This is a genomic window from Dietzia sp. 111N12-1, from assembly GCF_001658045.1.
Classification (GTDB): domain Bacteria; phylum Actinomycetota; class Actinomycetes; order Mycobacteriales; family Mycobacteriaceae; genus Dietzia; species Dietzia kunjamensis.
Genome location: NZ_LSSV01000019.1, coordinates 57672 through 104704 on the forward strand (window position 1 = coordinate 57672; position 47033 = coordinate 104704).

The 47033-nt window shown below is 68.1% G+C and carries 36 protein-coding genes, 1 tRNA gene and 2 pseudogenes (1 of these 39 only partly in view); 21 read left to right on the forward strand and 18 right to left on the reverse strand.

Features of this window, described 5'->3' with window-relative positions:
• The 3 genes from AYO52_RS02715 to AYO52_RS02725 all read right to left on the reverse strand — a co-directional run.
• Positions 1 to 1219 carry the 5' portion of a DUF262 domain-containing protein gene (locus tag AYO52_RS02715; protein WP_067712848.1) on the reverse strand. Its footprint begins 683 nt before the window's first position, so 1219 of the gene's 1902 nt are visible here — the first part of the coding sequence; it begins with the start codon at positions 1217 to 1219; the stop codon falls past the left edge of the window.
• A gap of 76 nt (positions 1220 to 1295) precedes the next feature.
• Entirely contained in the window at positions 1296 to 2309 is a 1014-nt protein-coding gene (locus tag AYO52_RS18490) for a hypothetical protein (RefSeq protein WP_067712851.1), read from the reverse strand.
• A 294-nt stretch (positions 2310 to 2603) separates the two neighbouring features.
• Positions 2604 to 6203, reverse strand: a complete 3600-nt coding sequence (locus tag AYO52_RS02725; protein WP_172812099.1) for an ATP-dependent RecD-like DNA helicase — start codon at positions 6201 to 6203, stop codon at positions 2604 to 2606.
• Positions 6204 to 6921: 718 nt separating this feature from the next.
• On the opposite strand from AYO52_RS02725, the gene AYO52_RS18780 reads away from it, so the two are divergent.
• The 4 genes and pseudogenes from AYO52_RS18780 to AYO52_RS02740 all read left to right on the forward strand — a co-directional run bounded on the left by AYO52_RS18780 (position 6922) and on the right by AYO52_RS02740 (position 8922).
• Complete coding sequence (locus AYO52_RS18780; protein ID WP_253701797.1) at positions 6922 to 7104, forward strand: hypothetical protein; 183 nt, start codon at positions 6922 to 6924, stop codon at positions 7102 to 7104.
• Between the two features lie 78 nt (positions 7105 to 7182).
• Positions 7183 to 8032, forward strand: a pseudogene (locus AYO52_RS19235) (transposase).
• A 61-nt stretch (positions 8033 to 8093) separates the two neighbouring features.
• Positions 8094 to 8282: pseudogene (locus AYO52_RS02735) on the forward strand (transposase); the annotation flags it as partial.
• A 208-nt stretch (positions 8283 to 8490) separates the two neighbouring features.
• On the forward strand, positions 8491 to 8922 hold the full coding sequence (locus tag AYO52_RS02740) for a DUF3375 family protein (protein ID WP_082923718.1): 432 nt from the start codon (positions 8491 to 8493) through the stop codon (positions 8920 to 8922).
• Here the strand turns inward: AYO52_RS02740 and AYO52_RS02745 are convergent.
• Positions 8919 to 11915: an AMP-binding protein gene (locus tag AYO52_RS02745; RefSeq protein ID WP_067712862.1), complete on the reverse strand. Its 2997-nt coding sequence runs from the start codon at positions 11913 to 11915 to the stop codon at positions 8919 to 8921. The two genes, AYO52_RS02740 and AYO52_RS02745, sit on opposite strands and share 4 nt — an antisense overlap.
• 178 nt (positions 11916 to 12093) lie before the next feature.
• Between AYO52_RS02745 and AYO52_RS02750 the strand changes: the two genes are divergently transcribed.
• Complete coding sequence (locus AYO52_RS02750) at positions 12094 to 14220, forward strand: NAD(P)/FAD-dependent oxidoreductase (RefSeq protein WP_067712864.1); 2127 nt, start codon at positions 12094 to 12096, stop codon at positions 14218 to 14220.
• 265 nt (positions 14221 to 14485) lie between these two features.
• Here the strand turns inward: AYO52_RS02750 and AYO52_RS02755 are convergent, their stop codons facing one another.
• Positions 14486 to 14944: a prevent-host-death protein gene (locus AYO52_RS02755; protein ID WP_067712928.1), complete on the reverse strand. Its 459-nt coding sequence runs from the start codon at positions 14942 to 14944 to the stop codon at positions 14486 to 14488.
• Positions 14945 to 15180: 236 nt separating this feature from the next.
• Between AYO52_RS02755 and AYO52_RS02760 the strand changes: the two genes are divergently transcribed.
• The 3 genes from AYO52_RS02760 to AYO52_RS02770 all read left to right on the forward strand — a co-directional run bounded on the left by AYO52_RS02760 (position 15181) and on the right by AYO52_RS02770 (position 18595).
• Positions 15181 to 15257 (forward strand) — tRNA-Met (locus tag AYO52_RS02760).
• A 278-nt stretch (positions 15258 to 15535) separates the two neighbouring features.
• On the forward strand, positions 15536 to 15865 hold the full coding sequence (locus AYO52_RS02765; protein ID WP_067712867.1) for a nucleotidyltransferase family protein: 330 nt from the start codon (positions 15536 to 15538) through the stop codon (positions 15863 to 15865).
• 603 nt (positions 15866 to 16468) lie between these two features.
• Positions 16469 to 18595, forward strand: coding sequence for a DUF262 domain-containing protein (locus AYO52_RS02770; RefSeq protein ID WP_067712870.1), 2127 nt, complete (start codon positions 16469 to 16471; stop codon positions 18593 to 18595).
• Positions 18596 to 18656: 61 nt separating this feature from the next.
• Here the strand turns inward: AYO52_RS02770 and AYO52_RS02775 are convergent, their stop codons facing one another.
• The 3 genes from AYO52_RS02775 to AYO52_RS18495 all read right to left on the reverse strand — a co-directional run bounded on the left by AYO52_RS02775 (position 18657) and on the right by AYO52_RS18495 (position 20072).
• Positions 18657 to 19370, reverse strand: coding sequence for a hypothetical protein (locus AYO52_RS02775; RefSeq protein ID WP_067712874.1), 714 nt, complete (start codon positions 19368 to 19370; stop codon positions 18657 to 18659).
• Between the two features lie 116 nt (positions 19371 to 19486).
• A complete protein-coding gene (locus tag AYO52_RS02780) occupies positions 19487 to 19879 on the reverse strand; it encodes a type II toxin-antitoxin system death-on-curing family toxin (RefSeq protein ID WP_067712877.1) in 393 nt (130 codons plus the stop codon).
• The gene (locus tag AYO52_RS18495; protein WP_067712880.1) at positions 19857 to 20072 is read right to left on the reverse strand and encodes a hypothetical protein; all 216 of its coding nucleotides are present in this window, start codon (positions 20070 to 20072) and stop codon (positions 19857 to 19859) included. The genes AYO52_RS02780 and AYO52_RS18495 overlap by 23 nt, the downstream gene beginning before the upstream one ends.
• Before the next feature lie 158 nt (positions 20073 to 20230).
• Here AYO52_RS18495 and AYO52_RS02790 point away from each other — a divergent pair, with 158 nt between their 5' ends.
• From AYO52_RS02790 to AYO52_RS02805, 4 genes are read left to right on the forward strand one after another with little or no spacing between them, the layout of a single operon-like run.
• Positions 20231 to 21664, forward strand: coding sequence for a DUF3375 domain-containing protein (locus tag AYO52_RS02790; protein WP_067712882.1), 1434 nt, complete (start codon positions 20231 to 20233; stop codon positions 21662 to 21664).
• Positions 21661 to 22251: a DUF4194 domain-containing protein gene (locus AYO52_RS02795; RefSeq protein ID WP_253701799.1), complete on the forward strand. Its 591-nt coding sequence runs from the start codon at positions 21661 to 21663 to the stop codon at positions 22249 to 22251. The genes AYO52_RS02790 and AYO52_RS02795 overlap by 4 nt, the downstream gene beginning before the upstream one ends.
• A complete protein-coding gene (locus tag AYO52_RS02800) occupies positions 22244 to 25648 on the forward strand; it encodes an ATP-binding protein (RefSeq protein WP_067712885.1) in 3405 nt (1134 codons plus the stop codon). The genes AYO52_RS02795 and AYO52_RS02800 overlap by 8 nt, the downstream gene beginning before the upstream one ends.
• Entirely contained in the window at positions 25648 to 26805 is a 1158-nt protein-coding gene (locus AYO52_RS02805) for a Wadjet anti-phage system protein JetD domain-containing protein (protein WP_067712887.1), read from the forward strand. The genes AYO52_RS02800 and AYO52_RS02805 overlap by 1 nt, the downstream gene beginning before the upstream one ends.
• Before the next feature lie 21 nt (positions 26806 to 26826).
• Here the strand turns inward: AYO52_RS02805 and AYO52_RS02810 are convergent, their stop codons facing one another.
• Positions 26827 to 27675, reverse strand: a complete 849-nt coding sequence (locus tag AYO52_RS02810; protein WP_067712890.1) for a class I SAM-dependent methyltransferase — start codon at positions 27673 to 27675, stop codon at positions 26827 to 26829.
• A 150-nt stretch (positions 27676 to 27825) separates the two neighbouring features.
• Here AYO52_RS02810 and AYO52_RS02815 point away from each other — a divergent pair, with 150 nt between their 5' ends.
• Both AYO52_RS02815 and AYO52_RS02820 read left to right on the forward strand, forming a co-directional pair.
• Positions 27826 to 28161, forward strand: a complete 336-nt coding sequence (locus AYO52_RS02815) for a hypothetical protein (RefSeq protein WP_067712893.1) — start codon at positions 27826 to 27828, stop codon at positions 28159 to 28161.
• Between the two features lie 139 nt (positions 28162 to 28300).
• Positions 28301 to 29503, forward strand: coding sequence for a methyltransferase (locus AYO52_RS02820; RefSeq protein ID WP_067712896.1), 1203 nt, complete (start codon positions 28301 to 28303; stop codon positions 29501 to 29503).
• Positions 29504 to 29514: 11 nt separating this feature from the next.
• Here the strand turns inward: AYO52_RS02820 and AYO52_RS02825 are convergent, their stop codons facing one another.
• On the reverse strand, positions 29515 to 29811 hold the full coding sequence (locus tag AYO52_RS02825) for a hypothetical protein (RefSeq protein WP_067712898.1): 297 nt from the start codon (positions 29809 to 29811) through the stop codon (positions 29515 to 29517).
• Between the two features lie 172 nt (positions 29812 to 29983).
• On the opposite strand from AYO52_RS02825, the gene AYO52_RS02830 reads away from it, so the two are divergent.
• Positions 29984 to 31336, forward strand: a complete 1353-nt coding sequence (locus AYO52_RS02830) for a cytochrome P450 (protein WP_082923722.1) — start codon at positions 29984 to 29986, stop codon at positions 31334 to 31336.
• A 2-nt stretch (positions 31337 to 31338) separates the two neighbouring features.
• On the opposite strand, the gene AYO52_RS02835 is transcribed toward AYO52_RS02830, so the two are convergent.
• A complete protein-coding gene (locus tag AYO52_RS02835; protein WP_067712901.1) occupies positions 31339 to 31728 on the reverse strand; it encodes a DUF1622 domain-containing protein in 390 nt (129 codons plus the stop codon).
• A 208-nt stretch (positions 31729 to 31936) separates the two neighbouring features.
• On the opposite strand from AYO52_RS02835, the gene AYO52_RS02840 reads away from it, so the two are divergent.
• Both AYO52_RS02840 and AYO52_RS02845 read left to right on the forward strand, forming a co-directional pair.
• Positions 31937 to 33235, forward strand: coding sequence for an acetyl-CoA carboxylase biotin carboxylase subunit family protein (locus AYO52_RS02840; RefSeq protein ID WP_241729451.1), 1299 nt, complete (start codon positions 31937 to 31939; stop codon positions 33233 to 33235).
• A gap of 136 nt (positions 33236 to 33371) precedes the next feature.
• The gene (locus tag AYO52_RS02845) at positions 33372 to 35360 is read left to right on the forward strand and encodes a hypothetical protein (RefSeq protein ID WP_253701801.1); all 1989 of its coding nucleotides are present in this window, start codon (positions 33372 to 33374) and stop codon (positions 35358 to 35360) included.
• Here the strand turns inward: AYO52_RS02845 and AYO52_RS02850 are convergent.
• The 5 genes from AYO52_RS02850 to AYO52_RS02870 form a co-directional block, all read right to left on the reverse strand.
• Positions 35346 to 36200, reverse strand: coding sequence for an ABC transporter ATP-binding protein (locus tag AYO52_RS02850; RefSeq protein WP_067712903.1), 855 nt, complete (start codon positions 36198 to 36200; stop codon positions 35346 to 35348). The genes AYO52_RS02845 and AYO52_RS02850 overlap by 15 nt on opposite strands.
• Positions 36197 to 37231 (reverse strand): iron chelate uptake ABC transporter family permease subunit, encoded by a 1035-nt coding sequence (locus tag AYO52_RS02855; protein WP_067712938.1) that lies wholly within the window; start codon positions 37229 to 37231, stop codon positions 36197 to 36199. The genes AYO52_RS02850 and AYO52_RS02855 overlap by 4 nt, the downstream gene beginning before the upstream one ends.
• Positions 37232 to 37269: 38 nt before the next feature.
• The gene (locus tag AYO52_RS02860; protein WP_082923725.1) at positions 37270 to 38235 is read right to left on the reverse strand and encodes an iron ABC transporter permease; all 966 of its coding nucleotides are present in this window, start codon (positions 38233 to 38235) and stop codon (positions 37270 to 37272) included.
• Positions 38236 to 38339: 104 nt separating this feature from the next.
• Positions 38340 to 39368, reverse strand: a complete 1029-nt coding sequence (locus AYO52_RS02865) for an iron-siderophore ABC transporter substrate-binding protein (protein ID WP_067712906.1) — start codon at positions 39366 to 39368, stop codon at positions 38340 to 38342.
• A 121-nt stretch (positions 39369 to 39489) separates the two neighbouring features.
• Complete coding sequence (locus tag AYO52_RS02870; RefSeq protein WP_253701804.1) at positions 39490 to 40317, reverse strand: AraC family transcriptional regulator; 828 nt, start codon at positions 40315 to 40317, stop codon at positions 39490 to 39492.
• Between the two features lie 59 nt (positions 40318 to 40376).
• Here AYO52_RS02870 and AYO52_RS02875 point away from each other — a divergent pair, with 59 nt between their 5' ends.
• The 3 genes from AYO52_RS02875 (at position 40377) to AYO52_RS02885 (ending at position 44190) form a co-directional block, all read left to right on the forward strand.
• Complete coding sequence (locus AYO52_RS02875) at positions 40377 to 41387, forward strand: arsenic resistance protein (RefSeq protein ID WP_067712909.1); 1011 nt, start codon at positions 40377 to 40379, stop codon at positions 41385 to 41387.
• Between the two features lie 174 nt (positions 41388 to 41561).
• A complete protein-coding gene (locus AYO52_RS02880; RefSeq protein WP_206683375.1) occupies positions 41562 to 43025 on the forward strand; it encodes an MDR family MFS transporter in 1464 nt (487 codons plus the stop codon).
• 46 nt (positions 43026 to 43071) lie between these two features.
• Complete coding sequence (locus AYO52_RS02885) at positions 43072 to 44190, forward strand: sterol desaturase family protein (RefSeq protein WP_067712913.1); 1119 nt, start codon at positions 43072 to 43074, stop codon at positions 44188 to 44190.
• 19 nt (positions 44191 to 44209) lie between these two features.
• Here AYO52_RS02885 and AYO52_RS02890 read toward each other — a convergent pair whose 3' ends face one another.
• Together AYO52_RS02890 and AYO52_RS02895 are read right to left on the reverse strand one after the other, a co-directional pair.
• Positions 44210 to 44827 (reverse strand): TetR/AcrR family transcriptional regulator, encoded by a 618-nt coding sequence (locus tag AYO52_RS02890; protein ID WP_067712916.1) that lies wholly within the window; start codon positions 44825 to 44827, stop codon positions 44210 to 44212.
• Positions 44820 to 46439 carry an MFS transporter gene (locus tag AYO52_RS02895; protein ID WP_082923723.1) on the reverse strand — a complete coding sequence of 540 codons (1620 nt, stop codon included), beginning with the start codon at positions 46437 to 46439 and terminating at the stop codon, positions 44820 to 44822. The genes AYO52_RS02890 and AYO52_RS02895 overlap by 8 nt, the downstream gene beginning before the upstream one ends.
• Before the next feature lie 223 nt (positions 46440 to 46662).
• Between AYO52_RS02895 and AYO52_RS18130 the strand changes: the two genes are divergently transcribed.
• Positions 46663 to 47033 (forward strand): family 1 glycosylhydrolase (locus AYO52_RS18130; protein WP_156523501.1); only part of this gene is annotated, 371 nt, incomplete at its 3' end.

Consider the following 47033-nt stretch of genomic DNA (forward strand, 5'->3'; position numbering starts at 1 on the left):
GCAACTCGCAATAGGCTTCTCCGGCGGTCTTGGCGCGCATTCGCTGAACGAAGATCAGTGGAAGGAATTTTGCCGTCCCGCTCGCACGGCGTAGCAGGATGGAGAGTCTGTTCGCGTCATCGCGCACCGAGTCACCGAACGCGGTGTACTCAGCGTCGCCTGAGTTGAACTCGTGAAGGTACACCGAGCAGTCACGCAGACCGGTGACAAGCTCCTTGATCTCGGTGTAGAGAGGGTCTTGTCTTTTCGTCGCTTGGCCGTCCGGTGGCGCGCCGAGTCTGTACGAATCGGGGAGATACCTTGCTCGATCGAACTCCTCTTTGACCGCCTGAGCACCCGTAGGGGCCGACCTCGCCGAACCTCGGGTGGCGAGCCAGTAGGCGCGGAGGAGGTTGTCACCTGCCCGCCTTTCGGCACCGACGTTCCGATGGATGTCCGACCAGCACTTCTCGATGAGCTCAGTGAGGTCGTGCGCTGGTTCTGCGTCCAGCTTCTGGTTTAAGAACATCAAGTAGTTCTTGACTTTCTCGAGTTCGGTGAGCGCGAGGCCGCGATCGTTCACGGTCTCGAAGATCACCCCGACATCGCTCGACGTACTTACCTCGAAGTGGATGAACCTCAGACCAGTGGTCACCCTCTTGTAGAGGTCGTCGAGCACAGCGAAGCCGCGTTCCTTGCCGACCGAATCGAGTAGGCGCTCGATATTGCCGGCGAAGTACTGCATCGCCGAGTCGATTCTTTGTTCGGCTCCGGACTGCTGCGTGTGGGGGAGGCCTGAGTCTTCGACAACAGCCTCCTTCCAGTACGTGTCCGCCCCGCGGGCCAGCGTGAGTCGAACTGGTCGCCACGTCTCGGGTCCTGTTCTCAAGAAGCTCGAGTAGATGTGGTCAGCCAGGACACGCGCTTGAGGGTTCTGTCGAAGGGTGAGACAGGCGCGTCTGATCGCACTCAGAAGGATGAGGCACGCGGTCAGCCGTTGTTGGCCGTCCACGATGTCAACCGTCGGCAGTGCAGTCGAAGACCCGTCCGCGGCATTCTCACGCAGGATGATCGTGCCGGCGAAGTGTCCGTCAGCGGAGTCGGGCCCCAGTAGATCCAAGTCGTTCCAGAGATCCAGCAGTTGCTGCCTCTCCCACGCGAACGGACGTTGATACTCCGGAACCCTGAACACACGACCGTCGAACAGGTCGGTGAGCGTCACGGTGTTCGCGATCGCCATGCTCGCTCCTTTCAGGGGGAACGGGGTTTGTGATTCGCTGCCGGTGCGGATGCGCCGGGCACGTCGAATCAACCAGTCAAACGGAACCGTTGCACAGCCGATCGGCCAGCTCGACCGTTGCCAGAGCATTCCCATCTCGCAAGAAGCGCCTGTACTTGCCGTCGATGCCCAGTGCGCCATTCTGGCTCGCACGATGAACGGCTTCCCACACCGCGCTGAGTCGGTCGAGATAGCGCTGGTACGCGCGAACTGCCGGGTCTCGGGCATCGGGTAGCTGCTTCAGTACGTCCCGGACGTCGTCCACCGTGATGACGGTCCATTGCGTCTCGGGCGGGCCGGGTGGGACCAGGGAACTCGCTGGCGGACCGAGCGTGAGCAGATTCCACCTCGCGATGTCCGGGCTGAAAAAGGAAGGCTGGAGCTTCGTGAGCGCGGTTGTCTGGAGTTCTGAGAGCTCGTCGGTGTTTGGGAGCTTCCTGAAACCGCACTGGATCAAGGCCTTGTGGCCGCCCATCGAATCGTGGAGCACGAGGTGAAGGCCGTGGCGTTCCTTGTCCCAGTACGACGCGTCAGGGCCGTCGAAAGGACCGTAAAGGCGGGCAAGGCTCCATATCGGCTCGGCGCCGGGACGAGTGGCCAGGAGGTAGAGCATTCTGGTGTGGATCTTGTCCGGGTCGGTCCCCGCGAGTTGGTGTAGTGGATCAGCGATCAAGTCGTCTACAGCCCTGATGAGTGAGACTGGGGCAACACCGTACTGCTCGCGCCGACGCTGGGTGCAGTTCGGACAGTCTTCGCCGTCAGGGCACACATGCCGGCGGAGCGCGCCACGGTCGTAAAGGTCGGACCAGAGGGATCGCGTATCGGCTCCGTAGTCCTCTTGAAGGATCGGCTGGACTGTACTGACATAGGCGAGCCGGAGTAGTTCGGCCATGTCGTCGGCGTCCGGATCTCGTCCGAAGTTTCCACCGATGAAAGTACGGACGAGCGTGTCGAGTTCATCCTGCGCTACCGGCATGATGCGTTCTTCCAGCTTGCGGGCCTCTTGCTCGAGGATGGCCCTCAACTCGACGGAACCGAATTGCTCGGGCACGTCATCTCGTTTACACAAGCTCCACTCGAGAACTTTGACGAGGATGTCGTGAGGTTCGCTTCTACTGGTCACAGGCCATTGCCTTCTCTCGGTGTCGGACTTCTGCCCGACTGCTCGTCCAGCGATCCACGATCGTCCTATGGCCCGCTCTGGTTATCATTCAGCGCTGCAGGTCGGAACGTGTCGAGTTCGACATGGGTTCGCGTCGCAATCCGGGTAATGTCAGAAATCCGTGCCCGGCGGGCGGGTGTCGCTGTTGGTTTGGCTGCTGAAGCCGCCGGAGTGCCAGAAGAGCTAGCGTTTTCTCCCCGGCACCTTCTTGGCCGGTCTGCGACTACTTGCCACGCCCAGCACGGCCCGAGCACTTGCCTCCCAGGCAGGCTGGTCGACTCCATGGGTGTCGTCTGTCCAGATGAGTACCCCACGGGTCCCAGGATGATTCGGATCGTCAAATGGCCTGAATCCATTGTCGACGTACCAGGTCTTCTTCGCCTCCCAATCGGCTGCGTATTGCGGATTCGCCATCATGCCCAGGTGTTCCCAGATGACCTCTTCGCCCGTGCTCGTTTCAATCGTGAAATCGGGGTACTTGGTGACGCCGTCGATCGTTAGTGGCCGTTCGTAGTACCAGTTGTCCGGAACGAGACTCTGGAGTATCGACGCGACGATGACCTCGTTCTTGCTGCGGACCAAGACCTCGCCGGGGGCGACGTGGATCAGATTTCCATCGAACTTGTGCAAGGCGTGACCGACCGCGATCGTTCGCGGGGCGGGCTTTCTGAAAAGGTCGGTCATCCGCCGAGCGGTTTCTGACAACGCAGGAGACGCCAGGTCGAAGAGGTCTGAAACGTCGCCCTCATGGAGGATGACGATCTTCCGCGATTGCCGCGTGAGCGCCGTGTAGAGCAATTCCCTGCTCACGGTCACTCGAGACGGGAGCACCAGGAAAGTGACACCGAACTCGGATCCCTGCGATTTGTGGACAGTAATGGCCCAGGCAAGCTCCAACGGCGGATCTTCAGACCGAGACGGACGGTAACCGTATGTCGCGCCGACCTGCGATGAGAATTCCACATTGGCGAAGAGCGGTTTGGTCCCCTCTCTGCCCACGACGACGCCGATCTCACCGTTTGCGACGTAATCGATTCCAGACCCAGGTGGGTATGCCTTGGCGCGGCCATCGTTCCGCGTCTGCATGACCTTGTCCCCGACAACGATCTGTTCCGGCCCCAGGGGCTTGGGGGGTCGGTGGCCATAGAACTTCTGCGCTCTGCGAAGGTCGTTGGCCCTGTAGCGCTGCTTGATCATCCGGTTTAGTTCGACGGTGCCGAACAGCCGGGAGCGAGTCGGGGTGAGGATTTGCCAGTCTTCACAGCGTTCGCCGGCTCCGCCCGGCCCAACGCGCCAGTTGGCCCATCTCCCGTCGTCAGAAAGCTGCGCTCCGTAGCTCAGTTTGAATGCCTTCTCGACGTCCTCGGCGGCGTCGATCCCGATTTCTTCCTCGACGGCTTCGATGAGCGTCGAGGCGATTCCATCGGTGTTCCACCGGCGGTAGGCGAGTGTCTCGGACTGAGTGTCGAGTCGGAGCTTCTGCCAGATCGAGTCCGCTGCACCGGGCAGGTCCTCGCCGCCGAACCAACGGGCGAGACTGAGGTCGTCACGTTCACCAGTAAGGTCGGTCTTCTGTCGCCGGAAGACGGTGAGCTCGACGTACCCGTTCCCGACGCGTGGCCCTGTGTCGAACGAATCAGGTTTGAGCCACTCGACGATGTCGACGAAAGGCCGTCCAGGCCCGATCGGAGGTAGTTGCCGGTGATCTCCGACGAGGATGAGTCGCTTGACACCTTCGAGCGCGCTCAGGGTGGCGGCAAGCATCTCCTCGGTCAGCATCGAGGCTTCGTCGATGATGACCAGACCGGCCCGAGAACGTCTTGACTTCTCGACCGAGAGATAGCGTCCGGTATCAGGGTCATAGCCGCCCTTCCTGACCAAGAAGCTTGCCAAGGTATGGGCTTCGGCGTTCACCTTGGACTGGAGTTGAACCCGTGCCTTGCCGGTCGGCGCCAGTAGGAGAATGCCGTCTTCTCTGATCTCTGGGCGCGCGACCAGAGTCTCCAGCAGAGATGTCTTGCCAGTGCCGGCGGGGCCGAGGAGAACCGAGAGGCGAGACGCACTCAGTTCTGCGAGCCCAGCGGCCTTCTCGCTCCGTGCCAATTCCTCTACCTCGTCGCCCGGATCGGCGTCCCCGAAAGCCGCATCGATTTCGGTGCGAGGGTCGAATTTCACATCGAAGCGGCGGGCATGTCGACGCTGTGTCAGGGCATCAGTGATGTCGGCGCCGACGTCGGCGAGGTGCGCCAGTTTGTACCCGGGCGCGTCGTCCTGGAGTTCTGCTCGGGTCAGCGGGGTCCATCTCCGGTACTCGTCCAGGCTTCCGGGATTCAGACGGTAGGCCTCCACCAAGGAACGACGAATCGGGCACGGTTGCGTCGCCGGGATCTCCGCGGCGGCAGTCAATACATCGTTTGTAGAAGCGAGGGTGTCACCGTTCTCCGCAAGGCGCTCGAGCACGTCGACCATAAAGGCTTCGACGCGTCGTTCATCGCCTGGATCCCGCATTGCCGTGGTAGTGCGGATCACGTTCGCCCAGGTGACGTGAGGAGCCGGGAAGCACGCTTGATCCACCGTCGCGAGCGAAATGAGGAAGCGCCCCCTGTACGAGCACGTCGCCGCGTAGTAGGGGTTGTCGACGAGCTCTTCTTGGGTGACCGGAACCGTGGTGGTCCCGTCCATGACCGAACTGATTTGGTCACTGTCCAGGTTCATTGCGGACAGGATCCGAAGTGCGTCCTGGCCTGTCTGTCCCATGCCGCGCCAGGCGTGACCGATCGACGGGGGAAGCGAGCTTGATAGCTCGTCACCAAGCGAGTCGGTTCGGTCCAGCGCGCGTTCGACCACCGCCCACGGATCAGAATGGAACGCGGACTCGGCCATGAGCCGACTGGCCACCTTGTGTGCGGATTGGACACCGAGATAGGTAAGCGCGGCCCCCAGTCCCGGTGTCGGACCTCGTTGCTGCCAGAGGCGCTCGATCTGCGCGTCGAGCCACTTCATGGCTGATGAGTTGACCTCTATGCCGAGGGCGGACATGCCATTCGCGGCGGACTGCAGCGAAGAGAGTGCTGCGATCGCGTTGTCATCAGATACGTGTTCGGTGACGTAGGAGAACTCGATGTCGGCGCCTTCTGGGGCCCACGCGAGCGCAGCTTCGATGTCGGCGCCGTCTTCTAGGAACGGGATCAGCTGCTGGTAGGGGAGCAGGACACCTTCGTGTTGGTCGGGTCGTAGACTGTGGCCGACGATGGTCTCCCACATGGACGAGTCGAATGGTTGGTCTCCCGATTGGTTCCACATTCCCGGGGGAGTCAATGACGTGACGGCCATGGCGCCGACTAGTAGGCGACGAGTCGACTCTTCCTGAAACGGCGAGTGCTTGAGGTAGGCGAACACCAAACTCTGGTGGGGACGCACGTCAGAAAAGAAGCGATTGATCATCGCTCTCTGATTGCTTCCGTCCATGAGCCACCCGGGCGCGAACCCGAGGATGCGATGCGCCGTGTCCTCGCGGTCGGGATAGTAATCGTCGCAGTAGTGCCAGAGCTCGTCGTCTACGATTTCGCGGCTCAGCCAGCGGAACGGTACCGCCTCAAAGGCGTAGCCGGGTACGGAGAGTGTCGTCGGTCGAAGATGGCCCTTGAGTGCTCTGTTGAATGAGTATGGATGTACCTTTTCCAACGAGTACCCGTGAGCTGACATGAATGTGCCTCGTTCGCTGAGGCAGGGCAGCTTGCTCAGGTCAGCGAGCTCAGGGAACGATCGGCCCGCGACCTCCATTTCCCACCTGTCGTCTCGGTTCTCCCCAATGTTTTTGAGAAACAGACACGAACTATTGTCCTTCGGGCGCGTGCACACCCGATCGTCCCACGGCTGGTCACGCCACGGAACCCGCATGGAAATGTGTTGTACGCTAGTCATCCGGCAATTCTCTCAGTTGCACTGACGGTTCGCGGACGTTCTCTGCTTACGGGCAGAATCGCCATCGGCGAAGATTCACGTCGGAACGCGGACGGAGGCCTCCAGTGTGCAGATTAAGGCAAGCGTCGCCTTCTTTATCACCGAGTAGTGCCCCCATAGAGTGGTGTAACTCGATGGCCGACATCGTCATCACCGACCGTGTCGTTGACATATGTAGAGCGGCCACCGCATGATCCTTTTAGTGGCTCTTCGCATCTGAGTGTGGGTGAGGGCGACACACCGGTGAAGCAATAGGGAGCAAGAGGGTCGAGGCTCTGAAGGATTGGGAGTACCTCTACACCCAATCCCGAAGGGGCCTCGACCCGTGTCTGAGCCTATCGGGTGCTGCCAGTCTGCCGCCGGCGCCGCACCTTCGTCTCGTTGTTCCCGCTGCGATGTTCTCGTCGGTCTCGATGACGTGTACGTCCTTGATGCGCGCATGGTCGATGAGCACCTGGAGGTTACCGTTGAGTCCGAGCCTGGGCCTGTCGGATGCCCCGACTGCGGCGCCGTCGGAGTAGGGCATGGCCGGCAGGTAGTGCGCCTGGTCGACATCACCTCGTTCGGTCGCCCCGTCGCGATCATTTGGCGCAAGCGCCGCTTCGTGTGCCCGGGAGCGGCGTGCGAACGCTGCACCTTCGTCGAAGATCTTCCCGGCCTCGCCTCGCCGCGGCACGCCACCACGACCCGCGTAGTGGAGTGGGCGGTACAGCAGCTGTGACGAGAGCACGCCACCGTCAACGGACTGGCCCGCCAGTTCGGCACCGCGTGGCACACCGTGTGGACGCCGGTCAAGGCCGTGCTGCAGGCGCTCGCCGATGATCCGGACCGCTTCGACGGCGTCCGTACCCTGGGCGTCGATGAACACATCTGGCACCACGTCTCCCGCCGCAAACGCGGGCCGAAAGAACTGACCGGGATGGTCGACCTCACCCGCGATCGGGACGGAAAGGTGCAGGCCAGACTGCTGGATCTCGTGCCAGGCCGCTCCGGGGCAGTGTTGGTCGACTGGCTCACCGGACGCGGTGGGGGCTTCACCAGCGGCGTCGAGATCGCCGCGTTGGATCCGTTCCACGGCTACAAGCGGGCCATCGATGACGAACTCGAGGACCCCGCCGCTGTTCTCGACGCTTTCCATGTCGTCAAGCTCGCTCTCGGTGTCGTGGACGAGGTCCGCCGTAGGTTGCAGCAGCAGATCTGCGGGCACCGCGGACGCAAGGGCGACCCCCTCTACGGGATCCGCACCATCATCCGCTGCGACCCGGCTGACCGAGCGGCAGTGGCGACGGTTCAATAACGCACTGGCCGCCGACCCCAGGCACGAGGAACTGTTCATTGCCTGGCAGGTCGCCCACGAACTCCGACAGGCCTACCACCACGAAGACCTGGGAACCGGGCGCAGCGCTGCGGAGAAGGTACTCGCGACCTTGCCGTCCTGCCCGATTCCGGAGATCGCCGGCCTTGGCCGCACGCTTCGCAAGTGGAAGGACTCCTTCCTCGCCTACTGGACCACCGACCGATCCAACAACGGAGGAACCGAAGCGATCAACGGGCTCATCGAACTCCACCGGCGCCTGGCTCGCGGCTACCGCAACCGTGACAACTACCGCCTGCGGATGCTCCTCATCGCCGGCGGACTACGGACCTGACCCCACACTCAGGTGCAAAGAGCCCTTTTAGTCGACCTCCCACAGAATCCTCGACGGACCGATGACCGCACCTCACATTGTCGACCCCGCCGGCCTGCCTAGCCAAGCCCTCACCGACGCATCCCCGGATCTCAGGCGCGAGCTGCTGCAGACCATGATCAACGCCCTGCTCTCGGCTGACGCCGACAGGGTCTGCGGCGCCGAATGGAACGCCCGCACCGCCAAGCGCACCAACCGCCGCAACGGTTACCTCGACGCCATCGTCCGCCTCATCGGCGCCGTCCCGGCCAGCGAGACCGACGAATGGGCCGAAGGCCGCCGCTACCACGGCCTCGAAGTCCTGGGCCGCTGCTGACTCATGCTGACCACCGACCCCGACACCAGCTCGACCACGGAGGTGACCACCGATCCACTGATGCAACTACCCGCCTGACCTCCAGCGAAGGCTCAAAAAACCAGTGCCACCACCACTTGGGGCGGTGCTGGACCTGGTGCGCCAGATCGAGACGTCGGCGCTGCAGGTCCGCGAGGGCGAGCTGCCGGACCTCGGGCTGGAGCTGGAGGAGACCAGCATCGACGTCGCGCTGCCCACGGATCGTCCGCTGTTCACCGCCCGGCCCGCCGCGGAGGTCAACAGTCTGCTCGATCCTGTCGACACCGAGGAGGTCGACACCTCCGTGCTGACCGGCCAGGTCGTCGTCGACACCACCCGCCTGGCCTCCCGCATCCGCGCGCTGATCCCGGTCCGCGGCACCGCCCGCCTGGAGGACATCGTTACCATGTACCCCATGCAGCACGGGGCGGCCGAGATCGTCGGCTACCTGGCGCTCAAGGACGAGGACCTCGAGGTGACCACCAACGCGCACGAGGAGACCGTGATACTGGTCTAGGAAGTCGGCGGAGCCAGCTTGTCTCGCACCGCCTTGGTCAGCCGTACGTACTCACCCGTGTCGGGATCGCGGATCCAGGTTCGTGGGCCGGCCTTCGGCAGCCCCCCAGCGGCGAGCTTCCTGGGGTCCGGCCGGTACCAGTTGGTTACCCGAATGTCTTTGACGACGTGGACGATGTCCGGTTGTCCGGCGGGCGGGACCGAGGCCAGCGCGCCACCGATGTCGGCCGCAGTAATGGGATCTGAGCCCCATAGGTTCACCGCGGCGACGGCGACCGGGCCCATGGCGCCACCCACCTCGTACAGCACGGCTAGATCTACCTCGGGCAGATCCCCGAGTGCGTCGGCGACCTGGATCGGGTAGACGGGACCGTGCTCGGTGTGGACGACCGAGCTCGCTGAGCCGAGCAGCCAGAAGTCGCCGTCCCTGTCACGCTCGAAGATGTCATTGGTCGACACCCACGTGTCGCCGGGGCGGAACACCCCACGGAGTTGGCGCACGGAAGCGTCCAATCCGAGCCGGGGCCGGGTGAGAAGTACGCCGGGTGCGTCGACCTCACTGGGTGTGGCGAAGCCATCGGGGCCGGCCAGGATCGCGCCGGAGTCGGGATCGACCTCGACAAGCCGCACGTCGGCAGTGCCGGGCAGTGGACGTCCGCGCGCGCCCGGTTTGGAGGTGGTGAGGTTGGCCAGGACCACATCGGACTCGGTGCCGGCATAGAACTCAAGCACCCGCGTGCCCGGGTAGCGGTCCAGGACCCGCCGCCACAGCCCACGGGGCATGCCTGACCCCATGAAGAGTGAGAGTGTCGGGAGCGTCTCGCGCGGATGCACTGGCCCGCGCACCAATTCGCGCATCATCGCCCAGGTGTAGGACACCACCGTCACGCCGTAGCGACGGATCTCCTCGTCGAAGGTCGCCGGATCGAAACCGCGGGAGAGCGCGATTCGGGCTCCTCCCGCCACGGCGCCGCCGACGGTGGTGAGCAGTCCCGACGGGTGGTGGAGAGGGCTGAGGCAGTAGACGGTGGACTCGGTGGTGAGACGCGCGGCGCTGGCGGTGCCGAACGCGGACGCCGCCCACCGGTGGTTGGTGACGAGCTTGGTCTGCCACGTGCCCGTGGAGCGGGTGAAGAACACAAAGGCCAGGTCGCCCCCTCGGCCGGGATTCGGCCGGTACCAGCGGGGCAGCTCCACCGCCTCGGGGTCGATGCGCCCGAGGTCGACGACGTCCTCGCCGAGGTCCGCAGGCAGGTCGCGCTCACCGCCACCACCGCCGAGCACGAGCGCCCGCGCTCCGGCATCGGTGACCTTGGACGCGTGCTCGGGGTCCGCGACCACGTCGGTCACGGAACTGAGCTGGAGGAGTTCGGGCAGGGACTGGGACGGGGGCAGTAGGACGGCCACGGCACCGAGACGCGACAGTGCGGCGATCGCGACCAGCGCCGAGGGCCGCGTCTCCATGACCACGCCGACGTGGTCGCCCTGGCGCACGCCGACCGTGATGAGGCCCTTGACCACGTTCGTGATCCGGGTGTCGACGGCCGAGTACGTGTGGACGCGGTCGGAGAACAGGAAGCACGCGTCGTTCGGCTGGTTCCGGGCGCGTTCGTCGATGATCTTGGCGAAGGAGATCCGGGTCGCGGGCTGGATCTGCCCCAGCCGGATGAGACGCGGTGCCGCGCGCACCGCCTCGTATCCGACGGCTCGCGTCGTCCGCAGGGCGCCCAAGGCGAGCTGCCCCGCACCGCGCACCACGCCGACCCCGAGTCCGGCGGCCTGGAACGCCCCGTCCGCCGCGAGCATGATCGCTTTGGTGGGGGAGGAGTCGATGACGGTGTCGGGGTCGACCTCGGTGATCCCGTCCGGTCGAGCCCCTCGGTCTTCGATCCAGTCGACCCACTTGGCTACGGTGGGCCACGTCAGCGAGGCGGCGGTCGAGCCCACGACGAGGCCGAAGTGCCCGGCGCGGACCGGAAAATCGTAGACATCGGCCGCGGGAGCGACGGACGCGATTTTGCGGACGCCGGCCGGGACGCCGATCTCGTCGACCTCGCCGAAGACGGCGAGGACGGGACAGGTGATGTCGGCAAGTGAGACGACGTGGTCGCCGACGACGAAGCCGCCGACCATCATCCGGTTCTGGACGATCACCTGCTGCAACATGTCGACGAGCGCCGGGCCGGACCAGGCGACGAATCCCTCGCCCCCGATGAAGCGGCGCTGTCGCTCGTGGCCGAGGAGCGCGTCGCGGTCGTGGAGCTGGCGCAGGAAGTCCACCTGGGAGCGGGCGGTCTTGATCGGGTCGAGCAGGCGGAACGCCGTCGAGGCCAGCCACCCGGGCAGTGGGCGTTCGTTGAAGACGTAGTCGGCGACAAGGCGTGCGATGGTGACGACCACCTGCTCGGGAATGCCGAGCGGGGCATTGCCGCGCCAGTCGACTGGCGCACCGAACGTCACGATGCTCTCGAGGTCGCGTGAGCGCCGGTAGGCCGCAGCCTGGTAGCAGAACATGCCGCCCTGGCTGTACCCACCGAGATGCACCGAGCGGCCGGTGGCCGCGGTGACGAGGTCGACGGCGTCGCTCACCGCCACCACGTGGTCGGTGAGAGTGCGCTCGAGACCGCCGGTCTCGAGGTCCGGGGCGCCGAAGTCGATCACCCACGGGTCCATGCCTGCCTCGTGCAGTGCGGCCACTGCGCTGGTCGAGGGGGACACGTCCCAGACCTCCGCGGAGATCATCATCGGCGGAACGAGCACGATCGGCGGCCGCGGCGGCTCCTCCTCGATGTGGACCCTGCTGTGGCCAGCGTCCCCCGCCGTCGGCGGGTAGTAGCGGCGCAGCCGGAACATCGGGCGCCGTGCGACGATCTCGAACGGAGATTGCTCTTCGTCTGTCTGAAGGCCGCCGAAACGCACGACTTCGACCGCGTTCAGGACGAACGACGTCGCTGTCTTGAGCGCGGCCGAGACGATGTCATAGTTGGGCGGCATGGTGGTTCCGAGGGTAGAGGGTGCGGCACGAGCACCGAGACGATCCAGCGGATAGCCCAGCGGGGGAACCCGCCCGCCGTGCCGACGTTGTCGTCGTCGTCCCTTGCCCCCCGGTGACCACCACGCACCGCCCCAAAAACTGGAACCTGTTATAGACACCCGTCAACTCGGGCGTATCATGATCGGCGTGACGACCCTCACCTCATTCCCTCGCCTCATGTCGCCCGGCCGCATCGGCCCCATGGAGACGCCCAACCGCATCGTCCTGCCCGCGATGGACATGAACGTGTCCGAGGACGGCGAGATCGAGCAGCGGGAGATCGACCACTACGTCGCCCGCGCCGCCGGCGGCGCCGGGCTGATCATCACCGGCGCGTGCGCGATCGCGTTCCCCGTGGGCGCGGCGTCCATGAAGGAGCCGGGCCTGTCGGATGACAAGTACATCCCGGGCCTCAAGGCGCTGGCCGACGCGGTGCATGCGGCCGGGTCCAAGCTGTGCGTGCAGTCCACGCACCACGGCAAGGTCGCGCGCGTGGACATCGCCAACGACCGCCCCCTCATCGCGCCGAGCACCCCGGACTACGACTACGACTACTCCGCCCTGGCCGACAGCACGGGCGAGGAGTTGGGTCGGATGGGCGCGGCGACCGGCGGCAAGAAGACGGTCTACAAGGAGATGGACCACAGCGACATCGCGTGGCTCATCGAGACGTGGGCCGACGCCGCCGAGCGGATCGCCAAGGCCGGCGCGGACGCGATCGAGATCCACGTGGCGCACGGCTACATCCTGGGCGTGTTCCTCAACCGCCGCGACAACCTGCGCACCGATTCCTACGGCGGGTCGCTGGCCAACCGGGCGCGGCTGACGTGCGAGGTGATCGAGGCCGTCAAGAAGCGCGTGGGGGATCGGCTCGCAGTGATCGTGCGCGTGTCCGGCGAGGAGTACGGCCAGGAGGGTGGGCTGGAACAGCATGAGGCGGTCCTCGCCTCCCAGCTTTTCCAGCGCGCCGGCGCCGACGCCATCCACGTGACCGGCTGGGGCCGCAACCCCTTCGACAACTTCACCGACGGCCCCCTCCCGGACACCATCGGCGCGTACGTGGACAACGCCGCGGCCATCAAGAAGGCCGTGTCGATCCCCGTCATCGCCGTGGGCCGCATGTTGCCGGAGGTGGCGGAAAGGGCGATCGACGACGACAAGGTCGACTTCGCCGCCATGGGCCGGCAGTTGCTCGCCGATCCGAACCTGCCCAACAAGTTGGCCGCCGGCACGCCGGAGCGCGTGCGCCCGTGCATCAACTGCTACCTCTGCGTGGCGGAGAACTTCTTCGACGACACCCCGTTCTGCGCGGTCAACCCGGCGCTGGGCAACGAGACCCTGCTGCCGCTGACGCCCGCACCCAAGCGCGAGCACGTCGTGGTGGTGGGCGCCGGACCCGCCGGCCTCGAGTCGGCCCTGGTCCTGACCGAGCGCGGACACCGTGTCACCGTGCTGGACAAGGCCGACCGCCTGGGCGGCACGATGTGGTTCTCGAGCCTCACCACGCCTGACAACGAGCCGCTCATCCGCTTCTTCGAGGCCGAGGTCAAGCGACTGGGCGTCGACGTGCGGTTGAACACCGAAGCCACGGTGGAGTCGATCCGTGCCCTCGGCGCCGACCGGGTGATCGTCGCGACCGGCGCCAAGCGTCCGGCCCCGGCCATCCCGGGCGGGGACCTGCCGCACGTACACACAGGCGACTCGCTGCGCGCCACCATGCTGGGCACTGCAACCGCCGACGAGGCCGGGGTCTTTCTCCGGACGGTCGGCAAGCTGGGCCGGCTCTCAACCATCACCAAACGCCCCTCGTGGATCCGGCGACTGACCAAGATCGCACTGCCGATGGGCAAGAACGTCGTGGTGATCGGCGGCTCGCTGGTGGGCCTGGAGCTCGCGGAGTACCTCGCCGAGCGCGGCCGCAAGGTCACCCTCCTGCACGAGTCCCAGCAGCTCGGGTTGCCGCTGGCTATGCCGCGCCGCTGGACTGCGGTGCGCCACGCCAAGGAGCACGGCGTCGACATCCAGCGCCGCGTGAAGGTTAGCCACATCACCGAATCCACGGTCGCCTGGACCGATGCCAAGGGTCGCGCCCAGTCCGCCGCTGCCGACATGGTCATCTACGCCGACGGCACCACCGCCGCCGCGCCCCTGGCCGACGCGCTGCGCGCTGCGGGCATCGACTGCGAGGTCATCGGCGACGCCGGCGAGGTGGGCTACATCCACGGCGCCATCCACTCGGCGTGGAAGGCTGCGGCTGCCGGCTGACGGCCGGCTCTGGAGCAGCGGACCACCGTTCCCCGGGGAGGACTGGGGTCACAGTGGTTCCCGGTGGTTGCGGTGATGATCCAGAGGTCTCACTTCGTCTGGTTCGGGTGGCTCGTGTGGATCTGCTCCAGGTAGACCGTGCGTTCATCGACGTAGAACCAGATGCGCGCAGTGCCCTTAGCCGTCGGCTTGTGCTGCCAGCGCTCGTGCGCGGTTCCGCCTCGGAGGACTGTGCCGAGCACACCCTTCGTCGCCGCAGACACGATCAGGGGCGCTCTACGGACTCATCCACGTCGAGCCATTCGAGGTCGGCGTGGCCGAGCCCGGCAGCGACAGCCGTTGCAGTTTCCTTCCACGACGTCAGTTCAGCAATCGCCAGGTGTGGTTGTGTGGTGGAGAATGAGGCACGCGCGGCATCCATCAGATCCTGCGCGCAGGCCTCTTGGTCTGTGGGGGACAGCGCGAGAATCCACGGGAAGGGTTTCGCCATCCGCTCCGCGAGCGACCCCTCGCCATCCAGTGCGACCGTGATGAGTTGCGCCGCGAATTCCAAGAGTCGAGAGCGATCCTCTGCTTCGCGCTGCGTCATCAGCACCAACGCTTCGCCGTCGCGGCGGGTAACCGTGACCGGGTGCAACTCCGCCTCGGCGAAAACCTCGGCGGAGTGTTTGCTCAGATCTGACGACCGGCGAACCCCCGGGGTGTGGTTCGGTGGGATGGGCATACGCCAAGCGTATTCGGAATGTATTCGGAAGTCGACGGTATCCAAGACCGGCCGCGAGGCCGTCGGTGCTGACGTGGAAGGCGACCTCGTCGTCGTCGCGAAGAACCTCATCCCACTACTCCACGATGCGCCCGCCCGGCCGCCTGGACCGCCGGCGAGGGCGCAGCGATGCCCGTCCACTCGTCTGTCGATTTGGAGCTTCGAACGGTCGCACGTACTGTCGGTGAAGCAATCGACGCGGGGTGGAGCAGCTCGGTAGCTCGCTGGGCTCATAACCCAGAGGTCGCAGGTTCAAATCCTGTCCCCGCTACCACGTACCAAGCCCGGTTCCCGAGAGGGAGCCGGGCTTGAGTGCTTTCCGCGCTCAGGGCCCCGATCTACCAACGAGCGGAGGCGGGCGGCGAAAGCAATGAGAGACGATTGCGGCGCGCGCTATCCCGGAAAGCTGAAAACCGCGTCTGACCAGGGATGCCCTGAACGATGCTTTCAGGGCGCCCCTGGTCAGCGGCCTCGCGCAATACCCGCGACGGCGGCAAGGGCGGTAGACCGAATGGGTCTTTGGTCAGTCTGTGCAGCCGATATCCTGAGGCTGTGCCGAGCACCGCCCCGACTCCCGAATCGCTCGCCCTGCGTGAGCTCATCGAGGCGCGTCGAGACGAGTTCCGAGCCCTCCTTGCCAAGTACGCTGCGACGAATCCGATGCTGTTCGGATCAGTCGCCCGTGGTACTGCGAATGACGGGAGCGACGTGGACATCGTGGTCGATATGGACCCAGCCGACGGCAACCTCCTCATGCGAGCCTCCGGCTTGTTGGAGGAAGTTCGTACGCTCTTCGGTCGCGAGGACATCGACATCTTCCCCGAGCAGTTGCTCAAGCGACCTATCGCGGACGCAGCGCTGAGGGAGGCGTCCGAGTTGTGAGGCCGCGGGCCGGGAGAAGATCTACGACCTGAGGACGACCAACTGTTGCGTCGCCCGCGTCATCGCCACATAGCGGTCAACTGCACCGGTGACGCCCGACCCAACCGAACCCGGGTCGACAAGGACCACCAGGTCGAATTCGAGTCCCTTGGCCTGTGCGGGGGTCAGCGAACGGATGCGGCCCGAACCGCTGAAGTCCGGAGAACTTGTCCCGGGCGCACAGATGATGGCGGACAGACTCTCGGAGTGAGTGGCGATCCACTCGTTGACCTCTCGTGTCTCAGCCCCGGTCGATGCGGTCGTCGTGGATGGGGAGCCCGCTTTGGCGCACCGACTCGGGCACGTTCGTGTCGGGCCGCACGACCCGATCGCCGGAGCGGTGGCCTCCATGGTCTCGGCTGGCGTGCAGCAGTCGATGTGGCCCACTCCCCGGCTGGTGGATACACCGTCGTCACCTCAAACTCCACCACACCGGGGGACTGACCCCTGCGGCGCCGACGCGTCTGATGAACGTTCGCTGTCGGGATCGTTAGGATCTTTGTGTGGCCGGTGCGTCTCGGCTGCCCGGTATTGCCAGAGCAAGAATCTAGTGAGGAGTCGCTGGTGGCCGCCATTTTCAAGACCGTGTCGTGGCAGGTCGAACAGCTCGTGTCTGGAGTACAGCAGGGGAGCATCAGCCTCCCCGACCTCCAGCGCCCCTTCGTGTGGTCAAGCACAAAAGTGCGTGATCTGTTCGACTCGATGTACCGCGGCTACCCGGTCGGCACGCTGATGTTCTGGGACGTCTCAGATAACGACTCGACGCGCGCGATCTCGACGTCGTCGGAGATCACCGCGAGTCACCAGATCGTCGACGGACAGCAACGGTTGACCAGTCTCTACGCGGCGATGAAGGGCCTGACCGTCCAGGACGACAACTACCGGCAGAAGTCGATCAAGATTGCGTTTCATCCTTTCACCGAGAGATTTGAGGTCGCCACAGCGGCCACGGCGCGGTCGATCGAATGGGTCAATGACGTCGCCGACATGTTCAGCTCCCCAATCGATGCGCAGGAAGACTTCATCGATGGGTTCGAGGAGGCCGGGCGCGAGCTTGACCGTGATCAGAAACGTCGGCTCCGAGGGGTGTTCGGCAAGCTCGACGACCTGAGGAAGTACCAGTTTGAGGTAGTTCATATCCAGAAGGACGTGGACAAGCGGCTGGTGGCAGACATCTTTGTCCGCATCAACTCCGAGGGGATGAATCTCAAGGCGTACGACTACATCCTTACTTGGTTGAGCGTCTTCTGGCCGGAGGGGCGTGATCAGATCGAGCACTTCGCCCGCGCCTCCCGGATGACGCCCGAACGCGCCTCCGAGATCGCCGGGGAGCGGGTCACCTGGACCCCCAAGAATCCTTACTTGGCCGTTGAAACTGGACACATCGTGCGCGCCATGGTGGCGGTCGGGCAAAACCGCGCGAAACTCATAGACGCGTACGCGAATCTCCAGGCCAAGGACCGCGCAACCGGACAGGTTGACGGCGACAAGCAAGAACGCGAACTCGACAAGTTACGCCAGGCCCTGCCGATCGTGACCGACAGGGTGAACTGGACCGAGTTCATACGGTCGATCCAAGCCGCCGGATTCCGCTCGCACTCGGGCATCACGTCCAACATGAATCTGGTCGCAAGCTACGTTCTGTTTTTGCTCGGCCGTACTCGATTCTCCGTCGAACTCACCCGCTTGCGGACCCTCATCGCGCGCTGGTTCTTCATGTCGCAGCTGACCGGTAGGTACACCGGCTCGAGCGAGTCCCAGATCCAGAAGGACCTCGATATGCTCGCGGAGGTCCCGGTGGGCGACGCGGATGCATTCGCGCGCCTCGTCGACCACACGATCGCGATCACCGTGACCAAGGACTACTGGGAGTTCAACGCACCGCAGGCGCTAGTGTCCTCAAGCTACAAGCTCTCGCCCGTCTATCAGTGCTATCTCGCCGCGCTCAACTATCTCGACGCCGAGATGTTCATGCTGCGGATGAAGGTGCGCGAGTGGATGGATCCCACCATCCCGGCGATCAAGGGGCAGGAAGGCCACCACCTGTTCCCCCGCCGGTACCAGGAATCGGTCCTGGGCATCGTGGACACCAAGCGGATCAATCAGGTCGCGAACTTTGCACCGACCGATTGGCAGACCAATATCCTCATCTCTGATCGCGCCCCCGCAGAGTATTGGCCCGAGCTCGTTCGTGAGCGCGGAGGAGACTCTGACGAGGACTGGCTGGCCAAGCAGCACTACTGGCACGCCCTTCCCGCAGGGTGGCACTTGCTGCCCTACGACGAGTTCCTGGGTCAGCGCCGCACACTGATCGCCGTCGTCATCCGCGACGCGTTCGAGCAGTTGGCCCGAGACGGACTTCACCATCCCGAGCTGTCCAACGAGATCCCCGACGAGGTGACCTACGACGAGGTGAGCCTGGTGACACTGTTCGACGAGGGCTATCTCATCCCAGGTGATCAATTGGACCCGGTCGACCCGGAGTGGGTCGTCGATGCCGTGGTCACCGAGGACGGCACCGTCCAGATCGATGGGGTGCACGAATTTGATTCGCTCGATGAGGCGGCACGATTTCTCGAGGTGACCAACGTCAGCGGATTCGAGTTCTGGGCGTTGGAACAGGACGGGGGTGTCGCGCCTTTATCGGAGGTCGTGAGCGCTGGGCCCCGACGAGAGCAGCCCATTCGATAACCACGATGCCGAGGTCGTGCAGCAGCGCTCGTGCGTCGACCGGCACCGAGAGTCTTACAACTCAAGCCACGGCGAACGTGACCGCCCGCGTTGGACAGAGTGCGGCATAGGTCTGATGGGGGCGATAGAGGCTGGCGTCCTGATCGGCCTGGATCGTGGTGAGCACATCGCGCATTCGGCCGGTCCGCGCCTCGGACAAGCTCGAGACGAACGCCGAGAGGTCGTCGGGGCTGACGTGGGAGGCGACCTCGTCGTCGTCACCAAAGACTTCATCCCAGCAGCCCACGATGCGCCCGCCCGACCACCGGTACCGACGGCGGTACGTCACGCCCCTCGGATCGGCGAGCGTCGCGGCGAAGAACGGCTCCGCGGCCGGGGTGCGCCAATCCACGAGGAGGGGAGTGCCGGCCGCATCGGTGAGGCCGATGCGGCCCACGTACACCGGCGCGGCCTCGGGTGCTGTGGGGCTCGGGTCGGCGGGGTCTGAAATGCCCACGGTGTAGTGGCCGATGCATACGTCCAGCCCGAACCGGCGCAGCGTGGCGAGCTCGGCGACCAGGCGGCGGATGTCGGCGTCGCGCTCGATGGTCTGTGCGCCGCGGCCGGCCGGGTCGCGGCGGCGGGCGTCCAGACGGGCGGAGAGCAACGCGACCTTCTGGTCGAGGGCGTGGGAGATGGCGGCGAGGTGGCGCTCGTCGTCGGCGATGTGCGCCGGGTCGGCCTTGTGGGCGAGGTGGTCGGGGAGGGCGAAAATGCCGGGTGTCTCGGGGGACATTGCGCAAGTGTGCGCCCCCACCGGGGTATTGCCGCAAGGCCCCTACCAGCTATAACTTGAGAAGGGGAGGCAATCAGAGTCCACGTTCGGGACTGGCGTGAGTGGATACTTCGGGGTCAGCTCTGAGTTTGGCTGAATCCTGCCCGCAAGTCGTGAGCGATGTCGGAGACATCGAGGTGGGAATCGCTTGCGCGGATCACCAGATCGTAGGCCGCGACATCGCCGGCCACCCATATCGCCCCGAGGTTTCGGAAGTAGATCAGTTCGACAGCGATCCACGCACATCGCTTGTTGCCGTCCACAAGTGAGTAATTTCGGCAGAACGAGTCGAGAATCGATGCAGCCTTGTCGTGGATGCTTGGATACTGTTCGGTCCCGAACAGGGTCGTTCGGGGCCGATCGACCGAACTCTGCAGAAGCCCCGTGTCACGCACCTCAGGATGCTCAGGGTAGATCGCCGCGTAGGTCCGGAAAATGTCGATGATCTCAGGCGTCCAGATCACTGACATTCCCGAGACGGTCCAGTAGCGGCTTGCTGTTTCTGGCGATATGGGCGATGGCGTCATCCATAGAGCGCAGGCCCTGCTCGTCAAGCCCGCGCTTGATCTGTTCGGTGACGAAGCCGCTGATCTGCCCGGAGGGGACGGCTTCTGCAAGTCGACGGTCCACATCGTCAGGGATACTGATGAGTCGCTTCGCCACAATTTCCTCCTGAGACGAATATACAGAGTATATACGTGGTGGGGTTGTGGGCAAGGCGCTCTTACGCGCCAGCCTCATGGGCGCCGTGTCGGAGGCCACTCCTAGACTGTCGGCACCGAGGAACCCCGACCCGAGTACCGCAGACCCGAGGAGACCGCGTGGACTACGCCCAGATCGAGGCGCTGCGCGAGCGGCACCCCGCCTGGCGGATGCTGCGCGCCACCCACGCGCCGCTGCTGCTGTCGTTCCTCGGGCGCTACTTCGTGGACGAGGGGCGAGGCGCGAGCCCGGAGGGGCATCTCATCGACGCTCTGGACGATCAGCTCTACGCGCTCAACGCGGACGATCCGGACCATCCGCGGTTCCCGCGATCGGCCTCCGACTACCTCGCCGAATGGGCGGCGCCCGAGTCCGGGTTTCTGCGGCGCTTCTACCCGCTGGGCACAGACGAGATCCACTACGACGCCACCCCGGCGCTGGAGAAGGCCTACGCGTGGGTACAGAGCCTGGCCGAGCGGTCCTTCGTCGGAACCGAATCGAGGCTGCAGACCGCAGTCGAGTTACTCCGGCAGATCGCTCAGGGCACCGAGGCCGACCCGGCGGTGCGGCTGGACGAGCTGGAGCGGCGCAAGCGGGAGATCGAGCGGGAGATCGAACAGATCAACCAGGACCCAGAGGCCGGACTGCTCGACATGACGGCCGTGCGCGATCGCTACCAACAGTTCGCCTCCACCGCCCGCGAGCTGCTCGCCGACTTCCGCGAGGTCGAGGAAAACTTCCGCGCGCTCGACCGGTCCGCCCGCGAACGCATCGCCACCTGGGAGGGGAGCAAAGGTGAGCTGCTGGCGGAGCTCGTCAGCGGGCGCAGCCGCATCGACTCCTCCGACCAGGGACGCAGCTTCCAAGCGTTCTACGACCTGCTGCTGTCGGCGTCCAGTCAGGAGGAACTGTCGACGCTCCTCGAGCGGCTCACGTCGATCGACGAGCTGGGGGCGGATCGCCGCATCCGCACCGTGCACCACAGCTGGGCCGAGGCCGCCGAACGCACCCAGCTGACGGTGCGGCAGATCTCCGAGCAACTCCGCCGGTTCACCGACGACCAGATCTGGCTGGAGAACCGTCGCGTCCTGGACCTGGTCCGCGAGATCGAGGGCACCGCGCTGCGTCTGCGTGACGGCGCCTCACCCGGCTTCGGGCTGGAGCTGGAGGAGACGAGCGTCGAGATCTCCCTGCCCACCGAACGACCCCTGCACAGTGTGCGGCCCGCCGCCGAGGTGGACAGCCTCCTGCCGCCGGCGGAGCAGGAGGACGTGGACACTTCCGTGCTGACCGACCAGGTGATCGTCGATCCCGCCAGGCTCGCCGCCCGACTGCGCTCCCTCATCCCGGCGCGCGGCACGGCACTGCTCGAGGACATCATCGATATGTACCCGGTCGAGCACGGCGCCGCGGAACTCGTCGGCTACCTGGCGTTGGATCATGACGAGCTCGAGGTGACCACCGACGAGCGTGAGGAGACGGTGATCGAGTACGACGAGGCCGGACGAACGATGCGGGCGCGCATGCCGCGGGTGGAGGTGAAGCGCCGGTGACACCGGAGGAACGCGCGATCGCGACCAGCGCCATCCGACTCATGCAGGGAGTCGTCTACCAGGAATCCGACGCGTGGGGTGACCTCCTGCGTCACCGGGGCGCCGTGCGCGACCACTTCGCCGTAGTGGGACTGGACGTCGTTATTGACGACGACGAGGGCTACGCCTACCTACGCACCGCAGAGACTCCCGACGGCGAGGAGGCGCTCCCACGCGTGATCAGACGCCGGGCGCTGACCTACTCCGACAGCCTCCTGTTGGTGCTGCTGCGCAAGAGGCTCGTGGAGTTCGAGTCGGCGGGCGATCAGGGACAGTTGGTGCTCACCCACGAGGAGATCGTGGACATGGTCCAGCTCTTCCTGGCCCGCAGCACCGACGAGGCCCGCACGCTCAAGCAGGTCGAGACCTCCATCAACCGGCTGGTCACCATGGGTTTCCTCCGCCAACTCCGGGGACGGAAGGACACCTGGGAGGTTCGCAGGATCCTCAAGGCGTACGTGGACGCCGAGACCCTGTCCGACTTCTCGGCCAAGCTCGCCGAGTACGCCGACGCGGTTGCCGGAAATGGGGAGGACGGCGATGAGTGACGGCCTGTTCTCCGCTGTCGAGCTGGAGGCGAGCGGGCGCCCCGGCTTCCGCCTGGCCCGGCTCGAGGTACTCAACTGGGGGACCTTCGACTCCCGGGTCTGGCAGTTGGATCCAGGCGGCGAGACCCTGCTGCTGACCGGCGACATCGGCAGCGGCAAGTCCACGCTTGTCGACGCGGTGAGCACCCTCATGCTCCCGTCGCACCGGATCGACTACAACAAGGCCGCCGGCGCCGCGCGCAAGGAGCGCACCCTCCGGTCGTACGTCGAGGGCCATCACAAGACCGAGCGCAACGAGGCCACCGGCAGTGTCCGCCCGGTGGCGCTGCGGGACCGGCGCTCGTACTCGGTGATCCTGGGGGTCTTCGTCAACGAGGGATACAGCGACGAGGTGACCCTCGCCCAGGTGTTCCAGCAGCAGGACACCACGGGTCAGCCGTGGCGTCGCTTCGTCACCGCTGACCGGGCTCTGTCGATCGAGGCGGACTTCACCGACTTCGGCTCGGACCTGAACGTGCTGCTCAAGCGGTTGCGCTCGGGCGGGGCGACGGTGGAGAAGGACTTCCCGACCTACGGGCGCACCATGCGCCGCCTGCTGGGGATCCGCTCCGAGCAGGCCATGGAACTGTTCCACCAGACCATCTCCATGAAGGCCGTCGGCGACCTCAACGATTTCGTCCGAACCCACATGCTCGAGCCGGCCGATGCGTCCGAGCGCATCGAGGGAATCATCCGGCACTTCGAGGACCTCACCCGCGCCTACGACGCCGTCCAGCGGGCCCGGGCGCAACTCGAGGCGCTGGAACCGCTGGTCCAGTCGATCCACAAATACGACGCCGCACTCGACCGTCGGGGAAGTCTCCACGAGGAACGGGTGGCGATCCGGCCCTACTTCGCCGAGCTGCGCATCGAGCTGCGGCAGGCCGAGATCGACCGCATCCGCGTGGACGTGGAGGCCGCGACCGCCCGACTGGAGCAGATGCGGGCAGAGGCCGCGGACCTGGTCGCGGAGCGGGATAAGCTCGTCACCGCGCGCGCGGAGGCCGGCGGCAACCGCGTCGGGGAGCTGGAACGGGAGGCCCGGCAGGCGGGGGAGCACGCCGACGACCGGCTCCGCCGGCGGGAGCTGTTCGACGACGCCGTCGCCGGGGCAGGGCTGGACCCGGTCGGCGACGCCACCGGGTTCGCCGACCTCGCCGCCCACGTCACCCGTCGACGGTCGGAGCTCGAGGCCGAGGCCGCCGAGCTCAAGAGCCGGTACGACGCGTTGGTGCTGGACCACGGGGAGCAGAAGAAGCAGCTGCGTGAGGTGCAGGAGGAGCTGGACAGTCTCGCCGGCCGTCGGAGCAACCTGCCGGCCGAGCAGTTGCAGCTCCGCGCCGACCTCTGCGCGGAACTCGGTCTGGACCAGGCGGACCTGCCGTTCGCGGGCGAACTGCTCGACGTGTCCGAGGACTACGCGCAGTGGCGCGGCGCCGCCGAGCGCGTGCTGCGCGGATTCGCCGTGTCCCTGCTTGTCCCTCAGCGGCATTACGCAGACGTCGCCCGGTGGGTCAACGATCGCCGTCTGACCGCTCGGCGCGCCGACGGGCGCACGGTGGGCGTCAGGCTGCAGTACGAGCGGGTCCCGGACAGGCATGTCTCGCTGCAGCGCCCGCAGATCGAGGGTCTGTTGCTGGCGGACACCATCGAGATCGCCGACACGCCCCTACGCGGGTACCTGTACAAGGAATTGTTCGCCCGCGCGGACCACCGCTGCGCGGAGGCCCTCGAGGAGTTCCGGAGCGCTGAGCGGGCGGTGACCCGCGAGGGGCAGGTCCGATCCCGCGACCGGCACGTCAAGGACGACCGGCAGTCGGCGTCCGACCCGCGGGGCTGGGTGCTGGGCTGGCGCAACGAGCAGAAGGTCGCGGCCCTGCAGGAGCGCCGCGCGCAGCTGGGCTCCGCGGTGGCCGAGCTCGACACACGGCTCGAGGCCGCGTCCCGCGCGCAGAGAGAGGCTGGCGCGCGGCACGCCGCTCTCGCGCGCCTGGCCGACTACCAGTCGTGGCGGGATCTGGACTGGGAGGAGGCCCGGGCCCGCGCCGACGCCGCCGACGTCGAACGGCGTCGTCTGGTGGAGGGCAGCAGCGAGCTCGCCGAGATCGATCGACGGCTCGCGGACGTCGACGAGCGGGTCCGTGTCCTCGGGGTCGACGAACGGTCACTGGCGGACAAGCACAGCCGGTGGCAGAGCCGCATCGAGCACGAGACCGAACAGATGCAGAACGACCAGCGCGGTCTCGACGAGCTGGACGAGGCGATCCGTGAGGCGGCCCGGGCCGTATACCCGCGCCTGCGCGACCGGCAGGGCCGCGCCGGGTCGGTCAAGGCGATGGCGACGAGCGCGGACGAGGCCCACCGGCAGGAGCGGGCGTTGTCCGACGCGATCGACTCCGAGACCGACCGCACCCAGCGTGAGCTCAACGGCTATACCACCAGCATCCAGCAGGCCATGGCCGAGATCCGGCGGCGGTGGCCCGAGCAGACCACCGAGATGGACGCCTCGGTTGACGCACGCGACGAGTACGTGCGGTTCCACGACCGTGTGGCCGGCGACGACCTGCCACGGTTCGTGGACGAGTTCGAGGACCAGCTGCGCAAGAACACCATCCGCGAGCTCGCCGGCTTCCACAACTGGCTCCTGCGCCAGGCCGACGAGATCGGCCAGAAGGTCGAGAAGATCAACGAGGCGCTCGGAGCGATCGACTTCAATCCCAGGAGGTACATCCGGCTGGACCGCGAGAACACGGTCAACCAGGACGTCCGGCAGTTCCGCGCGGACCTGCGGGCCGTCACCGACGACGCGCTCGGCGGTGGAGACGACCAGTACTCCGAACGGCGCTACCAGGACGTGCGCGCGATCCTCGAGCGCCTCCGCGGTCGCGAGGGGCACAGTGACACCGACCGGACCTGGCGGTCCCGCGTGACCGATGTGCGCAACTGGTACACCTTCTCCGCCTCCGAGCGGGGCCGCGAGACCGACGAGGAGTGGGAGCACTACCGCGACTCGGACGGTAAATCCGGCGGGCAGAAGGAGAAGCTCGCCTACACGATCCTGGCCGCCTCGCTGGCGTACCAGTTCGGGCTGGAATGGGGCGCGGACAAGGCCCGCGACTTCCGGTTCGCGGTGATCGACGAGGCGTTCGGCCGCGGATCCGACGCCTCCACCCGCTACGCCCTCGAGTTGTTCGCCAAGCTCGGTATCCAGTTGCTCATCGTCACGCCGCTACAGAAGGTCCACGTGATCGCCCCGTACGTGCGCTCCATCGGCTACGTGGACAATGTCGAGGGGCGGTACTCGCGCCTGGTCATGATGTCCACCGAGGAGTACCACCGCCAGAGCAGCAGCAACTGATGGCCGCGGGTGCGCGGAGGTGGGCCACGCCGGAGACCGTCCGCGACAAGGTGCGGCGCCGCTGGGACGACGGCACCCTGCTCCGGACGTTGGCCGAGGACCAACCAGTGGCGCCCATCGAGGTCCCACTCGCTGGACCCCGGGCCTCCGAGATCGGAGACCGACTCGGCGAGATCCAGGACTGGATCGGGGCGCTCGAGGCAGGCAGCCGCGGCGGTGCGCGCTACGAACTGCGGTACAAGACGATCGGCGGCCGGGCGGTCGGGCGCAACCAGATCCCGACGCATGCCGTGGTGTCCCGGCTGGCGCAGGCCTGGGACCTGCTGGGCGTCCGCGCGCAGGTAGTTGCTTTCGAGCAGATGATGCTTTCGGCCCCAGACCAGCGCGTACGTGAGTGGGTGCTCGCGAGGCCGGTCCCCGCGCTCGGCCACCACGCGGAGTGGTCCCAGCTCCTGACGGCCTACCGGTGGCTCGATGCCGCGCGGGGGAGCGGGAAGTACCTGCGGCAGATCGACGCCCCGGGCGTGGACACCAAGTTCGTGGAGGCCCGCAGGTCGGTGCTCGCCGACCTGCTAGGAGTATCGCGTCAGGCCGGGCCGTTCCTGACCGACCTCGGGCTGCGCACCAAACCGGAGCACGTGCGGATCCGCCTCGCCGCGTCCATCGCCCCGATCCCTGTCTCGGAGCTGAGCGTGCGGGTGGGCGAGCTCGACGACCTCGACGTGCGATTCACTACAGCCGTCGTGGTGGAGAATGAGATCACCTACCTCACGCTTCCCGTGCCCGCCGACGGGGTGGTGATCTGGGGCAAGGGCTTCGACGTGGCGCGTCTCGGGCGGTGGGCGGCACTGCAGGAGGCGGAGGTGCACTACTGGGGCGACCTCGACACGCACGGTTTCGCGATCCTGCACCGGCTGCGGACCCACCTCCCGCACACCAGGTCCTTCCTGATGGACTCGGAGACCCTGCACGCCCATCGCGACCGGTGGGGACGGGAAAACTCCCCGACCAACGCCACACTCGATCTGCTGACCGCCGGTGAGGCCGCCGTCTACGACGACCTCGTCTCCGATCGCTTCGGCGAGCAGGTCCGCCTGGAACAGGAGCGAGTCAACTGGGCCTGGACGCTGGATCGGCTGCCCTACGACTGGTCCTGAGCGTAGGGCGCCTCCACCGCGTCACACCCCGGGCGCGCGGGCCTCGACGACCCAGGTTCCGGCACCCAGACGGACCTCGCCGTCGGTGACATGCTCACCCAGCGCGTTGGCGGCCGCGGCGACAGCGGAGTCGCGGGCGTCGGGATTCGCGGCCATCGCCATCGTGGCCTGGGGGTTCTGTTCCAGCGCCTGGCGAGCCAGCTCCTCGAGGCGGCCGGCGGGGCCGAGGGTGACCTCGTCGGGGCCGGGGTTCATCTCGACAGACTCGAAGCCGGCGGTCTCCAACACATTGCGCACCCGGTCCGGGTCGGCGAACGAGAACGGTCCCGGCGCGCCCGGAGGTGGCACGGGGGCACCGCCGAGCCGGGCCAACGCGGCGCCCGTGGGGACGGTGATGAACGGGTTCGCGGCGGGCGCGGCAAAGCAGACGAACGCGAGCCGGCCACCCGGTTCGAGGGCCGCCCGGACGGCGGAGAACGCCACCTCGGGTCGGTCGAAGAACATCACGCCCATCCGCGAGAACGCGGCGTCGAACGGGCCGAGCAGCGGCTCGCTCTCCACGTCGAGGGTGAGGAACTCGACGTTCTCCGCATCAGCCTCATCCACCAGGCGAGCCTGCGCGCACTGCACCATCGGTTGCGACACGTCCACGCCGACCACAGACCCGTCCGGGCGCACCCGGCGTCCGATCTCGAACGTCGTTGTCCCGGTCCCGCACCCGATGTCCAGCACCCGCTGCGGTGGGCCGAGGTCCAGGCGGTCGAGGGCCGCGCGACCGAGCGGCTCGAGAATCGTGTCGTACGCGAGCGCATTGCGCACCCACGACTGCCCGACGGGGCCACTCCAGAGGTCGGCCTGCGATGCACTCATGATGGGCTCCAATGCCTCGACTCCCATCGTAGAACCGGGGAGAGGCGACCGGAACCCTCACGGCAGCGGCACCACACTCACAGGGCACGCGACTCTCCACAGGCTGCCCTGCCGGGGACCGTCGCGCGGGCGAGGACGCCGCCGACGGGTGTGACGCTGTCGGCCATGCACATCGCCACACCACTGACCGGCACCCGCTACGACACGGTGCTCCGCCAAGCCCTCGCCCTCGTTCGCGCCGGGGACTACCGCGCTCGCCGAATCACTCTGACGGGAGCGCCCGGGGTCTTCGCCGACAGGACCGCGATCGTCACTCCCCATCGCGACACCTCCGGCGCGTTCGATGCCGACGATTTCGCGGCCCAGCTCTACGCGCTTGCCCACGGCATCCCCTCCGACACGGCGACCTACACCGACGGCTACTTCGTCAGCGGGGGACGGATGTACTCGGCCCGGGCCGAGGCGTATGAGATCGACTGGCCGTGACCGTTCGGCGGCGGAGCTGAGACACTGGGTCCGGCCCGGTTCGCGGGTAGCTTGCTCTCGCGCGTCATTCGTCCCCACGGTCGAGTGCGCGCCCGTTCGAAGGACTCCCGTGTCTTCTCCTGCCGCCCCCGGGTCGCCTGTGACCACTGTCAGCTGGCGAGAGAAGGGCGAGGGCCGCACGGCCCGGTGGCACTCGGAGAACGGCGCGCCGCCGCCGCGGGACATCGTGGTGATCCACGACGACATCGCCGCGGACAAGGCGCTTCGGATGATCCGGCGGGGCACCGGCCTGCTGTGGCGGGGCGACTTCCACAACGCCCGCCAGCTCATGCGCGCCCTCGACCGGCGTCTGCAGAAGCGGGCGTCCCGGGCTCCACAGAGCTCCGACCCCGGCGAGGTCTTCCTCGCCAACCGGAAGGCACGCGCGCAGCGGGCGGAGACGCTGGGAAGGGTCCTCATCCCACTGGAGCAGGACTACTCGGTTCGGCTGCGCCGGGCGCCCGACGTGCGCGACGGCTGCACCCATGCCTACGGTCCGCCGACCGACTCGGGCAACGACTCCACCGGTCGGGAGACGCTGGTCTCGCTGCCCGAGCTCCTCGGCGTCATCAGTGCCTACGAATGGCACCTGAGCGGCATCGAGGTGGCCGCGTTGGGGGCCCGGATCCATCCCGCCTACGGCGTGTTCGCCCCCACCCGAGACGAGTACATCGACCTGGTCGCCGACGCCCCCTGGCCGCAGGGCGTCGAGGATCCGATCGTGTGGGACATCGGCACCGGAACCGGCGTGCTCGCGGCCGTCCTGGCCCGGCGCGGGGCCCGGCAGGTCGTGGCGTCCGACATCAACCCGCGCGCGGTGCAGTGCGCGCGGGACAACATCAGCCGGCTGGGGTGGGCCGACCGAGTGGACGTGGTGGAGGCCGACCTGTGGCCTTATGACGACGACGACGAGGTGGGCGACTCCGGGCGGGCCGACGTGGTGGTGTGCAACCCGCCGTGGATTCCCGGTCATCCGACGTCGGCACTGGAGCAGGGGATCTACGACCCGGGCTCGGACGTGCTGGGCCGCTTCCTGGACGGGCTCGCGCAGCACCTCACGCCGCAGGGCGAAGGGTGGCTGATCCTGTCCGACCTCGCCGAGCATCTCGGCCTACGCACTCGCGACGAGCTGCTGACCCGCATCGCCGACGCCGGGTTGACCGTGATCGGCACCCACGAGACGACGCCCCGGCACTCGCGCGCATCTGACACGGGCGATCCGCTCCACGCGGCGCGATCGAAGGAGCGCACCATCCTCTGGCGGATGGGGGCGAGGCGGGACACCTGGAGGCGGGACACCTAGAGGCGGGACACCTAACGGGGGCGGCGCCCACCGAACGCCCAGACCAGCGCATGCACCGCGAGCAACGGGGCGATGAGCACCACCGCGCCCCAGCCCGTGGTGGCGACGGGCACCCAGTCGTCCCACGACGCGCGCATGGCGGCGAGGAAGTCGCCGCGCTCGGGATCAGTCTGTTCGGGTGCGCCGTGCCCGGGGGCGGCGAGCTCGGGGTCGTCGTGTGAAGAGCCCGCCCACAGCCCTTCAACGTCAGAGCTGTCCGCCGCCAGTGGGAAGTCGGCGGGCCGAGGGGACTGCGAGGCGGAGTGCATGACAGGGCTTCGTCGCGGCTGGCGGGCCGGATGGCCGGTTCGGCCGGGCGAGGACACGGCGGGTCTCCGGCGGCAGCGGTGCACCTCGTCGTCGTCGCACTTACCCCGCCACCACGGCGATTCCGGAACGGAGGCTGGCGGCGCCCGCACCACACCCGAGGCCGAGGATGCCATGGACAGCACGACGGACAGGTCGGCCCCCGCCACCGGCGACGGACATCCCACCGAGGACGAGCGCGCACCCCAGCTCCCACCCGGGCCCCGGCTGCCCCGGCCGGTCCAGGGGGTGGGCTTCGGGATCGCCCGGCGGGAAACTCTCCGACTACTGCACCGGCGGTACGGCACCGCGTTCACCGTGCACCTCCCCATCTACGGGCGCGCGGTGGTGATCTCCGACCCCGCGCTGGCCAAAGAGCTGTTCACCGCCCCGCAGGAGTCGCTGACCAACGTCGACCCCAACCTGGGCCGGGTCCTGGGGGAGAACTCGATGTTCGCGCTCGAGGGCACCGACCACCGCCGGCGCCGGAAACTGCTCACGCCGCCACTGCACGGCAGACGCATCAAGGCCTACGAGGCGATCGTCGAGGAGGAGACCCGTCGCGAGCTCGACTCGTGGGTCGCCGGTCGACCGTTCGCCTCCATGCCCTCGATGACCCGCATCACGCTGGACGTCATCCTCCGGACCGTGTTCGGCGCCCGGGACGACGAGCTCGACACCCTGCGCCGCGTCATCCCGCCCATGGTCGAGGCCGGCTCGGCGGTGGTGATCACCCCGGAGCTGCCGGTACGGCTCGGCGCGGTGGGCCCGCGCGCCCGGTTCGCCCGCTACAAGAAGGAGTACGACGAGGCGATCGGCGCCCTCATCGCCCGGGGTCGCCGCGACGACCGGCTCGACGAGCGCGACGACATCCTCGCAATGATGCTGCAGAGCACCTACGACGACGGGTCGTCCATGACGGATGACGAGATCCGCGACGAGCTCACCGCACTCCTCGTGGCCGGGCACGAGACCACGGCGACGACACTCGCCTGGGCGTTCGAGCGGCTCAGCCGCACCCCCGCGGTGCTACGCGAGTTGGTCGCCGAGGTCGATGCCGGGGGAACCGAGTACCGCAACGCCACGATCCTCGAGGTCCAGCGCAGCCGGCCGGTGATCGACCTCGCCGGACGCAACGTGCAGGTCCCGCACCTCGACCTGGGCCCGTGGCGGATCCCACGCGGATACAACGTGCTGGTCGCGATCTCGCTACTGCACGACGACAGCACGCACTTCGCCGAACCCGAACGCTTCGACCCGACCCGCTTCCTCGGCACCACGCCACCGCCGGCGTGGCTGCCGTTCGGCGGCGGGACCCGGCGGTGCATCGGGGCGGCGTTCGCGGCCATGGAGATGGACGTCGTTCTGCGCACCGTGCTGAGCATGTACGAGATCGTCCCCACGACCGAGCCTGACGAGAAATGGCATTCGCGGGGGGTCGCGTTCGCACCCCGTCGCGGCGGGCGGATCACCGTCCGGCGTCGGTGACCCTAGTCGGACGGCACCGGTGACGCGGCGGCGTCCCGGGGCTTGGCCTCCGGGGCCCTCGCCTTCTGCCACGGCCACCGGCCCGAGATCTCCAGCTCCAACGACCAACTGAGGAAGGTCCTGATCACGACGATCGCCGCCAGCACCGCCACGCTCTCCAGCGTCGGGGTCACCGCGACCGTCTTGATGATGTCCGCCGCCACCAGGATCTCCAGCCCCAACAGGATCGACCGACCGAGGAACCGGCGGAAGTGCCGATAGGTGTCCGGCTGCCGGCTGAGCAGGCGCCACCCCGCGATGACCGTGGCCGCCACGATGCCGATGACGATCGCCGCCACCCCGAGCGCATCGATCACCTCGCCGACCGCCTCGATGTACTCCTTGGAAGGCACCCTGGACTCCTCTCACCCGGATCCGCACCGGGGCGACCCGGACGGCGTTGTCCGACGAGCCTAGGGGGACCCCCGCCGCGCGCCCGGGCGTTCGCCGATCTCGTAACCAGTTGCACTGAGACGGGTCTTGGGTACGTTTGTGGCCCACCGCCCTGGATTGATCGGCCCACGCAGATCGAACCCGCGCCAACTCGAGGAGGCACCGCACTTGCAGACGCCTACCGCAGAATCGACCACCGGAGCCACGGACCTTCGTCCGAACCCGACCCACGACCCCAACGAGCACCTGCGCGACCCCGACAAGGGCTACGTCGCACTGCTGGGCTGGGTGCCCAACGCCATCGACGCGCTCGACAAGTTCGACCGCCGCTACGTCGTGGTGGCACCGCCCTGGGCCGAGGAATACTGCAGTCAGCACCAGATCCCGTATGTCCCGTGGGACTTCGAGCGGCTCAACGACCGGTCCATGGAGATCGCCGAGACGCTGCGGGACATGGGCGTCGACGTGGCGATCCCGCTGTTCGAGGAGACCGTCGAGTGGGCGGGCGCCATCAACTCGATGCTGCTCGACAACCCCACCCTGTACGGGCAGTCGCTGCTGCTGCGTGACAAGGCGCTGATGAAGCGGCGCGCCCAGCTCGGCGGGATCCGCGTGGGCATCTTCGAGGAGGCGCACGAGCGGGACGACGTGATCCGGTTCCTCAAGCGCGTCAACCAGACCCTGCTCAAGCTCGACGGCGACCCCAACGACCCGATCCACCTCAAGGCCTTCGACAAGGCCGGGTGCCTCGGCCACCGCGTCATCCGCACGCCCGACGAGGTCGACACGATCCCGGAGGAGGAGTTCCCCGTCCTCATGGAATCCCACCTCGACGGCTGGGAGTTCGCCGTGGAGGCCTGGGTCCACAACGGCAAGATCGTGTTCCTCAACATCTCCGAGTACGTCACGCTCGGCTACTCGGTGTTCGTGCCGGCCTCGCCCGAGCTCGAGAAGTACCGCCCGGAGATCACCCGGCAGATCGAGAAGCTCATCAAGACCTTCGACATCAAGTTCGGGTTCGTCCACCCCGAGTACTTCGTCACCAGCGACGGCGAGATGTATTTCGGCGAGGTGGCCTACCGGCCGCCGGGGTTCAAGGTCTTTGAACTGCTCGAGCGGACCTACGGGTTCAACGCCTACCAGGGCCTGGTGCTGGCGTTCGACCCCAAGACCACTGAGGAGGAGATCGCCGCGTTCTTCCCGCGCGAGGTGGTCGACGCGAAGGGTCACGCCGGGTGCTTCGGCGTCTACCCGCGGCGCCGGGTCGTCTCCACGCTCGAGATCCCGGAGGCCACCGAGGACCACGAGTACTTCGAGTCCCACGAGCTCACCGCACCGGTCGAGGAGACGGTCACCAAGCGCACCGCCTTCGGCACCCACTGGGGCCTGGTCTACTTCTTCGGCGACGACGCCTACGAGATGCGATCGGTCCTGCGCAACCAGGAGGACCTCGACTTCTACGTGTGACGCCTCGGCCGGTACCGGCCCGCGGGTACGGTACCGGCGGGCGGACGTGGAACGACGTGGGATGACCAGACACGGCCTGGGACGACCTGGCACGACGCGGCACGACTCAGCGGCGAGAGACGGAGAGTGGATCGAAGTGGGAAACGACGAGCCCGGCGCGACGCGGGTGCTGGACAAACGGGTCGCCTCCCTGGCCGACGCGATCAGGGGGCTCGCCGAGGCCGGTGACGTGACCAAGTCGTCGCGTCTGCGGCGTGTCCTGGACGGGGCGCGGCTGGTGCTCCTCCAGGACGGGGGCGCCGGGGCCGTGCAGTCGATGACCCCGGAACTCGAGGCCGCCGGGTTCTTCGAGGGCACCGACTGGGACTCGCCGGCGGCGCTGATCCCGGCCCTGAGCGTCGGCACGCTCCGCAGCTCCGACTCCGACAAGGTCGTCACCGAGATCGTCAGCGACCTGCGGCTGACGGCCGTGGCGCAGGGGCAGTACGAGCACTCCGAGGTGACGGCCGAGCAGGCGCGCCAGCACCTCGCCGAGGTGCTCGCCAACAACGCCTCACTGCTGTTCACCGTGGCCACCGAGGCTGAGCGCACACAGCAGGGTCGGATGGCGACCGTCACCCGGACAGCGTTGGCGCACATCGCCTCGGAGATCGGTCTGGACGGCGTGCTCGACCAACTGGTCGAGGAGATCTGGCGGATCCTGCGCCAACGCCCCATCCAGGTGGACCAGATCAAGCAGACCATCACGCAGATCTCGATCGCCCGCCAGGACCCGCAGCTGAGCACCAGCGGCGGCGGCATGGGCATCGACCGGCTCATCAGCAGCATCTACGGCACCACCGAGGCCAGCCGCGAGGACCCCGGCGTGGACGTCTACCTCTCCCGACTCGAGTCCATGGACGAGGGGACCCTGCAGTACGAGGCGGCCGGGTTCGCGCGGTCGATGCACGACACCGGCCTGGTGTCGCCGTACCACCCGGTGCTCGTGCGGTTCCTGCGGGAGAAGGGCAGCTTCCTGCTCAGCGAGGCGCTCGGGCTGTCCAGCACGGGCCGGGAGAGCCTGCTGTGCTTCCACGGTCTGGTCGACGCCCTGATCGACGCGGCCGTGCACCCCGAGACCGCGCAATCCGTCTACGGGCTGGCGCTGCTGCTCGAGCGGGGGATCCTCTTCCAGCCGCCCGCCGCCCCCGCGCTGTGGCGGCTGCTGGCACTGCCGCTGTCCGGCTACGCGGCCGAGCGGCTCGCCCTCTCGTGCGGCCCCGCCCACGAGGGGCGCGTCTGGCTTCTCGCCGGCACCCTGTCGATGCTCGGGCAGCCGCTGGGCGTGGGGCAGGGCGACAACCCCACCTGCCAGTCCGCCCGCGCGATGTCGATGTGGGCGTACAACGATCCCGACTACCTGCTGCAGATCATCGCGTGGGCGGCGCGTGACAACGAGGTGGTCATGCACTTCGAGGGTCGGCCGATCTCCTCCCGCGAACTCGACGCGGGCCTGGCCACCATGCTGCCCGTGGACCTCGACCCCGTGTCGCTGCTCGTGGTGCCGCACCTGGACCGGATCTACGCCGAGATGGGCCGCCTGTGCTCGGACCGCCCGGGCGACCCCCACCGGTGGGTCAACCCCGAGTTCCACGGCTGGTGGTCCGCCCGCGGCTTCAGCATCAACGTGGACGTCGCCACCGGCAGGCTGACCGGGCTCGAGGACTTCCTGCGGCACTTCTACGGCAGCTACCACCCGTTCCACAACGGCAACCAGCCGCTCATCCACCCGCAGCCCGCCGGCGTGGCCGTCACCGACTCCTCCGCGCGGTTCGTCGGGTGGCACGCCATCACGATCCTGCGGGTCGCGCTGGACCCGGACGAGACCATGCGCGTCTACTTCTTCAACCCCAACAACGACAGTGGGCAGGACTGGGGCAACGGGGTGGTGGTGAGCACCGCCGGCAACGGCGAGCGCTTCGGTGAGTCGTCGCTGCCGTTCGAGGAGTTCGCCTCCCGGCTGTACATCTTCCACTTCGACACCCTCGAGCCCGGCGAGACCGCTTCGGTCACAGCCGAGGAGATCTCGCGGGTGACCGAGTTGATCCACGGCAGTTGGGGCTCCGACCGGCTACCGGAGCTCTGAGGACTGCGGCGCCGCCCGGCCCGTCCCGGTTGGTACGCCGCCCCTCACGCCGTGCCGCCCGAGCGGCAGCATGAGCGGCCGGCCCGAGGTGGGGTCGTCGATCACGACCGCGTCGAGCCCGAACACCGCCCGCACCATCTCCGGGGTGAGCACCTCGTCCGGCGCCCCGCTGCAGTGCACCCGGCCGTCGGCCAGCGCGACTAGGTGATCGGCGTAGCGGGCCGCGAGGTTGAGGTCGTGCAGCACCATGACGATGGTCGTGCCGCGGTCGCGGTTGAGGTCCACCAGCAGGTCCAGCACCTCCACCTGGTGCGCCACGTCGAGGAACGTGGTGGGCTCGTCGAGCAGGAGTAGGTCGGTGTTCTGGGCCAGGGCCATGGCGATCCACACGCGCTGGCGCTGACCGCCCGACAGCTCGTCCACGGCCCGGTCGGCCAGCTTGAGGGTGCCGGTCGCCTCGAGGGCTGCGGCCACGGCCTCGTCGTCGTCCCTCGACCACCTCGACAAGATCCCCTGGTGCGGGTTCCGACCGCGCCCCACCAGGTCGGAGACGGTGATGCCCTCGGGCGCGATCGGCGACTGGGGGAGTAGCCCCAGGGTGCGGGCGAGTTTCTTGGCGGGGATGTGGTGGACCTGCTCGCCGTCGAGGAGCACCTGCCCGCCGCGGGGTCGCAGCAGTCGGGACATCGAGCGCAGCAGCGTGGACTTGCCGCACGCGTTGGCCCCGACGATCGCGGTGATCGTCCCCGGCGGCACCTGCAGGTCCAGGTCGCGGATGACGGCGCGGTCCCGGTAGCCCAGGTCGAGCCCGGTGGCCTCGAGCGAGTGGTCGGCGGTCACAGTGAGCCTCCGGTGCGGTTGGTGCGGGCGATGAGGTAGACGAGGTACGGCGCGCCCAGGGCCCCGGTGATCACGCCGACGGGGTAGCGGGAGCCGAACGCGTACTGGCCCACCAGGTCGGCGGCCAGCACCAGCACCACGCCGACCAGCGCGGCCGGGATGAGCGGCGAGCCGTGCGGGCCGACCAACCGGGCCGCGATGGGGCCGGCGAGGAACGCGACGAAGGCGATGGGGCCGGCGGCGGCGGTGGCGAAGGCGATGAGGCCCACGGCGGCGATGATGAGCACGATCCGGGTGCGTTCGGTGCGCACCCCCAGCGCGGAGGCGGTGTCATCGCCGAGCCGCAGCAGCCCCAGGTCGCGCGCGAGCAGCAACAGCACGGGCGCCAACACCACGGTCGCGGCCAGCACGGGCCGGACCTGCTCCCACGACGCGCCGTTGAGGCTGCCGGTGAGCCACCGCATGGCCTCCTGCAGTTCCCACTGCGGGGCGGTCTTGAGGATGTAGTCGGTGACCGCGTTGAGGGTGGCGGCGATCCCGATGCCGATGAGCACCAGCCGCGTGCCGGCCACGCCGCCGCGGTAGGCGAGCCCGTAGATCCCCAGTGCCACCGCGATGCCGGCGACGATCGCGAACGCCGACACCTGCGCGCCGCCCAGGCCCAGCACGACGATCGCGAAGGCGGCCGCCGCGCTGGCGCCGGAGCTGATGCCGATGATGTCCGGCGAGGCCAGGGGGTTGCGCAGCATGGTCTGGAACGTCACGCCGCCCAGCCCGAAGCACGCGCCGGTGAGCACGGCCAGCACCGCGCGGGGCAGCCGGAGGCGTCCGACGGTGAAGGTCGCCCCGTCGACGTCGTGGCCGAGGATCACCCCCAGTACCTCGGCGGGGGAGTAAAAGGTCTTGCCCACCATGAGGGAGGCAGCGACCAGGCCGACGGCCGCCACGACGAGCAGGCCCATCACCAGCCGGCGCCGGCGACCGCGCGCACGCCGGCCCGCGGCCACCACCTCGGCGGCGGACGAGTGCACGGGGGCGAGAGCCCGCGCGCCGCGACCCACGATGGCGGTCACAGCTCACGCACCTTCTGCCGGCGCACGATCGCGATGAGGAACGGCGCTCCCACCAGGGCGGTGATGATGCCGACGTCGATCTCGGCGGGCCGGGCCACGATCCGGCCGAGGACGTCGGAGGCGGTGACGAGCACGGCGCCGGTGAGCGCGGAGAACGGCAGCAGCCAGCGGTGGTCCACGCCGACGAGCAGCCGGCAGGCGTGGGGGACGATGAGCCCGACGAAGGCGATGGGCCCGGCCACCGCGGTCGCGGCGCCGCAGAGCAGGACCGCACCGAGGGAGGCCACGGCGCGGGTGGCCAGCACGTGCTCGCCGAGCCCGGCGGCCAGGTCGTCACCGAGCGCGAGCGAGTTGAGGGGCCGTGCGGTGAGGAAGCAGATCAGCGCGCCCACCGCGAGGAACGGCAGCACCTGCTCGATCGGCTCGAGGCTCGCCCCGCCGACGCCGCCGATCTGCCACGAGCGCACGCCGCCGGCGATGTCCCCGCGCGGCAGCACCACCGCGCTGATGAACGACGACGCCGCCGCCGAGGTGGCCGCCCCCGCCAGCGCGAGCTTCAGTGGCGTCGCACCGCCGCGGCCGAGGGATCCCACGACGTAGACGAACACGGCGGTGATCGCGGCGCCGGCGATCGCGGTCCAGATGTAGCCGGTGAAGCTCCACAGCCCGAACCACGCGATACCCACGACCACCGCGAGCGAGGCGCCCATGGTCACGCCGAGGATGCCGGGGTCGGCGAGCGGGTTGCGGGTCACGCCCTGCATCACCGCGCCGGCCACGCCCAGGGCCGCGCCCACGAGCACGGCGAGGACGGTGCGCCAGACGCGTTTGGTCACCGCGGCCTCGCCCAGTCCGTCGGTGGATCCGCCCAGCGCCGCGACGATCTCGTCGGGGGAGACGGTGCGGGAGCCGATGGTCACCGAGGCGATGACGACGACGACGAGGACCGCGATCGTCACCATGAGCCACAGCAGACGCACGCGCGCCGGGCGTCGCACAGCCTGGACGGCTGACCTCGCGACGCCCGACGCGGGGGCTGCGGCCGGGGCCGTGGCCGGGTCGGCGGTCACCTGCCGGCGGCCTCCGCGAGCTGCGCGACGTAGTCGTCGAGCACCCACGAGATGGCCAGGGGCGTGGGGTTGGCGGCGGTGCCCATGGGGCCGTTGCCGTCGAGGAACACGATCGCGTCGTTCTTCACGGCCGGCATCTGCGACAGCAGCGGGTCGGCGCGCAGCGTGTCGACCAGCGACTGGTCGCCGTAGGTGACGATGAGCTCGACGTCGTCGAACATGTCGAGCTGCTCGGCGCTGACGCTGCCCGAGAACTTCCCGCCGGCCGACGCCTCGGCCACCGCCTTCGGGGTGGTCAGGCCCAGATCCTCGAAGAACGCGGCCCGGGTGTCGGCGGCAGTATAGAAGTTCACCGTGGACAGGTCGGTGGGGTCGACGTGCGTCATGAACATGGTCGCGGTGCCGTCCAGCTGCGGGTACTCGGCGGTCGCCTCGGCGATCTCGCCCTCGATCCGTCCGATGAGCTCGTCGCCCTCGGCCTCGAGGCCCAGGCCCTGGGAGTTGAAGCGGATGACGTCGCGCCACGAGGTGGCCCACGCCTCCTCGGGGTAGGCCACGACCGGCGCGATCTCGCTGAGCGTGTCGTAGTCCTCCTGCGTCAGGCCCGAGTAGGCGGCGAGGATGACGTCCGGGTCGGTGTCGGCGACGGCCTCGAAGTCGATCCCGTCGGTCTCGTCGAACAGCACCGGGGTCTCGGCGCCCAGCTCCTCGAGCTTCTCCTCGACCCACGGGAGCAGGCCGTCGCCGTCGTCGTCGCCGAAGTTCGCGGCGGCCATGCCCACGGGCACGACGCCGAGGGCGAGCGGCACCTCGTGGTTGGCCCACGCGACGGTGGCCACCCGTTCGGGTGCCTGCTCGATGGTCGTGGTGCCGAGGGCGTGTTCGACGACGACGGGGAACGCCCCGGAGTCGCCGGACGCGGCGGCACCGCCGGGGGAATCGGCCTCGGACGACGACCCGCACGCGGTCAACACCAGCGCGGCCGTGGAGGCGATCAGGACAGAGGCAATACCGCGAGAACGCATCAGGGCGGCTCTCTCACTCTCAGAAAGGTCGACAGGGCGGCCCACCCGACACCACCATCGGCGTTAGGTGAGGCTGGCCTAAGACGTTACGACCCGGCTGGTGGGCGGCGCAATCGCTTGATCAGGACGCTGGGTATAGCGATTCGGACAGGGCGGAGGCGGCGTGGGCCCCGGCGGGGTCGCCCGCCCCGCGGAAATGCCCCGGGGTGAGGCCGGTGGTCCGGCGGAACGCGGCGCCGAACGCGCTGGCGGAGCTGTAACCGACCCGCACCGCGACCTCGTCGACCGGCATCCCGCCGCCGAGCATCACGGCGGCGTGCTGCGCGCGCAGCGCCGCCTGCCACGCACCGAAGCTCAGCCCCGTCTCGGCGCGGAACGTCCGGGTCACGGTCCGTTCGCTCACCCCGAGCCGGGCCGCCCACTCACCGAGCGAGCGGGTGTCGCCGGGGTTCACCTCGAGCGCGTCGATGATCGGGCGCAGCAGCGCGGAGTCCGGGCGCTGCACGAGCAGGGCGTGCGGTGAGGGCTCGAGCAGGTCGAACACCATCTGCTCGGTGAGCTCCCGCGAGTTCGGTTGCAGTGCGTGGTCGACCAGGCGCTCGAGCAGCAGGGTCAGCAGCGGGGTCACCTCCACCGCCACGGGTTCTCCCGGCAGGGGAGAGCGGGTCCGCGTGTCGACGTGGGCCGTGCGGTACCACGTGCCCGCCGGGGCCGTGGCCGAGTGCAGGACCCCGGCGGGGATCCACAGTCCGATCGACGGGGTGATTGTCCAGGTGCGCGCGCCGATGGTCGCGGTCGACGCCCCGGCGCGATTCCACAGCAGCTCGTGCGTCGGGTGCGAGTGCGGCTTCCACACGGTGTCGCGGTCCACGCGCTCGGCCATGCCCGTGATGACGAACGGCATCACCACCGCGCCCGCCTCGTACACGGGCAGTGTGCGCGTCTCCACGCGGCCAGGGTAGACCTGATCTGACCGGCGGGGACCCGGCGGCCGGCGTGAGGAGGAGCATGCGCGCGAGCGTGGAGTGGATGGAGCGGCACCAGGTGTCGCTCTACCTGGCGGGCCTCCTCGTGGGCGGGGTCGTCGGGGTGCTCGCGCCCGCGGTGGCCCGCACGGCGGGGCTCGCGATCCAGCCCGTGCTCGCGCTGCTGTTGTACGCGACGTTCCTCGGCATCCCGTTCGCGCGCATCGGTCGGTCCTTCCGCGACTGGCGCTTCCTCGGCACGATCCTCGCGGTCAACTTTCTGCTGGTGCCGCCGATCGTTTGGCTGCTGACGCGGATCGTCGCCCACGACCGGGTGCTCCTGGTGGGCGTGTTGTTCGTCCTGCTGACCCCGTGTATCGACTACGTCCTCGTGTTTGCCGGCCTCGCCGGAGCCGACGTGCGCCGGCTCCTGGCCGCGACCCCGCTGCTCATGCTCGCCCAGATGGCGCTACTGCCGCTGTACCTGTGGATGTTCGTCGGATCCGAATTGGTTGCGGCGGTGGAGCTTGAGCCATTCGTCGAGGCGTTCGTGCTGCTCATCGCGCTGCCTCTCGCGGCTGCGGCGCTGACGCAGTTCGTCGCCGGCCGCGGTGAGCCCGAGGGGGCTGCCCGGGCCGGCCGCGTCAGCCGAGTCGGTCGTTCGGTGGCGCAGGGCGCGGCCGCGGCGATGGTCCCGCTCATGGTCGCCACGCTCGCGCTCGTGGTCGCCTCCCAGATCAGCGCGGTCAGCGGGCGGCTCGGCGCGCTGGTGCAGGTGGTCCCGGTGTACGTGGCGTTCGTCATGGTCATGGTGCCGGTGGGCATCGCGGCCGGGCGGCTGGCGGGCCTCGATGTGCCGGGCAAGCGGGCGATCGCGTTCAGTGGCGCGACCCGAAATTCCCTGGTCGTCCTCCCGCTGGTCCTGGCACTGCCTGCGGCGTTCGATCTGGCAGCCCTCGTCGTCGTCACCCAGACCCTCGTCGAGCTCGTCGCCATGGTCGTCCTCGTCCGGCTCGTCCCTAGACTCATCCCCGAGGTAACGCCGGTCACTTGACGGGCGTCGGGCGCGTGGTTCCGGTAGCTTCAGAGGGTTCCCGTGCGCGGCTCCGCCGGCGCCGGATTCTGCTCTCTGCTCACACCGCAATCCCAGAGGACGACCGTGACGTCTGAAGTCTCCGCCACCCCACATTCCGCACAGGCGGCCCGGGCCCCGCAGGCCTCCCCGCCGATGCCCGCCGCCACCGTGCGGCTGATCGCCCTGCTCGTCGGCGCCGCGTTCGTGGTGATCCTCAACGAGACCATCATGTCCGTGGCGCTGCCCGAGCTCATGGGTGAGTTCGCGGTCACCGCCGCCACCGCGCAGTGGCTGACCACCGCGTTCATGCTCACGATGGCCGTGGTCATCCCGTTCACCGGATGGCTGCTCGTGCGCCTGCCGCTGCGGTCCGTGTTCGTCATCGCGATGAGCACGTTCACCGCCGGCACCCTGCTGGCGTCGTTGGCCATGGTGTTCCCCATGCTCGTCGCCGGCCGGGTCGTCCAGGCGGTCGGCACCGCCATCATGATCCCGCTGCTCATGACTACCGTGCTCAACGTGGTGCCCGCCGACCGTCGCGGCCGCACCATGGGCGTCATCTCCATCGTGATCGCCGTCGCCCCGGCCATCGGCCCCACCGTGGGTGGCCTGGTGCTCGACGTGCTCAGCTGGCGCTGGATGTTCTGGTCCGTGCTGCCCATCGGTGTGCTGGCACTCGTGGCCGGAGCGGTGCTGATCCGCAACGTCACCGAGCCCCGGCGCATCCCGCTCGACATCCTCTCCGGCGTCCTCTCGGCGATCGGCTTCGCCGGCCTCATCTTCGGTCTCAGCTCGATCGGCGAGGCCGCCAGCGACAACGCCCTCATCTCGCCGTGGATCCCCGTGGCGATCGGCGTGGTCGCCCTGGCCGTGTTCGTCTGGCGTCAGCTCTCGCTCAAGGACTACGCGCTGCTCGACGTGCGGGCGTTCGCGTTCCCGACCTTCACCGTGAGCCTGGCCCTCATGCTCATCTCGATGATGTCGCTGTTCGGCACCCTCATCCTGCTGCCGCTCTACATGCAGCAGGTCGTGGGCACCAGCACCCTGAACTCCGGGCTGGCACTGCTGCCCGGCGGCCTGATCATGGGCGTGCTCGGCTGGTTCGTCGGCCGCGCGTTCGACCGGATCGGCCCCCGGCCGCTCATCATCCCCGGCTCCATCCTCGCGTCCGCCGGCCTGTGGGGGATGTACACGTTCTTCTCCGCCGACAGTTCGCTGGTCACGGTCGTCGTCTGGCACATCGTGCTCAGCGTGGGCCTGGCGTTCCTCTTCTCGCCGCTCATGACCTCCGCGCTCGGCTCCCTGCCGCCGCACCTGTACTCGCACGGCTCGGCGCTGCTCAACACCCTGCAGCAGGTCGCCGCCGCCGCGGGCACGGCGCTGTTCATCACCGTCATGACGCTGGGCATCGTCTCCGGCGCCGAGTCCGGCCTGGGCGACGTCGCCGCGCAGATGACCGGCGTCCACAACGCACTGCTACTGGGCGCGTGCATCTCGCTCATCACCGTCGTCGGCGTGTGGTTCGTCCGCAACAGCGCGCAGACCGAGGGGCCGGCCTCGGCGCCGAAGGCCGAGGGGTCCGAGAACGCCACGGCGCAGGAGACCGCCTCGGCGTAACCGGCCGAACGCCCGCCGCAGTGACCCACGCCATACCCTGGATGGCGTGAAGGTTGATCTGACGGTCCTGGCCATCCCGGCGTTCGTCGGGGCGATGGCGGCCGAATACGCGTGGCAGAAGCGCAACCCGGCCGTCGGGGAGCGGGCGGGGGACTACGAGTTCGCCGACACCATGGCGAGCCTCTCGATGGGCGTGGGAAGTCTGCTCGCCCCCTACATCTCCGCCACGGTGCTCTCGCCGCTCACCCCGCGGACAGGCCGATTCGCGAAAGGCGTGATGGGCCTGTCCCTCGGGGCGGCGGCCGTGGCCACCGCCGGAGACGTCCTACGCCGCCATCGCGGGTCGGGTCTGGCCGAGGCGGGGTCGTTGTCGTCGTCGTCATCCGGCCCCGGTCCCGACGCAGACGGTGCCACCGGCGCGGCGGTCCCTCCCGCCCTCCGTCGGATCACTGGCGGTTCTGCGGTCACCGCCGTGGCCTCGACCGTGGTGATGGTCTCCACGCTGTGGACCGCCCAGACCGCGAGCTCACGGCTCTTCCGGACGTCCCCGCTCGACCTGGGGTCCGGGCCGCTGGCGTACGCGGTAGGGATCCTCGGTTGGGACCTCATCTACTACTGCAACCACCGCCTCGCCCACGAATCGCGCTGGCTCTGGGCCATGCACGTCGTGCATCACTCGAGCGAGCGCTACAACCTGTCGACGGCGCTGCGCCAGCCCGTCGCCGAGGCGCTGACGATCTACGTGCCGTACGGGTTGCTCTCGCTGCTCGGGGTGCGGCCGGCGATCGTCATGGACGCCCGCGCGATCAACCTCATCTACCAGTTCTGGGTCCACACCGAGGCGGTGCGGTCGATCGGGCCGCTGGAGAAAGTGCTCAACTCGCCCTCGCACCACCGCGTGCACCACGGCAGCAACCGGCGGTACCTCGACCGCAACCACGGCAGCATCCTCATCATCTGGGACCGGCTGTTCGGTACCTACGAACCCGAGCGCGAGGACGTGGTCTACGGGCTGACCACCAACATCGACACGTTCAACCCGCTACGGATCGCCACGCATGAATGGGTCGCGATCGGGCGCGACATCTTCCGCGCGCAGACCTGGCGCGACCGCGCGGGGTACCTGGTGCGCGGGCCGGGGTGGGCCGGGGCGCGGAGGGCGTAGGGCCGCGGCGCGGGCGGACTCAGACGAGTCGGCGACCGACCATCCCGGCGGCATCGTCGAGCACCGCCCGGAACAGGGCGTCGTCGCGCAGTTCGAACCAACCCAGCGCCGCCCCGAACATCAGCGTCATCGCCTGCTCGGCCACCAGCAATACGTCGGCGTCCCACCGCAGGCCCGCACGCTCGGCCAGGCTGCTGAGCAGGGTCACGATGATCCGACGGTACTCCTGGCGGGACTGCGCGGCGAGAGCCCGCAGCTGCTCGTCGCGGGCCGCCATCAGAGACAACTCGAAGTAGGCGATCTCCGTCTTCGGATCGGCGAGGACGGAATCCGCGTAGGCCGCGAAGAGCTCGGCCACGGCGGCGGTCACGTCGTCGGGTCCGTGTACCGGCCGGTCCTGCTGCGTCTGCACCAGGTCCGACAGGTGCGTCAGGTCCAGACGCAGCACCGAACGCATCAGCTCGTCCTTCGATGAGAACGCGTAGTGGACGGACCCGTGGGGCACCCCGGCCTCCTTCGCCAGGGCCCGCGTCGTGAGCGCCCACGCCCCGTCCCGCGCCATTACCGTCACCGCGGTCTCGGTGAGTTCCCGGCGGCGCTGTTCGATCGGGACCTGTGCTCGGCGAGAGTCAGCCACGGTTCACCTCCGACGCGGCGGAGTCCGCCCGCGCGGCTGGTGGCACGTATGGAAGGTTCGCCTCCGGCCCTCGCGCGGACGTGGCTGCTGCGGCGTCGTGCGCCACCCCGACCGCTCCGGCCGCTCGCGACTCCGAGCGCAGGCCACGCCAGGCCAGTATCAGAGTGATCGCCGCCGTCCCGATACCGATCGCGGCCACGAGATCCATGCCCGCCAGGAAGGCGGAATCGGCGATCTCCAGCAGACGAGCGCCGCCGCCGGGCAGCGTCTCCGCGACCTCGTGGGCACCCGCCAGGGTCTGGGAGGCGGCGATCGCGGAGTCGGCATCCATGCCGGGCAGGGTAGCGGTCTCGACCACGCGGCTCGAGTACACGGCCATCCCCGCGGTGCCGAGTACGGCGGTGCCCATCGCGCCGCCGAACTCGTAGCCGGTCTCGGAGATCGCCGCGGCGGCGCCGGCGCGGTCACTCGGGGCGGCAGTGAGGATGACGTCGTTCGTGAGGGTCTCGGCCAGGCCCACGCCGATGCCGAACAGGGCCGACAGGAGCGTGAAGAGGAGCATCGTCTCGGCGGTGTCCAACCGGGTGCCGATGACGAACCCGACGATCACGAGGGACAGACCCGTCATGATCACGGTGCGCACCGAGACCGTCCGCGCCAGGACCGGGGCCAGAAGGGTTCCGACGACGGCGGCCACCGCGAGCGGCAGCATCCACAGACCGGCCTCGGCCGAGCCCATGCCGCGCACGAGCATGAGGTATTGCGGGAGGAAGAACATCAGTCCCATGAACGCGAACACCGAGATCACGTTGATCGACACCGCCGACGTGAACGCGAAGTTCCCGAACATGGACACGTCGATCATGGGGTTCTCGCGGCGGCGCTGACGGGTCACGAACCAGACCAGCGCGGCAGCACCGAGAACGAAGGCGACGAGCACCGCCCCGTCGATTCCCTTCACGCCGGTCTTGAGGGCGTAGACCAGCGAGATCATGCCGGCAATCGAGAGGATGACGGAGGTCGGGTCGAACGGGCCCGGGTTGGGGTCCTTCGCCTCGGGGAGCAGGAACGGGGCGGTGAGGAGGAACAGCGCGATGACCGGGACGTTCAGGAGGAAGACCGAGCCCCACCAGAAGTTCTCCAGCAGCAGCCCGCCGACCACGGGGCCCAGTGCGGCGCCGCCGGAGAACGCGGTGGCCCATACGGCGATGGCGGTGCGTCGCTCGGTGCGGTCCGGGAAGATCGCGCGGATCAGGTCGAGGGTGGAGGGCATGAGGGTCGCGCCGCCGATGCCGAGCAGCGCACGGCCGACGATCAGCATCTCCGGACTGGTGGAGAACGCGGCCACGAGGGAGGCGACGCCGAACAGGGGCGCGCCGATCATGAGGATCCGCTTGCGGCCGATCCGGTCTCCGAGCGAGCCCGTGAAGATCAGCAGGCCCGCGAGCAGGAACGAGTAGAGGTCGATGACCCAGAGCAGTTGATTCGACGTCGGCTGCAGGTCGGCGGACAGCGCGGGCACGGCGATGCCGAGCACGGACATGTCGATCGAGATCAGCAGAACGGGAAGGACGAGGACGAGCAGGGCCGTCCAGCGGCGTGCGGGGGACACGGGTGCCTCTCCAGGGCGGTCGGACTGCGGGCGGTGTGCACGCAGCGATGCCGGGGCGATCCGCACCCGGCGAGGATCATCCTGACACGAGGTTGGCCACCTGGCCAACCTCTCTTGGCCAGGTGGCCAGAAGTGTGGGGAATGCCACCGTCGGGAGCGCTCGCGGTTCGCGCACTTGGGTCATTCCGCTGCCGTCCGCGAGGGTGCTTCCGAGGGTTCACCCATGAGCGGACGCGCGCGAGGGGCAGGACATCCGACGATCATCCGGAGGGCGCTTCTACTGCTGCTGGCGCTCGTCCTCGCCGTGGCGGTGGCCCCGCAGTTGCAGCCGAGCGCAGCGGCCCAGCCTGGTGGGCGCCCGGCCGCACCGGGCTCCGGCTTCCACTGGGGCGTCGCCACGTCGGGCTTCCAGGTGGAGGGCTCGAACCCGGACTCCAACTGGAAGCGGTATGTCGACGCGACCGCGCCGACGGGTCAGGCCGACCCGGTGGGTGAGGCGGTGGACTTCTGGAACCGCTATAAGGAGGACATTGCCAACGCCGCGGCGATGGGCGTGAACACCTTTCCGGCGGGCGTGTCAGATGGTCTGTGTGA

Coding starts and splice junctions, on each gene's coding strand:
- AYO52_RS02875 (WP_067712909.1), top strand. CDS start 40,377: ATGCGCGCGAGCGTGGAGTGGATGGAGCGGCACCAGGTGTCGCTCTAC.
- AYO52_RS02780 (WP_067712877.1), bottom strand. CDS start 19,879: ATGTCAGTGATCTGGACGCCTGAGATCATCGACATTTTCCGGACCTAC.
- AYO52_RS02750 (WP_067712864.1), top strand. CDS start 12,094: ATGATCGGCGTGACGACCCTCACCTCATTCCCTCGCCTCATGTCGCCC.
- AYO52_RS02800 (WP_067712885.1), top strand. CDS start 22,244: ATGAGTGACGGCCTGTTCTCCGCTGTCGAGCTGGAGGCGAGCGGGCGC.
- AYO52_RS02825 (WP_067712898.1), bottom strand. CDS start 29,811: ATGCACTCCGCCTCGCAGTCCCCTCGGCCCGCCGACTTCCCACTGGCG.
- AYO52_RS02745 (WP_067712862.1), bottom strand. CDS start 11,915: ATGCCGCCCAACTATGACATCGTCTCGGCCGCGCTCAAGACAGCGACG.
- AYO52_RS02755 (WP_067712928.1), bottom strand. CDS start 14,944: ATGCCCATCCCACCGAACCACACCCCGGGGGTTCGCCGGTCGTCAGAT.
- AYO52_RS02805 (WP_067712887.1), top strand. CDS start 25,648: ATGGCCGCGGGTGCGCGGAGGTGGGCCACGCCGGAGACCGTCCGCGAC.
- AYO52_RS02810 (WP_067712890.1), bottom strand. CDS start 27,675: ATGAGTGCATCGCAGGCCGACCTCTGGAGTGGCCCCGTCGGGCAGTCG.
- AYO52_RS02830 (WP_082923722.1), top strand. CDS start 29,984: ATGGACAGCACGACGGACAGGTCGGCCCCCGCCACCGGCGACGGACAT.
- AYO52_RS02775 (WP_067712874.1), bottom strand. CDS start 19,370: ATGTCCCCCGAGACACCCGGCATTTTCGCCCTCCCCGACCACCTCGCC.
- AYO52_RS02860 (WP_082923725.1), bottom strand. CDS start 38,235: ATGGTGACGATCGCGGTCCTCGTCGTCGTCGTCATCGCCTCGGTGACC.
- AYO52_RS02725 (WP_172812099.1), bottom strand. CDS start 6,203: ATGGAGGTCGCGGGCCGATCGTTCCCTGAGCTCGCTGACCTGAGCAAG.
- AYO52_RS02865 (WP_067712906.1), bottom strand. CDS start 39,368: ATGCGTTCTCGCGGTATTGCCTCTGTCCTGATCGCCTCCACGGCCGCG.
- AYO52_RS02880 (WP_206683375.1), top strand. CDS start 41,562: ATGCCCGCCGCCACCGTGCGGCTGATCGCCCTGCTCGTCGGCGCCGCG.